Below are 57,531 nucleotides of genomic sequence, written 5' to 3'. Positions count from 1 at the left end.
AATCTTCGGCGCCGCTGGCGTCAGCGACGATTTCCCGCTCGCGTACTTCTATGCCTCAGCCCGGACCCTGCGCATCGTCGACGGGCCCGACGCGGTACATCGGCGCACCATTGCCCGGCAGGAAATCCGGCGGAAACGGCCATACTAACGCGGTCTCGGACTCTGACCCGAAAGGCTAGTAGTGCACCCGCGATGCTTGACGCTCTCGGAACCCGGCTACGAGCATATAAGGACGAAACCGATGCCGAGAAACCAGGCCACCTCGGTCGCCGAGTCGAACCATTCGGCCGATATCGATGCTTATCGTTCCCGCGCCGGACAATAGCACCGACAATTCGCACCGCGCTTCGAGAGGAAATACAAACCATGCCGGATTCTCCGGGAATGACAGGCATCAACGCTTGCCCGCATTTCGCCGAATACAATCCCATCCACCCGGATGAGCTCCGCGATCCCTATCCGAGTCTGGCGATCGCGCGCCGCGAGCATCCGGTGTACTACCTGGAGTCCTACAACATCTGGGAGGTCACCCGCCAGGCCGATGTGCTCGACATTCTGCGCGACGACCAGAACTTCTCGGCGCAGGGTGCGCTCGAAAGCTACCCCCTGCCCGCGCAATTGCAGGAACGGATGGCCGGCTATCCGTGGTCGGAATCGGTACTCATGCTCGACGATCCTGAGCACCGGCCGATGCGGGCGCTGGTACAGGCACCGTTTACGCCGCGCAGTCTCGCCGCGCGCGAAACATTTCTGCGTGATCGTGCGATTCGCCTGCTGCAGCCGCTGGCCGAGCAGGGCAGCATCGAATTCGTCAACGACTACGCCATTCCGCTGTCTCTGGGCGCGATCGCGAACATTACCGGTGTGCCGGAAGAAAAGTCCGGCCTGATGATGCGCGCCGTCGAGTCGGAGTTCCGGATCTGCAGCTTCGCCCCGATCAGCGACGAGCAGTATCTGGCCGCGGCGACCGATATCGCGGAGCTCTACGAGTACTTCGGCGAACTCATCGCCGAGCGGCGCACCCATCCGCGCGACGACTACGCGTCGGTGATGATCCAGCGGATGCGCGGCGATCAGTCGCCCGAGGCGACCAAACGCATAATCGTCGGCCTCTACGACATCCTCGTCGCCGGATTCGAGACCTCGGCGCAGATGATGGCCCAGGGCGTCCGGGCCCTTCTGACCCACCGTGATCAGTGGGAACTGCTGGTGCGGGATCCGGCGCTGGTGCCGTCCGCCGTCGAGGAGACACTGCGTCAGCGGACGCTGGTCAAACGAATCTTCCGGCTCGCCAAGCGCGACGTTACGGTCGGCGGGGTCGATATCCCAGCCGGCGCGCTGGTCTCGCTGATCCTCGCATCAGCCGACCACGACCCGGACGTCTACCAGGACCCCGACAGGCTGGATATCACCCGCCAGGGTGCGCATCTGGCCTTCGGCAAGGGCAAGCACTTCTGCATCGGCGCACCGCTGGCCCGCATCGAAATGCGGATCACGCTGGAGGTCCTGCTGGAACTCTTCCCCGACCTCGCACTCAGCCCGGACCAGGAAATGACCTGGCGCCCCGACATCCGGATCGACACGATCGACCAACTGCGGCTGCAACTTCCGACGACGCGGGCATGAGCGCACCCCATCGAGCAAACATCTGAACGAAGGATCGATACATGAGTAAGAGACTGGACGGCAAGGTCGCGGTCGTCACCGGCGCCGGGCGCGGAATCGGGCGCGCGTATGCCCACGCGCTGGCCGCCGAGGGCGCCAAGATCGTGGTCAACGATCTCGGCGCGGCCGTCGACGGCTCCGGCAGGGAGGAGTCCTCCGCCGCCGCGGTCGCCCGTGAAATCGTCGCGGGCGGTGGGCAGGCCGTCGCCGACACTCACAGCGTCGCCGATTTCGACAGCGCCGAAATGATCATGCAGACCGCAGTATCGGCGTTCGGGCGACTCGACATCCTCGTCGCGAATGCCGGCAACATTCGGATGGCGGCACTGCACGAGTCCAGTCGCGGTGACTGGCAGGACGTCATGGCCGTCCACGCCGACGGCACCTTCAACTGCGTTCGCCACGCCGCGCCGCTGATGCGGGAGAACGGCGGCGGCACGATCATCACGACCGGCGACCTCGCGCAGGGCTTCTACTACCCCAAGCTCGGCTCCTACCGTGCGGCCAAGGCCGCCATCCTCGTCGTCACCCTCTACGCGGCGCACGAACTGAGCCAGTTCGGTATCAACGTGAATTCGGTTTTCCCGGGCACCACCTCGACCCGGATGGCCGAGGCGTTCTTCGACGGTCTCGACGACAAGGAGAGCTTCTATGCCGACGCCAAGGAGCACTTCCAGGCCGACAGCGAAGCGGCCGCGGCCGAACCGGAAACCGTTCCGCCGATCGGTGTCTACCTGTGCACCGACGAGGGCCGCCCGATCACCGGACGCTCGTTCGTCATGGACGGCCCCGACATCGGGCTCTGCACAACCACTTCGGATCTGAGCTTCATCGCGCCGAGCACGGGCACCTGGACCACCGAGGAGCTCATCGCCCGGATCCCCGAGTGGCTGACCTCCGCCGGAGCACCCGCCGTCGCGGCGACATCGACCCACAACTGACGACTTTGCCCGGGCCCGGCACCTCATCGAATCGATCAGGGGTGCCGGGCCTGTGGTGTGCCTGTCGACGTCACGTATCCGAAAGCAGTCCCAGATGACGAATAACCCACTCCCGCCGGACGACCTCGACTATTTGCCGGCAAGCGAACTCGCTCTGCTCGTCCGCCGACGCGAGGTCTCGCCGGTCGAACTCGTCGAACACGCCTTGCATCGCGTCGAGGCCCTCAACGGGCAGCTGAACGCATACCTCACCGTATGCGCCGACCAGGCGCTGCAGGCAGCGCACTTCGCCGAGCAGGAGGTCATGTCCGGAGACGGCTGGCTCGGTCCACTCCACGGCGTGCCGTTCTCGGTAAAGGACCTGGTCGAAACCGCGGGCGTCCGCACCACCTACGGTTCCCGCCTGCACGAGACCAACGTGCCCTACGCCGATGCCCTCGCGGTGGTGCGGCTGCGCCTGGCGGGCGCAATTCTCATCGGCAAGACCAATACCCCCGAATTCGGAATGCTCGGCGAGACAAGGAATCTGCTCGGTCCGGACTGCCGCAACCCGTGGGACCTGGCACGTACCACCGAAGGATCCAGCGGCGGCGCGGCGGCAGCGGTAGCGACTGGGCTGGGACCGATCGCGATAGGCACCGACGGCGTCGGTTCGATCATCGCGCCGTCCAGTGTGTGCGGCGTCGTCGGCTTCAAACCGACCACCGGCCGCGTGCCGATGTGGCCGACCCCACCCTCGTCACGCTTGTTCGTGGCAGTGGGTCCGATCACCCGAACAGTCGCCGACGCCGAGCTCGCGCTGGCGGTCATGAGTGGTCCGGATCGACGCGACCCGATCTCGCTGCGCCGGCCGATGCCCACGTGGACCGAGGCCGGCAACAACCGGCCGCCACGAGTGGCGTGGACGCCGGATCTGGGTCAATTCGCCGTCGACGGCGACGTCGTGTCCTCCTGTGAGCGAACCATCCGGGTGCTCGCGGAATCGGGTTGGTGCGTGGACAATGCCCATCCCGCCATTCCGAGTCCCTGGCCGACGTACGGTCCGCTGTTTCTCGCGGATGCCTGGCTCGAGCTCGGCGAGGCCGCTCAGAACTCGCCGGAACTCTTCCATCCCGAGGCGCTGGCCGATCTGCTCCCGGGACGGGATGTCCAGGCCGTGGAAGTCGTCACCGCGTTGAATCGCCTCACCCAGCTCCGGCGAACCATCGATGACTTCTTTCTCGACTACGACGTCCTCGCGATGCCCGCGACCGCGACGACGGCATTTCCGATCGGGCAGCCACCCGCAGCGATCGGCGGGCGCCGGGTCGAACCCGACTGGACGACGTACATGCCGTTCGCCGCAGCCTGGAATATGGGCGACAATCCGGCCGTCACCATTCCCTGCCCACCGACAGCAGGTGGGCTGCCCGTCGGCCTGCTGCTCGTTGCCCGGTGTGGTCGCGAGGACCTCCTGTTCCATACCGCGCGCGTTATCGAGGAGGCTATTCCCTGGTCGTCGCGCCGACCAGAGCTGCGCGCTTCCGGTGGGACAGACACTGCACTGTGGGCCTGAAAGCACTCGGCCGCCCAGGGTTTCGGCTGTTCAGCCGGGCCCCGGGCGGCCTCGTTTCCAGTGCTCCGGCTAACCGGATTCGGCGCCGAACATTTCCCGCATCGCCTGCTCGATGTCGGCGCTCGAGCTGCCGACCCAGAACGCCACCGACGGGACTCCGAAGGTGAACTCGAAGCTCAGGCCACTCGGTATGTACACGAACCCACCGGACTCGACGGTCGTGGTGTGGCCACCGGCGCAGAAATCCAGCCGCCCGTCGATAACGTAGAGGACCTCGTCATTACCGTTGTCCACGGCACCGTGATAGCCCGCATCACCGCGAACAAAGCCGGCAGCCATCGAGGCCAGTGGAAAGATGCCGTTCTTGTCACGCCCCTGGGCGAATTCGACCCGTTCGTCGACTCGGCGGAAATCGCTTGCGGTCGTTGCGATATGGACGATCTGCTGTGCTCTCATCTCTCATCTCTTGGATCGTTGACGGAATGTGGTGGGCCGCACCGCTAGTCGAGCCGCCGACCGATTCTGCGATAGACCTCCGGTCGCCATATACGAAGAACGAACCCGTAGGCGATACCTGCCACCAGAACGACCAGCAGCGCCGCGGGTACGAGATAGTTGAAGACCGAGTCGCGGCCCGCCAAGGCCGACGGGTTCGCCAGCGCCAGGCCTAGAATCGTCGCCAAGCCGAGCAATGCCATGGCCGAGGAGACCAGCATGGAAACGGTCACAGTCGGCAGATTCCTGTTCTGCACGAAGTAGACGAAGATGCTCGCGCTGACCAGTACATAGCTGGCCAGCAGCGGGATGCCTGCGATGAACAACGCCCACGTGAAAATGTCGGTCGCTGAAAATCCGCACCCGGCGACCGCGAGCGTCAACGCGACGCTCACGCCGCCCAGCACCAGCGCGGCCCGATACGGCGAACGATGCCGTGGGTGCGCACCACCCAGCATCTGCGGAAGTACACCGTCACGGCCCATCGAGTACAGGTAGCGGCATACCGTGTTGGCGTAGGACAGCTGGCACGCGAACACACTGGTGATCAGCAGATAACTGGTGATCGTCATCACGGTGGAGCCCAGATAGAGTTGGACACCACCGAAGAACATCCCGGCGGAGTCCGCTTGCGCTTTGCCGACCGCTTCGTCGACCCCGAAGGCCGTGATCATGCACCAGGCCGACAGCGCATAGAAGACCGCGATGAAGCACACGGACAAATACGTGCTGCGCCGGATCGTGCGCGCCGGATCTGCGACTTCCTCGCGGAACAGCGTCGTCACCTCGAATCCCACGAACAGCAGAAAGGCGAACAGCGCAGCGATCGGGAGCGCACCCGACAGGGCCGAATGCAAGGTGAACGAGTCGAGTGAGCGCCCGGTCGGCCCGCCGCGAATGCCGACAGCAAGATCGAAGACCAGGACGATGGCCACTTCGAGCGCCATCAGCACGGTCATCACCCGGACGGAAGCATCGATCTTGCGGTAGGCGAGCACTGTGACAACGCAGATGAAACCGAGCGTGTAGATCCACCACGGCACAGGCTCACCCGCGAGTTGAGCATGAATTGTCGTGCTGGCGACACTCCCACCGAAGACACAGAACCCGAATCCGCCGACCAGATATCCGAGGGTCGTCAACAGCCCGGTACCCACGCCGACCGCGCGGCCCAGGCCGAGGGAGACATAGGCGTAGAACCCGCCGGCATTCGGCACGAGCTGAGTCATTCTGGTGTAGCCGGCCGAAAAAATGAGAACCAGAATGCCGACACCAATGAAGGTGACAGGTGTGCCCACACCATTTCCACTGGCAATGATCAGGGCGACGTAGCCGGCCACACCGCCCAGCGGCGCGGTGAATGCCAGGACTGCGGATACCACGCCGAGCACACCGAGCCGCCCGCCCAACCCGACCGCCGGACCGGAACTCGAGTACTCGGCCGCGACCGTGCCTTCATTCGCATCATCGATCGAGGAAGTCATCGTCTACTGCCTTCCGCTGCGCCGGTACACGTCCGGCTTGCGGCTGCCACCAGACCCGGCACACCGAGCCGGCCGCGCAACCCCGGTGGCGCTTCGGCCGGACGATGCGCCGAATATTCGGAATTCGAGTCGCTGGGGACGTCGCTCACACTGCTGGAAACGGGAGGTGCGCTCACGGTATTACTTTCGGTTCGGGGTGACGGCGCTCGAATGAGCAACCTGACCGGATGATCGATACCTCGTCAGGGGCCCCTACTACGATGACGAAGACTTCCACTGCCGCCCGGCACATGCCGGTCTGCGCGGTAGCGAAAATCCCGGGTCCGCATCCCGGGACTTCCGCACCGGCAAATCTTTGGCCTCTCAGCTGAATTGGATGAAAGTCGATTTCGGCTCGAGGTAGGCGGAAAGCCCTTCCTCGCCGTGCTCCCGACCGATGCCCGAGGCTCCGAATCCGCCGAACGGCGCCGCCGGATCACCCAGGCCCCAGCAGTTCACGTACACCGATCCGGCGCGCAGCAGGGCGGCAAACTTGTGCGCCGAAGCGAGACTCTGCGTGAAAACGCCTGCGGCCAAACCATATTCGGTGTCGTTCGCCCGTTCGGCCACCTCTTCGACGGATTCGTACGGCTGGGCGACGAGGACCGGGCCGAAGATCTCCTCGCGGACGATTTCGGCGTTGTCGTCGGTCGTGGTGAACAGCGTCGGATCGACGAAGTAGCCGGCCCGGCCCGAATCGGTCCGCCCGCCGGCGACCAACTCGGCCGATTTCCGGCCGCTTTCGATGTAGCCCGCCACCCGAGCGTGCTGGTCCTGGCTGACCAGCGGGCCCAGATAGGCGTCGTCGTCGAAGGCGCCGCCGACGACGCTCGTCCGCGCCTTCTCGGCAATCCCCTCGACGACCTGATCGAAGATGCTGCGGTGCACCAGCAGTCGCGACGACGCCGAGCACACCTGTCCCGAGTTGAAGTAGATTCCGGCGAACGCGCGCTTGACGACCGTGTCGAGATCGGCATCCGGCATGACGACCAGCGGTGACTTGCCGCCGAGTTCGAGGGTCACCGACTTCAGGTCACGACCCGCGCGCTCGGCGATGGCACGCCCGACCGCCGTCGACCCGGTGAAGGCGATCTTGTCCACACCCGGATGCGCGACCAGCGCCTTGCCGGTTTCCCCGTCTCCGGCAACGACATTGAGCACGCCGGGCGGGATACCGGCCTCGAGCGCGAGCTGTCCTAGCCGAATCGCGGTCAGCGGCGTCTGCTCGGCGGGCTTGAGCACCACGGTGCAGCCGGCGGCCAGGGCGGGCGCGATCTTCCAGACCGCCATGACCAGCGGAAAGTTCCACGGCACGATCTGGCCGCAGACACCGACCGGCTCCCGGGTGGTGTAGCAGAAAACGTCTTTCCCGCGCACCGGGAGGGTGCGTCCTTGAATTCTGGCCGGGGTACCGACGTGGTAGCGCAGGTTGGCGATGGCACCGGGAACATCGACCTGGCGGGCGAACCGCCGCGGCTTGCCATTGTCGAGCGATTCGAGGTCGGCGAGTTCGTCGGCGTGCGATTCCACCAAGTCGGCCAGCCGTCCCAGCAGCAGGCTGCGCTCGGCGGCCGCCATCCGCCGCCACGGTGAGCCGGTTTGGAACGCATGCCGCGCAGCCTGGACCGCCAGGTCGACATCGGCAGCGGTACCGTAGGCGACCTTACCCAGCACCGCCTCGGTGGACGGGTCGACGGTGTCGAAGGTCGAACCATCCTGGGACGGTGTCGATTTGCCGTCGATGATGTGATGGTGCTGTTCTACCGCGAGAAAAGCGCGGGCCTGCTCGGTAACACTGTCGTGCACGGTGACGGACGTACTCATGAAGCTCTCCTTTGACGACGCGGGCTGCTCGGAAATCGGATCAGCCGATGCCATCGGCCCCGGGAAATTGGTTGACGATCAGGTGGTCGGTGCGGTGCTCAGCGCTTTGCGGCGCAGCTTGCCCAGATGGTCGCGCGGCAATTCATCGACGAATTCGATGATCCGCGGCGCCTTGTACAGCGACATCTTCGATTTCGCGAAATCTCTGATACTGCTACGCATTTCGTCGCCGGTCTGGGCATCGTCGCGCGCACAGACGAACGCCTTGACGACCGTTGTGCTGTCCGGCATGGCGAAGGCCGTTACGGCGACGTCCCGGATATCGGGATGCAATTTCAGCACCTCCTCCACTTCCACCGCGGCCACGTTGCGGCCGCTGATCCGCATCATGTCGTGGACTCGGGAACGGAAGTAGAACCAGCCGTCTTCGTCGATGACGACCTCGTCGTCGCTGAGATTCCAGCCGTCGCGCTGGTCTGCTTTCATCAACGCGGCAATGTCCGGGTTGAGGTTGGTCCAGTAGGTCGGCCCCACCGGTCCGCGGAACGCGAAACGTCCGGCCAGTCCCGGAGCTTCGGGCACCAGTTCACCGTCGGCGGTCACGATCGCGACCTCGATGCCCGGGATCGGCAGACCGATCGATGCCGCCGGCCCCACCTTCCGTCCCGCGATCAGCGATGTGATGAGAGTGCTCTGAGTTGTCACGCAGCCGTATGAATTCGCCAGCGGTGCAGCCGGGCACACCTGCAGCCAACGGTCGCACAGCTCGGGGGTCAGGCCTTCGCCGCCGGCCTTGGCCAGCCGCAGGCTGAGCTGCGGTGTCGAATCGCCCATGGCGTCGAGCATCCGGGCGTACATCGCCGAGATTCCCGCGAAATAGGTGACGCGGTAACGAATCAGCAGTTCGAGGCAGTCCGCGCCGGTCGGCCGGTCCTTGTATACCGTGGGGATCAGCGCGCGCAGCGGGTAGTTGATCTTCTCCATGTTGCCGAATGCGTGCCCGACGGGTGCGTGCGTCATCCAGACGTCGTCGCTGCGCGGCCGCCTGGTCGACCAGATCGCCATGTCGGTCGGCTGGTGCGTCTCGTGGAAATGGGTATAGATGACACCCTTCGGCCGCCCAGTCGTACCGCCTGTGTAGTAGACGCTCGCCGCGTCGAGCGGAGCGGTCGCGGCGATCTCGACCACCGAACTGCCGGTCCGCACCAGCTCACCGAACGAATGATGTGGCGATCCCGCAGGGGCAGCCGGCGACACGACCACCCCCCGCACGGTGGTCGAACCCGGCTGCGCCACAGCCTCATCGACAACCTCCAGACGAGCATCCTGGGCGACGACGAAGGACACCTCGGCATCGGCCACGACGTACGCGAGTTCGGCGGGACCATCCTGCAGGCCCGAGGGGATCGCGATTCCTCCGGCGATCAGGATGGCCAGCTTGGTGATTGCCGCGTCGGCCACTTCACCGAAACGGTAGAGCACACGGTCACCGGGCTGCAGGCCCAATGCCCGCAGACTGTTGGCCAATCGGTTGGCGCTGTCCCAGATCGCCCCGAAGGTCAGTTCGATACCGCGGGTCTCGTCGTAGATCCCGACTCGATTCGACGCTTCCGGAGTATTCGCGAGCTGGCGACCCAGCAATTCGAAACCCGCGTTCAGTTGCGGAGCGTGAATCGCCGTGTGCATCCACGGAATAGGGAAATAGTAGGTCGCCGCGCAGTCGCCCGGCGGCAGGAAACGTTCGGGTACATTCCGAAACATACTCGTGCCGCTGACCGGAGCACCCAGCACGGGGGAATGGGTCGGGTCTTTCAAATCTCTCACCTCACCGTGTGAAAATATGGACGCTGCATGCGTCGCCCTCGATCTCCGGGAACGAGCCGCCGAAGATGTGGGTGAGACCGACACGTGCACCCACGACTTGGCGGTCTTTCGCCTCGCCTCGAAGCTGGGTGACGATTTCGTGGACCTGCGCCAGTCCCGTCGCTCCGAGCGGATGACCGCGGGCGATCAGGCCACCGCTGGGGTTGATCGCGACGCCCTTGCCATCGATATCGGCGTATCCGTCGGTGATGTAGCGGGCGCCGTACCCCTGGGCGCACAACCCCAGGCTCTCGACGTGCAGCGGTTCGGAGATCGTGAAAGGCTCGTGCACCTCACACAGGTCCAGATCCTCCGGGCCGACGCCGGCCTGCGCGTAAGCCAGGTTCGCCGTCCGTCTCGTCGTCTCGCGACGCACTCCGGTCCGATCCGCGGGTCCACCCGAGGCCAGCGCACCGCCGGCGATCCGGATCGCCCGATGTATACCCAGCCGGCGGGCAGCCGACTCACTGACGACTATCGCCGCCGCGGCCCCGTCGACGTTGGGACAGCACTGCAATCGAGTCAACGGCTCGGCGATCATCGGAGAGCCCAGAACCTCGTGTACGGTCACCGGAGAGCGGAAGTGCGCGAATTGGTTCATCGCTCCGTTCGCACGGTTCTTGACCGCTACGGCGGCGAGATCGGCTGCGCTCACATCGCATTCATGCATGTATCGAGCCGCGGTCAGGGCGTAGATGCCCGGGATCGGCACCGCCACCTTCAGCGGGTCGCGCTGCGCCGGCTCGATCGGGCCCGAACTCTTCGCGGTGAGGATATCTATACCGACAACAAGAGCCACATCGATGGCGCCGGCCTCGATCCACATGACCGCCTCGCGGAGCGCGGATCCCCCACTGGCACAGGCCGCCTCGACATTCGTAATCGGCATGCCGGTCATCTCCAGGCCGGAGAGCACGCGCTGCCCGATTCCCACCCCGCCCTGCACCGAGCCGAAGAACGCGGCGTCGATCGCCGTCCGCTCGATATCCGCATCGCGAAGGGCGGCCAAGATGGCCCGTCCACCGAGGGTCTCGGCCGCAATGCCATTCCATTTCGTGAATCGGGTCATTCCGACGCCGAGAACAAAGGCGGTCATTGCGTCACCTCAACGCCGGTTGGGCAGGCAGCGACGGCCAGTCCTGCCTGGTCGAGCCCCGCCGCCCCCGGCATCGGCACCAATTCGACGACATCGCCGATTACCACTCGGTCCGCACCGTCGCCGACGACCACGGTGCGGAGCCGAATACCTTCGGCGAAGTCGACCAACGCGACCGTATAGGGCACCGGAGTTCCGGGAAATCCGCGATGCACCACGGTCTTGCTGTAGATCGTCGCTTTTCCCGAGAGTTCGATTGCGGTCGCCGATTCGCTCGCACACCGGCGGCAGATCAGGTGGCGGCTGGGCAGGCGCACAACGCTGCACGAATTGCATTGCCAACCAAGAGGTCTCGCTCGGCCGTTCGTATCGAGGAACCACAGGCGAGCTCGGTCGCGCAGGACCTCGACAGTGGGTACTTCGAGGACGTCAGTCATGGCAGCCTCCGGCGATCGGGTGCTCCCGGAGAAAGCCCAGGGTGGTCGCGGTGAACTCCGTTGCCATCTCCCACGGGAACGCATGGCTGGCCCTCGGGCCGGTGAACACCTTGAATTCGGCGTTGTAGATGCTGCGAGCCACCTGCTCGGAATACCGCGGCGGGATCATCACATCATTGGCTCCCGCAGTGACCAGCGTCGGCGCCTGGATCAGCGGCAGCTTCGCAAGGGAGTCGTGGTTCGCGTTGGCGACCATGTGCCCGCGCATCCCGGCGGCGTTGCGCTCGGCATTCGGATTCTCGACGTAGCACATGGTGACCATCTCGGCGACCGTCGCCGGTGCGCGCGTCTCGAGGTAGTCCGCGCTCAGCATCCACATCATGGTGATGCGGAATGCCGCCCGCTGGTCGCCGTGCGCGAGGGCGAATCCGCTCGTGTAACCGAATGCCCGGCGCAGCCATTCGTCGTTGCGCGCCTTGGTCGCGTGCAGTTGCAGGCTGTGCACCACCTCGGGATGCCGAATCGCCAGCTGCTGGCCGATACTGGCGCCGAGCGAGTGCCCGCTGACGTGGCTGGGACCGAGGTCGAGCGCGCGGATCAATGCCGCGATATCGTCGGCCATGATCTCGGCGCTGTAGCCCTCGACACCCGGGATATCCGAGTCGCCGGATCCCCGGTTGTCCACAACGATCACGTCATACCGGCTGGCGTACACAGGCAGCTGCAGGTCCCAGAACCGACCATCGGTCCCGGTACCCGGCAGCAGGATCAACGGCTCACCTGCACCGCATCGCCCGTAGCTCAACCGAACTCCGGTATCGAGCGTGACCTCGCCGCGACACACCTCGGGATACCCGGGCGCCGTCACTGCGTCACCGCCGTACCTCTGACCTCGAGCTTCGCCTCCGGATCGATGAGCCGAGATATCTCGATGATCGTCGTGGCAGGGAAATGCTTGCCGATGTGACGGAGCCAGGCAGCGCCCAGGCTGTCGCGGCAGTCCAAGTACTCCTGCATGCTGGTGATGTAGATCACCAGCTCGCAGATGTCGGTCCCGGCCGCACCGGCTGCGTTCACCACTGCGGCCACATTGGCGAGCGCCTGATCCCATTGAGCGGCGAAATCGCCGGCCACACATTTCTGGGTTTCGGGATCCCAGGGCAGCTGGCCCGCGATGTGGATCTGCCGATGGGCCGGGTCGACGATCGCATACGAGTACCCGCTGGCGCGCGCCCAGCCCTCCGGCCGGACGGTGGTCAATTGGCTCACTGTTTTCCTAACTGGTTCCTGCGAGAGGGGCTGGTCCCTGCGATGGGACTACGGCAGATACGGGCCGACCCGGCTGAGCCGGCTCAGCAGCTGGCGGTACCCGAGCGCGATCGCGTCCGGCACCTTCAGGTGAAGCTCCTCGCGAAGCTCGACCGGAATATGCTCCGGCCGCTGACTCTCCACGATGACCTGGTCCTGATCGAACACCAGCCCGACGAGCTTCCCGTCGTATTCGGCGTCGGGAACGTCGAGCGAGTAGTTGCGGCACGACGCGTAGAAGATGCGCGTCAGATGCTCGTCGACCGGTGAATGAAATGCCGCCCAGCACATGACATTCTGTTCGAATCCACCAGTCGAGCCCCCGGCCTCGCCCGCAGGTGCCAGACCAGACTTCTTGGCGAAAACTGTGAACGGTGCATGGATCTGCCACTCCCAGGACACCGGGCCGTCCCTATACATCGACCGCAGTCCATACTCGGTCGGTTCCACCACGTGCTCATGGATCACCGGCCCGTCCTGCAACGGAATCAAATCCCGGTGCACAAAGTTCAGATGCGACAGATCAGCGGCATTCTCAGTGGCCCGACCGGCGTTTGCGCGCCATTCCTTGGGCAGAATGGAATGCCCGTGGACGCCAGGGGCCTCCCACATGTCCTCCGGCCAGCTTGGGATGTCGCAGCGCGGCTCTTCGAGCGCTACCCAGACCAGGCCGTACTTTTCGACCGCCTGATATTTGCGGATCCTCGCCTTTCGGGGAATTGCGCCGCCCTCCCCGAGCTGGGGAATATGCACACATGCTCCGGTGCGGTCGTATTTCCAGCCATGGTAGGCGCACGTCAGAACACCACCCTCAGCGCTGCCCAGCGAGAGCGCCACGCCGCGGTGAATGCAGAGATCCTGGAATGCCACGACGCCGTCGGCATCACGGAGCAGTACGATACGCTCACCGAGCAGTGAGAAAGCCGTGGGCTGGTCACCGACTTCGCTGACATGAGCGACCGGATGCCAGAATTCCGCGAGCGATGCGCCGGCTATCTGATCTCCGAACGATCGACTGGTAATAGGCTGGACTGACACGTTGTTCCTCGCTGCTTCTCACACATCGCTGACGGAATAGTCCGCCCGCGGCTCTCGGAAATCGACCGGAGATGGACTCGTTTTCGGCCGGCGGAATTCCGGGAAGACGTAGTTACCGAGCATCTTCATCGACCGCACAATTTCATGGTGCGAAATGCCGGCATGGTTGATGTTGATCTCGTCGACTCCGAGCGACTCGTAGAGCCGCACCATCTCGATCCAGTGGTCCGGATCGCCGGAAATGATCACGCCGTTGCCGCGGAGCTTGTCGTACTCGTACCGCCCGGCGCGCGCGCTGACCTCTTGGAGGTCGGGCTTCTCCCTGCTGAGCTTGGCCTGATACATCGTGTCCGCGTCACGAATCCAGTCGATGAACGGCGGCCCGGCGATCTCTCGAGCCTGCTCATTGGTGGTCCCGCAATATCCGCGCAGCCCGAGCACGACCCGGCTATTGCTCTGGTACGGGCCCACTGGCTCCGGATTTTTGGCCGCGTCGTGATACATCGCGATCCGCTCGGCGAACTTGTCGAACGAGACGCCAGTCGGACCGGTCATGAGTCCCAGGCCCAGCCGTCCGGCGTTCACATGCGACTCCGGGCTGATGGCGGCGTAGAAGATCGCCGGGTGCGGCTGCTGGACCGGCTTGGGGCACAGTTTCCGCGGCGGAATCTTGTAGAACTTGCCCTCATACGAGAATTCACCCTCGGCACACCAGGCACCGGTGATGATGGCCAGCGATTCCGCATAGCGCTCATAGGCTTCCGCGAGCGGCACTTCGAACGCTTCGAATGCGAGCATGGAATTGCCGCGGCCGGTACCGAACTCCACTCGCCCGTTGGAAAGAATATCCAGCGTGGCGACCCGCTCGGCCACCTGCAGCGGATGATAGAGCGGCAATGTCGCAGTCGTCGTGCGAATTGTGATGTGGCGGGTGTTCTTGGCGACCACGGCATGAAGAAGATCCGGCGCGGAAATCAGCGCGGAGGGTGAAAAGAAATGCTGATCGGAGGCTCCGACCGAGTCGAAGCCCAACTCTTCGGCAAGCAGCATCTGCTCGACTGTCTCATGGTACCGGCGGGCAGTGTCGGTCTCGCCGAACATGGTTGCCTCAGTCACATATCCGAATCGCAATGCTGCTCCTCTGACGTCTGCTAGTAGTTTCGCCACGATGCTCCGGCGCGGAACTCGAAGTGGTCAAGAATCGCCCCCATCGATTAGCCGATCGGGTTATGCGCGATGCGCGAGGGCAGGTGCGGCTAGCCCATCGGTATCAGTGGGCATTGCCGGCCCTACGGCAGCGTGGCAGCATCGCCGGAACCTGTCCGCTGTGCCCCTTGTAAACCTCGGCGTGCAGGTATTCCTCACCTGGGGAAGCCGCGCCCCAGGTGAGGAACCCATACATCGGCCCCACTCGAGCCGGGACCCGGCGGCCGGACACGGCCGCGGTCCAGGTCGGTCAACCCGAGGACTGAAATTGCCCTACGTCATCACGCAACCGTGCTGCAACGACGCCACCTGTGTGGAGGTGTGCCCGGTGGATTGCATCCGTCCGAAGCCGGATGATCCGACCTTCGCGACCACGGAAATGCTCTATATCGACCCGGACACCTGCATCGACTGCGGGGCCTGCGCCGATGCGTGCCCCGTCGAGGCAATCGTTCCGGCCGACGAGTTGACGGCGCGGGACGCTCGGTACGAGCAGATCAATGCGGACTACTTCCAGCGATTTCCGTTGGAGTCCGGTTGGGATGTGTTCGGTGTACCGGCACAGGACAACAGTCCGCAGGGCATCACTCCCCAGGCACCGGCCCGGATCGCGATCGTCGGCGCCGGCGCCTCGGCCTGCTATGCCGCCGGCGCGCTGACCACACGACTCGGCGAGTCGGTCGAAGTGGAGATGTTCGATCGCCTGCCGACGCCGTGGGGTCTCATCCGGGCTGGCGTCGCTCCCGATCACCAGGGCACCAAGAAAGTGACGAATTCCTTTCGGTCGGTGGCCGAGCCACCTGTACACCTGCATCTCAATGTCGACGTCGGAACACACCTGACGCACGAAGAATTAATGGCGCATCACCACGCGGTGATCTATGCGAACGGAGCAGCCGGAGATCGCAGCCTCGGCGTACCCGGCGAAGATCTGTCAGGTTGTCATGGGGCCACCGCGTTCGTCGCCTGGTACAACGGCCACCCCGACTATGCGGACCTCGAGGTCGACCTGTCGGGCGAACGGGCCGTCATCATCGGCAACGGCAATGTCGCGCTCGACATCGCTCGAATTCTGGTGACCGACCCGGATGAGCTCGCGCGCACCGACATCGCAGACCACGCACTGGAAGCCTTGCGCCGCAGCACCATTCGAGAAGTCCTGGTGCTCGGCCGACGCGGCCCGGCCCAGGCTGCATACACCAGTCCGGAACTGCTGGGGCTCGGCCATATCCCGGGCGTAGACATCGTGATCGATCCCGCCGACCTGGTGCTCGACGACCGCAGTCGCGCTCTGCTCGACGACGAAGCAGACCCCGCGACCGTGCTCAAGGTCCAGATCGCGGAGGATTTCGCTGCGCTCACTCCGCACACCGGCAACAAGCGAATCGTGCTGCGCTATCTCACCTCTCCCGCCGAGGTGCTGGGTCGTGACTACGTCGAAGGGCTGCGGATCGTGCACAACGAACTCGCCCAGGACGAGAACGGCCGACTCGCCGCTGTCGCTACGAACCGCACCGAAACCATCGACACTGGGCTCGTTCTGCGCTCGATCGGATTCCGCGGAATCGCGATACCGGGCCTCCCGCCCGTCAACCAGGCCGGTGCTCTTCCGAATACCCAGGGCCGGGTGCTCGATGAACAGGGGCATCCGCTGCGTGGGGTCTACACCACCGGCTGGCTCAAGCGCGGACCTTCGGGCGGTATCGGCACGAACCGGCATTGTGCGCATGAAACGGTCGCCATGGTCCTCGACGATCTGGTCGCTGGCGATCTGCCCGCGCCCGTCCGCGACCGCCAGGCCCTCGCAGCTCTGATCATCGAGCGTCAACCCGACGCCATCGACTGGGCCGGATGGCAAGCAATCGATGCGGCCGAACGCGAAGACGGGCTGGCAGTAGGCCGACCCCGCCTGAAGATCACCTCGCCCGCGGCGGCAGTTGCCGTCGCCAAGAATCAGTCATCCCCCCTCGGAGAGAGTAAGTGAACATCGACGGAGCAATTGCCATCATCACCGGCGGGGCATCCGGCCTGGGCAATGCCACAGCACGCGCGCTACACGCCCGCGGGGCGCGGGTCGTACTGGTTGACCTCCCCTCGTCCCCGGGCGACGCGGCGGCCGAGGGCATCGGAGACCGCGCATTCTTCGTGGCCGCCGACGTCACCCGTCCCGATCAGGCCTCGGCCGCAGTCGATTTCGCTTCCTCGCTCGGCCCGCTCCGCATCGTCGTCAATTGCGCCGGTATCGCAACCCCGGGAAAGGTGCTGGGACGCAACGGAATCCTGCCACTGGACGAATTCGACCGGGTCATCCGTGTCAACCTGATCGGCACATTCAACGTGCTCCGCCTGGCAGCCGACAAGATCGCCGCGACCGAACCCCGAGGCGAAGAACGCGGCGTCGTCATCAACACCGCATCGGTCGCCGCATTTGACGGCCAGATCGGCCAACCGGCCTACGCGGCGTCCAAAGGCGGCGTCGCGGCAATGACGCTCCCCATTGCCCGTGAACTTGCCCGCCACCTCATCCGCGTCGTCACCATCGCACCCGGAATCTTCGAAACCCCCATGATGGCAAGCCTTCCCGAGGACGCACAGAAGTCGCTCGGACAGCAGGTGCCACACCCGTCGAGGCTCGGCAAGGCCACCGAATACGCCGCCCTCGCAACGCACATCGTCGAGAACCCCATGCTGAACGGCGAGACCATTCGCCTCGACGGTGCGATCCGAATGGGCCCGAAATAGCACTCCGCAGTATCGATATATAAAGAATCAGCCGCCGGCCCGGCGATGCGCCCAATTCCGCGTCGCCGGGCCTCGCGGTGTAACGACATCGCGAATCCATTTCTTGATTAGCCCTATGGGTAGTAAGCCCGTCAGTTCTCTTGACGCAACCCGAGGCCCAGAGAAGCATTATCTCGACGACGTTCAGGCCAAGAGAGACAACTCTCACTATGGACATATTCGTTCGGCCGACCAGCCGGCATCTGTCCACTCGACGATTCCGGACAGGCGTTCGTCGCGATTGATCGGGTCCTCCTGATCTCACCCGATTCCACGGAGCACCCACCGAACCGGCAACCGTTCGATTGCCGTACGACAAAAGTGAGAGTGACAACTGATGCCATCCAATGACGAGCTGTACGAGGACACCTACGACGCGGTGATCATCGGCGCCGGATTCGCCGGTGCGGTCGTCGCGCGCGAGCTGGCAAACCGCGGCCTGCGCACAATGATTCTCGAAGCGCGCGATCGCGTCGGCGGGCGGACCTGGACGATTCGGACCAATGACGGCGAGCCCCTCGACATCGGTGGAACGTTCGTGCACTGGTCCCAGCCCAACTTCTGGTCCGAGATGACCCGTTACGGGCTCACCGGCGAGCTTGTCGACTCGGTCGACGTCGTGCCCGACTGGGTCCTCTCGCCCTCGGGTGGCGGCCTCGATTGGCGCTCCGCCGAGCGCCATGCCGAGATCGAGAAGCAGCTGATGGAGCGCTTCTTCGAGCAGTCGTGGACGGTCTTTCCCCGGCCGTACGACGCGCTCTACGCTCGTGACGAAGTAGCCGCCCTCGACCACATGACGATGCGCGACCGCCTCGATCAGCTCGGCTTGGCGCCGGATGACGACGCGCACCTGAGCGCCGTCCTGTCCGCGATGTCGATGAACACTGCCGAGGAGACCAGCTACCTGTCCCTGCTGCGGTGGTGGGCCTTGTGCGGGCACACCTACGAGGGATTGTGGTCGTCGCTGTCCAGCTACAAAATGAAGCACGGCACGATCACGCTCCTCGATGCGATCCTCGCCGACGCCGGAGCCGAGGTGCGGTTGTCCGCACCGGTCAAGCGTGTTGTTTCCGGAAGCACTGGCGTCGAGGTGACGCTGGCCAGCGGCGATGTCGTCACCGGTCGCGTCGCGGTGGTGGCCACGCCGAGTTCGCTCTGGCCGCAGCTGGAATTCTCCCCCGAGCTCTCCGCAGACCGGCTCGCCGCCGGGCGTGCCGGAATGCAGACGCCGCGCGGGTCGAAGGCCGTCGTCACGCTGAAGGGCGAGCCGCGAAACTTCCTGATCAACGGCCGTCCCGGCGATCCGATCAACCTCATGTGGACCGTGAATCGGATCTCTGATGACGAGCAGGTGGCGGTGTTCTACTGCGGTCCGTCGATGCAGGATCCTGAGGACCCCAAGGAGGTCGAAGTGGCTATCCATTCGCTGCTGCCGGACGTCGAAATCGGAGAGCTGCACGCCAGCCTCTACGATTCGGCCGATGAGTACGCGCTCGGCGGCTGGCCGATGCTCAAGCCGGGACAGCTGACCAAGTGGGCGCCGTACGAGACCTTTTCCAAGCCGGAGGGCCGGGTCGTCTTCGCGACCGGTGACATCGCCTCGCAGTGGACCTCGTTCATCGACGGCGCAATCGAGTCCGGCGTGCGCGCCGCTCGCGACGTTCGCGAGATTCTGCGTTGACCGGGCAGACGCCTTCTCCGGCCTACGACGTCGTGGTGATCGGTGCCGGCTTCGCCGGCGCCACGGCAGCACGAGAGTGCGCGACCCGCGGTTTGCGCACCCTGGTGCTCGAGGGCCGGGATCGTATCGGTGGCCGGACATGGAAATCGCAGCTGTCCGACGGAGAGACGATCGACCTCGGGGGGACGTTCGTCCACTGGTCTCAACCGCACATCTGGGCTGAGATCATGCGCTACGGGCTGAGCGGCGAAGTCGTCGACGCCAATGCCGCACCGGCCGACTGGGTGCTGTCAGCACACGGTGATGGGCTCGAGTGGGGTACCGCGGAGCAGCACGTCGAGCGTGAGAGGGCGCTCCTCGAGCGATTCTTCGAGGACTCCTGGCGAGTCTTTCCGCGCCCCGACGACCCGCTGTTTGCCGCCGACGCGGTGGCCGAGGTTGATCAGATGACGGTGCGGGATCGGCTCGACCAGCTCGATTTGGCTCCCGACGACGACGCGCACCTGAGCGCACTGCTGTCGACCCTGTCCGGCGAAGTCGCGGAACGGGGCAGCTTCTCCGCTTTGCTGCGGTGGTGGGCACTGGTCGGGCGCGGATATGACGCTCTGTGGCTCGCTTTGGCGAGCTACAAGCTCAAACGAGGCATGACAAGTTTGCTCGACGAGATTCTCGGTGATGGCGGGGCGGAGGTCCGCCTGGCCTCACCGGTCGAGGCAATCACGTCGAGTGACACCGGCGTCGAGGTGACCCTGGGCACCGGTGAGGTAATCGCTGCGGCGGCTGTTGTGGTCGCCACGCCGAGCGGTGTCTGGCCCTACCTGGAATTCACGCCGCCGCTCTCGCAAGAGCGGCTCGATGCTGCACGCGAAGGCTTGCAATCGCCGCGAGGATCGAAGGGCGTCGTCGTAATCAAGGGCGAGGCCCGGCGTATCTCCATCACCTCCCGCCCCGGCGACCCGCTCGCCCTGCTCTGGACCAGCCACCATCGGTCACCGGACGAGCAGGTCGCCCTGTTCTACTGCAGCCCGGCGATGGGCGATCCCGACGATCCAGAGGAAGTCGGTGCGGCCATCCGCAAGCTGCTGCCGGACGTCGAGGTCGTCGAGGTTCACAGCGGTAGCTGGGGCCCCGATGACGAGTTCACGCGGGGCGGTTGGCCGATTCTGTGGCCCGGGCAGCTCTCACGTCTGGCGCCCCACCAGACACTGACCAAGCCGGAAGGACGAATTGTCTTCGCGAGCGGTGAAATTGCCGCATTGTGGAGCTCATTCATCGATGGTGCGATCGAATCCGGCCTGCGCGCCGGCCGCGACGTAAGAGAAATCCTTCAGCGGTAACCGGTAGTGCGCAACATTCCGGATGTCCTCGTGTTCTCGCGGAGGCATCCGGAATTTGCGCCTGGTGGGGACTGATCGGGCTCTGGGAGTCTGCGTGCAGCCTCGTGCAGCGCTCCTGCAGATCTTCTTCGCGGATCCACACCTCTCCCCCACACCAACTCCGATCAATACTTCCCGGACACTACCCATGAGGACTTGAATGAGTCATACGTTAGGAACGTATCCGCTATCTCGGATTTCGAGCGTTTGCTAGACGGTATGAGGTCCCACTGAGGTATGGACCAGAGGCCCCGTCATCAGCAACCGACGCGCCGCTGTCAATGCTGGAACCCAAAGTGCCACCCCAGATTTTGCGAACGGCCGCGGCGGCGGTATGAAGCTCAGCCACAGCATGCCCTACTGCCCAGCTGACAGAACCTGGCCCGAGACACCAACTACGCATCCTGTAGCCCCCGCGCAATCTAACTGGCAGCATGCCCAACCCGAACCCAGACGACATCCCACCGGCTCACTAACGCGACGACCGACGCCGCAGAGAAGACAACGACCTCGACGTCGTCTCCGAAGTCAGATACGCCGACAACATCGAAACCGAACCACTTCGACACCAACAAGCCCAGGCCCTCCGGGACCTGCGGCTCTACCAACAACACAACGCATCACCCAACTCCCCCAACAGCCCCGCGATCGGCGCCCAACGACGCCTACAGCAACCGCGACCCCGGCGCGATCTCCGGCGCGACGGGCAGCAGGGCGGGCGGCTCGCTTTCGATGGTCAGCATCATTCCCTGTGATTCCTCCCCCATCAGCACCCGTGGAGCGAGATTGACGATGAACGCAAAACTGTGCCCGAGTAGATCGGCTGGGGCGGCTGACCGGGCATCCGAACATCGTCACGGTGCTACAGACAGGTGCCACCGCGAGCGGGCGCCCCTACCTGGTGATGCCGTACCACCCACTGGATTCCCTCGATGCCCGGATCCGGGCGCAGGGTCCACTGCCGGCGGGGACCGTGTTGTGGATCGGGGTGAAGATCGCCGGTGCCCTGGAGAGCGCGCATCGTCTGGGCATCGTGCATCGGGAGGTGAAGCCGGGAAACATTCTGCTCACCGACTATGGCGAGCCGGCGTTGACCGACTTCGGGATCGCGCGCATCACGGGCGGGTTCCAGACGGACGCGGGCACCCTGACCGGATCCCCGGCGTTCACGGCACCGGAAGTACTCGAGGGCGAGGTCCCCACTCCGGCCGCGGATGTCTACGGGCTGGGTGCCACCCTGTTCTGCGCCTTGACCGGGCATGCCGCCTTCGAACGACGCAGCGGGGAAAATGTAGTAACCCAGTTTTTGCGGATCACCACCCAGCCGATACCGGACCTGCGCGAGAGCGGCACCGCCGAAGACGTATCCGCAGTGGTGGCATCAGCGATGAGCCGAGATCCCGGCGAGCGACGGTCGGGGGCGGAGCTGGGGCAAGCGATCCGGCAGGTGCAGCGCCGCCTCGGTTTTGCAGTAGACGAGATGGCGCTGCATACCGAACCGGTCCCGGAGCACCAAGACCGAACGCAACCCCCGCAAGAGTGGCGTCCGCCTTCAGTGGGGGCGGTTCGCGGTGGCGGCGCTCTGCCGTTGCAGTTGACCAGCTTCATCGACCGCCGCACCGAGGTGTCGGAGGTGAAGAATCTGCTGGCCTCATCGCGGTTGGTGACGTTGACCGGCATCGGCGGAGTCGGAAAGACACGGCTCGGAGCGCGGGTCGCGGCGACGATGCACGGCTTGGCCGACAGGGTGTGGTTCGTCGAGTTAGCCGACGTATCGGACCCGGCGCTGCTGGTCGATGTAGTGGCGGCCACCCTGGGTTTGCGAAACGAGTCGACGCGACCGTTACACGAGGCTGTTGTCGAGTTCCTGTCCTCGCGGGAGTCGCTGCTGGTGTTGGACAACTGCGAGCAGCTGGTGGAGGCGGTGGCGGAGCTGGTCGAGACGTGGTTGCGAGCCTGTCCTGATCTGCGGATCCTGATCACCAGCCGCGAGCCGCTGAATATCGCCGGGGAAGCAGTGCTGCGCGTGTCACCGCTTTCTGTGCCCGATCCGCACCACGAGCCGTCCATGCGGGGGCTACCCAAATATGACGCGGTGACATTGTTCGCCGACCGCGCGGCGGCGGTGGTGCAGGGCTTCGCATTGTCGCAGGACAACAAGGCAGCCTTGGCCCGTATCTGCGCCCGGCTGGACGGGTTGCCGCTCGCTATCGAGTTGGCGGCTGCGCGGATGCGGATGATGTCGCCCGAACAAATTCTGCAGCGACTCACCGATCGGTACGCGCTGTAGTCGGTTGGTAAACTTTGATTGGACGGCAACATTCGGGCAGTCGAGCGCTGAGAGGCGGTTCGAATGGTAAAGATCGGGGTGATCGGCGTCGGCGATATGGGCGCAGAGATTGTTCCACACCTGGTGTCCGTCGGCAATGAGGTGGCCGCTTTCGACGCCCGGAATGAACGAACCCTGCGAGCCGAGTCGGCAGGCGCTCGCGCTGCAGCCTCACCCGCCGAAGCCGCCAGTGGCGCCGATGTAGTTCTCGGCCTTGTGATGTCGAGCGACATTCCGGCCGCGTATTTCGGTCCCGAAGGACTGTTGAGCGGGGTTCGGCCCGGAGCCGTGGTGGTTGTGGCATCCACAACGACGCCCGCGGTCCTCGATGAAATCCGGGCGAAGGCGCCGAGTGATGTCCAGATTGTCGATGCGCCGATTGTCGGCGGTGTCCGATACGCCCGGTCGCGATCGATCACCTTCCTTGTGGGCGCGATCCCGGAGGTATTCCATACTGTCGAGGCGGTGCTCTCGGTTCTGGGGAACGTTCGTCACGTCGGCGGATTCGGGTCAGGGGTGGGATACAAACTGGTCACCAATGTCGCCATTATGGCCGCCGAGGCGGGGATCAGAGAGGCCCTCGACCTCGCCGACCTTCTCGGTATGGACTACGCGACCGCATTGGATCTCATGTCGATCGGCCCAATGGCCGCCGTTGTTTCGCGGGCCCTCGACACCACCAATCCTCGCCCGCTGCGCCGCTCCGCCGAAGATGACGACACTCTCCTTTCCGCGGTACCCGATGCGTCGTCGGCTCTGCCGATTTCGTCTGCCGGGCGAAAGCGCTTGTGGGAGGCGGTGAACGCAAATCCCGACTTCGAACCCGACTTCGTGGATATCACCCGTAGGACCACCGCACAGGAAGGGTTTCGAGACTGAACAACTGACATTGCGGCAAGCGAGTCACACGGCACCACACGCATGTGTCTTGACGTCCGCGCACTGGCCCTCGGAAGGTTCGAGGCACCATCCTCTCGCTGCGGTGAATCGGCGGGTTGCGGGGTAACAGTCAAGTCAGCACGTGACCGACCCATCCCGGTTCGACCGGTCGGCGCAGATCGGCGCGGGGCGACTCGTCCGCGTTTCACCGGCCAGGATCTCGATATCGCGCCCGGCGTCTTTGGGCGCACTATCGCGTGCCGATGCGCCCGTATCCCCTCCCTGGAATCGTCGAGATACAGAGGAGTGACATGCAAGTCCGCGTGAGGACCGATCAGTTAGCCAACAGGTTCCTGCGGCACCTACACAACAGGGGGTTGTCACCGAACACCGTCGTCGCGTATGCCCGAGATCTGACGCACTTCTATCGATTCCTGTCAGAACGGCCGCTCGGCATCGCGACTGTCGGACCGGCGGTGATCGCGGACTTTCTCGACGACATGGTGCGCCTTCCGGTGAAGACGCCAAGAAAGCGTCAGGCGCTCGCCGCGGTGACAGCCAACGCTCACGGAATCGGCGTCCGACGGTCCCCCGCGTCGATCAACCGAACCCTCGCGGCAGTGTCGAGCTTCTTCGAATTCGTCATCCTCATAGAGGAATACACCGCGGAGAACCCTGTCCGGAAGATCGATGACCGCGCGCTCGCGCGCGTGCCCGACCGGCACCGCCCGTTCATGGGCCGTGCCAGCCGACAGCAGCCGGTGCGCCGCGCAGTACGCGTCAAGACTGTCCGGGCACTACCGCGGCCCATGGCCGCCGACGATATCGACGGTCTGCTGACCCTGCTCCGCACCAAACGAGATCGCGCAGCGATACTGCTGATGCTCGACGGCGGTCTACGCCCCGGCGAAGTCCTGGGGATCCGCATTCCCGACGACATGGAATACGGGCGCCGCCGAGTCCACGTGCGCCACCGCAGCGATCATCCTCGGGGCGCACGTCAGAAATCCCGCAGCGACCGTGTCGTCGATCTCCACGACCCTCGGACATTGGCCGCGGTCAGCGACTATGTCATGCACGAACGCCCCCAGCACACCGGCTCCCCATACTTGTTCCTGTTGGGCGGCAACGGATCACGACGCGGTGAACCGCTCAGTTACCAGGCGTTGTGGCGCGTGTTCAGCCGATGCTGCGACCGACTCGGCATCCGGACCCCATGGACCACTCCGCACGCTCTACGCCACACCCACGCGACCTCGATGTGGGAGTCCGGGATTAGAGAACTGACCCTGCAGAAACGGCTCGGTCATGTCTCGCCCGAGTCGACCCGCCTCTATACCCGGATCAGCGACAGTGAAGTTCTCGCCGACTACATCTCCGCTACCACACGATCACAGCCAGAGGCCCAGCGATGACGGCTCCAGTGCCTTTGCATAGCCCGAAATGGTTGCAGCACTTCACCGAAAGCGAATACAACGAACTGCTGGCGAGGGCGCCGTTCCCCAGCCAGGCCAAGAACGATAAGCGCCTGGGCCGCAAGGACGCCATCGCCCGCTGGCCCGACCTCGCCGAATGGTGCCATGCCCCGCTGGCCGAGCGACTGGCGCACTGGCCGGTCGGCGCGACCACCATCAACGCGAACGAACAGTCGCGCAGCGGTTCTACATGTGTGCGCTGGCCATGGACGGACGGCTGACACTCGACTACCCGTGGCTGGTGGTGCACCCATTTCCCGATCTCGCGAACCGCAGCGGTGTCGCTCTCGGATTCGGGCCGAGATGGCTGGACATCCCAGCGAAGCAGGCCGAGCAGATCGGCTACGCACCAAACGTCGCGCGCAGGTTACTGCAGTGGGCCTGTCTCCGAATCGCTCTGGCCAACAACGACTGCCGATGGGAGACGATCGACGCTGCGCGGATCGAGCAGCTACGTGAGCAAATCATCGCCGTCGGGCAACACCCCGATCTACAGCAACTGCGACCGCCGACCACGGAATCGGACCGGGTCTTGTGGCGCCGGTCGACCCGGACCTACCCGCACGTCGCCCATGTCGTGCTCCACAGTCTCGGCATCATCGACCAAGCGCCGCGGATCATCTCCCACCGGCTACCCCAGCAGCACGAGCTGCGCAAGGCAACGGCCGAGATGGAACAGAACATCGAACGCTACCTCGACCGCACCGTGCCAAACCGCGACCGCGTACGCCGCAACGTCCACGGACGTCTGCACACCTTCACCGCGTGGCTGGCCCGGCACCACCCCGAGGTCACCAGCTTCTCCCACCTGTCCCGCGAGCACCTCGAACAGTTCATCACCTGGGTAAACACCGACTACCACCACTACCACCACTACCGCACCGGCGCACCGGTCACTATCGAGACCCGCCGGGCGACGATCTCCGTGCTCAACGTCTTCCTCCGCAAAACCCTGGCCTGGGAATGGGACGGAATTCCCAACCGGCCCCTACTCAGCCACCTCGACCTACCCAAGAACGTCGAACGGATCCCACGCTACTTACCCGCCGACCAACTCATGGCAATCGAGGAACAAATCCACGCGCTCAACGATCCCTACCAGCGCGCCGCCAACCTGATCGCCCGCTGGTCGGCCCCCGCCGCAGCGAAATCCAACGCCTGGAACTCGACTGCCTCGACACCTACCCCGACGGGCATCCACGCCTGCGAATCCCGGCCGGAAAGACCTACACCGAACGCATCGTCCCCCTACACCCCGAAGCCGCCGACGCACTGCGCGAATGCATCAACGCGACCCGCAGCCGCAAACAACGACCGCTCATCGACGAAGTCACCGGCAAACCAACCCACTACGTCTTCCAAATCCGCGGACGTCTCATGACCGACCACCGGCTGTTCGACTCCGCCCTCCGCACCGCCTGCGACAACACCGGCCTCGTCGACCACACCGGAGCCAAACTCGTCACCTCCCACCGATTCCGACACACCGTCGGCACCCAACGCGCCGAACAAGGAGCCCGCTTGCAAACCATCATGTCGATCCTCGGGCACTCCAGCAGCACCATGTGCCTGATCTACGCCCGCATCACCGACACCACCGTGTTCCAGGACTACAAAGACGCACTTCAACCAGGCGCCCAAATCGCCGGCCCCGCCGCAGCGGCCCTCCGCAACAACAAACTTTCCCAGACCACAATCGACTGGCTGCACAGCAACTACTACAAGACCGCACTCGAACTCGGCCACTGCCTGCGGCTGCCCGAAGAAGGCCCCTGCGAATGCGACCTATACCTCACCTGCTCCAAATTCCTCACCACCACCGAATACGCCCCCCGCCTGAAAGATCGACACTGTCTGGAACACACCCTCGCCGAGGACGCCACCGGCCGCAGATGGCCCCGAGAAGCTGAGCGGCACAACGCAATTGCCACCCGCCTCGAAACGCTTCTGACCGAACTCGAATCCGGAGCTGACAGCAGCCAGTTGGAGCATCTCCCCGCGCGCGACAACGACTGCGATGAATAGCGGGGCAGTTCTTGTCCGGCAACTCCAAGCCCAGCACCCGTCAGGGTCCTCCAAACCGGCCTGCCACCGATCATCCGCGAGGCTGTGCGCGACGGCCACGGCGAATTTGGTTGTATTACAGACAAATTCGACAGGCGTGTGTGTGTCAATGCCGAGGAAAGGTTCGCTCGGCATTGACGGCGCGGTGCCAGCCTTTCACCGGCGGCGACACGCCGACACCCACGATCCCAGGCTGGAGTCTAGGCTCCCGGCATGAGCACGGCCCAAACCGAGAAAAGCCGACCGGGGAACCGACGATACCGGTCACGGCTTCGCAGACATCTTCTGCTCGTCTGCACCGTCGTGGCCTGCCTTGGGATACTCGTCTCGGCGAGCACGCCGGCCAGCACCGAGCCGATGTCGTTGTCGCCGTTGTTGATCCTCGGGGGGACATTCATAGTGGTTGCGGTGTTGTGCGTGGTCATCGTCTACCCGATCCTGGCAGTCCGATCCCGGCGGCTTCGGGTACCTGAGCTCGGCCGCCCCCTGGCTGCTCCCGCACTGATAATCGCGCTCACGGCCATTTTATGGAGCGCAGACCTGCCAATGGCTGTGCGCTGGCACCTCTCGGCGCACGCCTTCGACGATGCGGCACAGCAGGTGAATGCCGGGGTCGATCCACGGACGTTCGAAGGTGACCGCCTCGGCCTTTATCGCATTCGCGGTGTGGAACGCCTCAGCGACGGCATCTACTTCAGGACTGGCCCTATGGCGGCCTATTGCTCGATGGGAAGTGGCTTTGCCAATCTTTCTGGCCACCGGCCCGCGACAGGCGCATCCCATCACCTCAGCGGCGACTGGTATTGGTTCTGTTTCAACAGCGCGAGCGTTGTAGTGCCCGACCACCCCATCGGAGGAGTGTACTAGCCGGTGACGAAACCGCTAGCCTGAAGTGACGAAGGCCAACAGGCCTGAGAGGGTCGGCAGTTGCGCACGAAGGTGATTCGATACGCTAACCTGCCTCCCCAGACCAGCACTCCAATCTGACCCGAGCAGGTCCGCATCATCACCTGGTTCCAGGTGTCGAGATAAACCCTCAGTGCGGGTACTACTCTCGCCGTGTGTGCCCAATGCTGGCGGGCCGCATCCACCGCTACAACCCCAACCCGGCCGAGCGGCTCTCTCGCTGCGACGACCCGGCCTGTCGATGCGCGGTGTGGACGGTGCCCGATCGTGATCCTCGCGAACCCGCACGCGAAGGCCAGCCCGCCGAAGCCTGGTACGAGGCGCGGATGCCGTTGTCGGACTACATCATCGTCTGCGCCCCCGGCAATGACACCACCCCACCCACGATCGGGGTCGACCTGCGCAATGCCCGATTGTTGAAGGTCCGCAAAATCCGCGACGCCGCCCCCAACCCCGATCAACCCATGGACCTGCTCGCCGCGCTCATCCTTGATCGCGCGTTGTTCGGTGGCGGGGGCGGGTCGCGGTGACATCGCAGGACATGCTCGCCCGAATAGGTGCGATGGTGCGCCAAGCCGAGGGCACCGACAACCCCCATGAGGCCGACGCGTTCTTCGCCCGCGCCCAGAAGATGGCCACCGAGCACTCGATCGATCTGGCCCCCGCCCGCGCGAGCACGCGCGGGCGGCTCTGTCCGCGAACTGCGACGTTAGTTGTTCGCGAATTCTGGTGGCGTGTCGCTCCTACACCTCCTCGAAGATGTTCACCAATGACGCCGGCAGGGCGTAGATCAGACGGAGCCGAGCGCCCACCGAGCCCGTGCTCGTAGCCGATTTCCGTACGTTCCGCGCGAGTGTCGGCCATTGCAGGAGAAGGTCGCACGTCGACCGGTGACTGCGGAGGATTGCGCTGCAGGATTCGGAGTACTGGACGGATTCAATTGTAATGATCGAGAATTATGTCGGATTGGATTGAGAATCGGCTCCTGGAAGGACTGATGCTCGCCCGCCGAAGACACTGGTGTCATGAACGGCAATCCACAGACACACTCGTCGCGTGCGCAGGTCCTGATAGTGGGCGGAAGCATCGTGGGTGCCTCGGCGGCACTGTTTCTCGCTGCCCGCGGTGTCACGCCCGTGCTCGTCGAGAAACACGCAACCGTGTCGACCAGGTTGCGCGCCAAGCTCTTCTATCCCCGCACCATGGAGGCATACCGCGCGGTCGGGGTCGCCGAGAGCGTCTACGCCGTCGAACGTGGCCTGCCGCCAAGCGATCACGCCGCAGTGGTCGACTCGCTCGCGGGGCCGGAGCGCAAGCGCTGGCGCCTGCCTGCGGCGGATGACTTCAGCGCCATCTCGCCGTGTTCGAGCGCCTTCGTCAAGCAGGCCGATCTGGAAGAGGTCGTGCGAGCACACGCCCGTTCCGCCGGTGCCGACCTGCGTTTCGGCCACCGCTTCCTCGACCTGCGCCAGCACGAGAACCACGTCATCGCCAGAGTGCTCGACGCCGACAACGAGCAATACACCATCGAGGCCGACTATCTGCTGGCCGCGGACGGAAACAGCAGTGCGATCCGAGCGGGTTCGGGCATTGGCCGCAGCGGCAACGAGGTGGTCGCGCACATCCTGGAAATCGGCTTCGATGCCGATCTGCGCTCGGTACTGGAGGGTCGACGGCTCGCCATGGCTTGGGCCGATCTTCCCGAGCGAGCCTATTTGTCGTGGACGACCGCGCAGGATCGGGGTGCGGTGTCGGTGCAATACGATCCCGCGGTCACCGATCCCGCGACATTCGATGGCCAGCGATGCCGCGAAATCGTTTCACGCGCACTGGGATTGCCAGCATCAGAGTTGACGGTCACCGGAATCCGGCCGTGGCAGATGGGCGGGTTGGTGGCCGACTCCTACCGCACGGGCCGGATCTTCCTGCTCGGTGACGCCGCCCACGTCACCCCGCCGACCGGCGGGTTCGGCGCCAACACCGGCATCCAGGACGCGTGGAACCTGACCAGCAAACTGGTCTCGGTCCTGCGGGGAATCGCCGATTCCCGGCTGCTGGACGACTACGAACCCGAACGCCGGGCAATCGGCCGACTGACGGTTACGCAGGCCCTGATGCGGCTCGGTGATCGCGCCGAAACATTGCCCGAGAAGGAGCCGATGCTCAGCGAGGCGGCAGTCGCGCTGGGCTACCGATACCAGGTGCCCGGCACGGATCCGTCTCTGCCGGAGGCCGATGAACCGGCCCGATGGCGCGGCGAGCCCGGCACCCGGTTACCGCATCTGTGGATCTCTGATGGAGTCTCGACCCTCGACCTGGTGCGCGACGGCCGATATCTGCTGCTCACCGGAGCCCACGGGCGCGCTTGGGCGCTGGCCGCGCGCGAGGTGGACCCGCCGGGCGCGTTCTTGGATATGGCCGTGCTCCCCAGCGAGCGGCAGGACCACCTGACGGAACTCCCGGCAGACCTGTGCGGCATCAGCCACGACGGTGCGCTGCTGGTCCGCCCGGATCATGTAATCGCCTGGCGCGCCGCCGGTTCCACCCCGGACGCCGCCGCGGTGCTGACCGCGGCAACCCGGCACGAGCTGGCCCGATCAGAAGGTGAATCGAACCATTTCTCAGCCCACATACCTGCGCTGTGATCGACAGTGCCACAACCGGGCCCCGGGCGGCTGTCACCGCACCAAACAACCCGGGCGGCGACGCGCAGTATTGCCGCTGAGCGCGCGTTGGTTGCTGCGATAGGTGGGATGACCCCGCCGCTGTCATCATTCGTGAACATCGTCTCGCCGCCGAACGCTGTGCCGTCGATGTTCCCGAACAACCGCCGTCAGCATTGGTGAACACAACCATGCGGGCCTCGGCGGGCGATGCCGGTCATGGGCCAGGTCCCGATCGGGGAACGCGGCACCAAAGGGTTGGCGACCTACGTGCAGTTATCCGGGGATCGCGTTCGCGGGCAGATCAGGGTCCTCTACAGCGGCGCAACCGAAGTCGAACTCGACGTCACCGGCGCGCGCGATGAAGCTGGCCCGCGCCATCGCAGCTCAACGCCGAAGCCCTCAGGAGCAGCAGTGACCACCCTCCTCGCACCACCAGGCCCGGACCTACTCAGCGCCGCCCTCGACCACGCGGGCCACGGATTCCACATCTTCCCGCTGCACCCGGACAGCAAGATTCCCGCGATCAAACAGTGGCAAGCCAACGCCACCCGCGACCAGCAACGGATCCTGCAGTGGTGGCAGCGGTGACCCGCCGACAATATCGCGATCGCCTGCGGCCCTTCGAATTTGCACGTGCTCGACCTCGATACCCGCCACGGCCGCAGCGCCGCACCCCGGTGGCCCCTCGATCCTGACGGCCGCGACGTCCTGGCCCAATTGGCCGCCGAAGCAGATCAGCCACTCCCGATCCCGACCTACACGGTGAGGACCCCGTCATCGGGGCTGCACCTGTACTACCGGGCACCGCGAAAACCGCCACTGCGCAACACCATCGCACGAGCAGGCTGGCGCATCGATAGCCGCGGGATCGGCGGCTATGTCGTCGCCGCCGGATCAGCACTGCCATACGGCCACTACGATGCCTGATCACCGACGCCGTGTCCCGAGCCGGTCCCGCACTTTGGCCGGCTCGCCTTCCGGATGCGGAGCGATGTCCAGTGAGGACATTCAAGGAGATGAGTGGGCCGCCTACGTCGCGCTCGATACGTATGACGAAGACGAACGCGGATCGCCTAAAGGACGCGAGTCCCATGGCGACGGAGTTCTCGTAGTAGTCGCCGGAGTCACGCCCGGCCAAGGAGGACGGGAAAGCCGTCTACAGGGCGAAGGGGAACAGGTGACCGGGAGATTCCACGGCGGAGAGGTATGCGAAATGCAGAGTGCCGAAACGGTTTTGGGTGTCCTGAGTGATCGCGGCAGCAAGGGGCTGCCGCTGGATGAGTTGTATCGACAGTTGTTCAATCCGCAGTTGTATCTGGTGGCCTACGGACGCATCTATGCCAACAAGGGTGCGATGACGCCCGGGGCCACCGCGGAAACCGTGGACGGCATGTCGCTGAACCGGATCGACCGCATCATCGATGCGGTGCGCCACGAGCGCTACCGGTTCAGCCCCGCGCGGCGGGTCTGGATTCCCAAACGTAATGGGAAACTGCGCCCGCTGGGACTGCCGACCTGGTCGGACAAGCTGCTCGGTGAGGTGATCCGGCTGCTGCTGGAAACCTATTACGAGCCGCAGTTTCCGGCCGTTCCCACGGGTTCCGGCCCGGCCGGGGCTGCCACACCGCTTTGAGCGAGGTGGCCGACACCTGGACCGGGACAACCTGGTTCGTCGAAGGCGATGTCGCCGACTGCTTCGGATCGCTGGATCATCAAGTGCTCCTTGCGATTCTGGCGGAAAAGATCCACGACAACCGGTTCCTGCGGCTGATGCAGAACATGCTGAAGGCCGGATACCTCGAGGAATGGACATGGAACGCCACCTTGTCGGGTGCACCGCAAGGGGGCGTGGTTTCGCCGATTGCGCCAGTTGACTGGTGGCTGACGCCGACCGTCGAGCTACGCCACGAACGCCCTGTACTGCCGAGTTGCGCGCGGATCGAACTGGCCCGTGGCGTCAAGGTGTCGTGGGTAGTGATGTGGGACAGCGAGGGGGACAAGTTCTGTCTCGACTGAGTGGTGTCGGAGTCAGGCTTCGGCGTCCCAGCCGGCCAGGATCTGCTGTGTCCGCAGGGTCAGGGTCTGATCGTCCGCGGGACCATATGCGGCAGCGCTGCGGGTCGCGGCCGCCGCGTACATCGCGGCGGCGTCCGCGGGGCGACCCAGCTCCTCGTAGCAGGAGGCGAGGTTATCGCGGGCCTGGATTTCGAATCCTTCAACACCGAATTCAGTGACGAAAACTGCGATGTCCCGCTCGATGCCCTCGAGTTCTTCGATCTCGATGCCCTCGAGTTCTTCGATCGGCAACGACTCCGTCAGCCGCCTGCGTGGCGGGCCGCTGAGGGCCTCGGCGTGGAGACCGCAATACCGGCGCAGACACGCGGCCGGTATGGCCAGTTGCTGCGCTTCCTCTGGCATCGCGGTCCGCCGGACAAAGTGATACAGCTCGGCAGCAGCCGGCTCGCAGACAGCCGCGGCGGCGTCCAGATGCCCGGCGGCGAGCTGTGCGAGACCCAGGGCGAGACGGGTGATCAGAATGTCCAACGGCGCGGATTCGTGGGCCCGTAGTTCGGCGAGCACCTGCTCACAGATTCCGGTGGCCGTGTCGGGTTGCCCTGCCTGCGACAGGCATACGGCCAGACATACTTTGCTGCGCAGCACATCCGGGCCGTCCGAGCGCAGACTCGATGCGGCATCCGCGGCGACCGCGTGCGCTAGTGCAAGCCCCTCGTCGACGCGCCCGGATGCTGTATAGACCCACGCGGTATCGCACCGCGCGGCGAGGGAACGAGCGTCGGTCTGCCCGAATTGCGTTGCGGCGTGGGCCTGTTCCTCCTCGACCAGCGAGATCGCCAACGCCAGATCGGAGTAGATGTAATTGGCCACCATGGCGGACACCAGATTCGCGTACATGGGCCGTACAGCAGTGTGGCGGGCATGCGGGACTCGGAAAAACCCGGACAGGGCTGCCGAACACAACCGCAGGGATAGTGACAGCCGGCCGGCGGAGTCCAGATCGTCCAGCGCGGCGTCGGGTGCGCAGAGCCCGGTGTCGACGCCGACGATGCGCTCGTACAGTGCGGCCACCGGTGCTTTTTGTTCCGCTATCTCGACCCCGACACCGGCCTCGACAGCCTGCGCAAACAGCGCGATCCGGTCCGCGAGGGTGAGCGCTTCGCGCTGGCTGCGCTCCCGATCCGGGAGCGGTTGACTGTCGTTGTGCGGTGGCGTTGCCCTCATCCCCCCGATACCGGCCCGAGCTACGACTCGATACCCCGACCAGATTACCGGCATTGCAACCGCCATGAGCTGCGCCCGACGTGCGGCATGCACCTTCGATGCGCACAAACTGCGCCCTCGCAATCCCAAACGTCCCCTCTCCCAGGAGAACCGCCCCGAGACGGCCGAGAGCGTCCCGCCACTATGAGATCGATTGTGGTGCAGGCGATCCGATAGCGGCGGGATCCGCAATTTCCCTGGTAACACACGCGAACTGATGACGCGTGGACCCAGAATCGCACTTCTAATGCCCATGACTCGGGTAGGCACCTATCGCTCCATGAACGCCCTGGTTGTCACCGCCACTGGATCCACAGCGTTCGGTATGCGAGTTGGTTTCTCGCAGGTTCACCGGTTGTCAGAGGAGGGTACGCCGACCGGAAGGCTCGGTGTCGGTTGTTGCCAGGGGTGGGCAGTGCAACGCGCCGCCGAACCGGAGTGAGCGCTTACGCTAGCGCCGAGCGGTCTGCAAACGAGGGGGCGAATGCCCGAAACCTCCCGGACCGGCCCAGGAAAGCCCTGGCGGTGACCAGGAGAAAGAGAGTCCGAAGTGAGTATTCCATCGATTCTGTCGCTGCTCCTCAGCGCCGGAAGCAGCGCATTGTCCCTCGGCAGCAGCGTGCTCTGACGGCGACGATCCGACCCCGCTGACGTTCCGATCCGCAGGCTACACTCCTGGCGAACAGCCACCTGCCCCAGCTGGCGCGGGTCGGTTCAGTCGGTGAGTTCTTCGTCGCCGCAGTCGCTGCAGCGCCACAACTCGCCGCCGTTGGTCAGTTCGGCGATCCAGACCAGCACACCCTGGGTCTGGCAGGCCTCGCAGTCGAGGAATGTCAGGCGGTCGTGCTGATCGGTGAGGTGGCTGAGTGGTCGCGCAACACTGGTACGACCGCGACATCACCGTCTACGACTTACCCGAGCGAATCGGCCGACGCGAGGAAGCCGCTTCCTGCGGGCGCTGCTGGAAACACCGACGAGCAGCTACTACCGGATAGTGGACGAAACCACACCCCCATGGCCAGGCGGATGACGGGCAGACAACTCTTGCCGCCGCAAGCCAACGGTTGAAGCCCTGCCGGATGCTCAGCGGACGGGCAGCTGCTACCGCCACACCCATCGACGTATTCTGCCACTGTCACCGCGGTGCACGCGGATCGCCTTCTTCGGCACATTGCGAATCGACCTCAAGGAATCCTTAGCGTCGGATCGGACGCTTGGGCTCTCCAAGCCGGTGCGGCTGGTGGGGCGGCGCGTCGGTGCGGGCGCACCACTTGGTGAGGCGGCAGGCCAGATCACAGGGCTCGGGTGCGATGTCGAGGGCGTGGACGGGCCTGGCGACCTGTTCGATCACGCAGTCGCCGCCGCGGTGCACCGGGCAGTCGAACCAACACCACGACCGGGTCAGTGGATCGAGGTCACGAGACAGCCGAGCGGCCAGCTCGGTGAGCGCGGCGGCGACCTGCCCGGGCGAACCGCTGTTACGGATGTGCCACCACGGTGAAAGTCCCCCGGCGCGGAATGCGCACCTGATAGACCAGCGTGTTCGAGGCCGTCACCGCCGGACCGCCCCCCGACGACGACCAGCCGGCGGCACAACCACGGCGACAGTCCGTGGCGACAAGTGTCCGCATGCCTGGGCTATACCTGGGGCCAGCACTAACACCGCCGTCTCGGGCGGCCTCGCCGTCATCGCCACCTCTGCGTTGTGTCGTCGATTTCGGCGTGTTTCAACCCCATCCAGCTAATGTTGCTACAGAGTTGCTATCGGCTGCTGGGATCGGGGAGTAGGCCGATCACGAGTTCGTGCCAGTGAACATGCAACCGTCTCGTTTTCTGGAAAGGAGCTTGTATGGCGACACAGGACACAGTGACCAGTAACCGGTCGACGTCGGAGGTTCGGGGTCCGGCGTGATGGACGTGCAGGCCGAGATCGAGTTGCTGCGTGTGCGCTTGGACGAGGATCGGCAGGAGGCGCACAGCGCATGCCAGTCGGCGATGCAGAGCGATGCAGGCGTCCGGGATGGCGCGTCACCCTGAAATATCGGGCCGACAGGCCGGCCACACCAGCAGCAGTTCGGTGTGTTCGGTGTTGGCCGTACCCCGGGCGGGTGCACATCGGTGAGTGAACCCACCTCCACCCAACGAAGGAAGGTCACTGATGACCAACTGGTCTGGCACCCCGCCCCGCCGAGTGAGTGTCGTCGTGGCGGGCGCGGGAGCCCGCGGCGGCTACGAGGCGGGCGTGCTCTCGGTGCTGGTGCCGCGCCTGCACAGCGCGGGCGCGGAAACGGTGCGGTTCGTCGGCACCAGCGCCGGGGCCATCAACGCGACGATCTTCGCCGCCCTGTCGCACCTGCCGCCGGCCGAACAGACGCAGCAGGCGTTGCAGGTGTGGCGTGAGATCACCGTCTGCGACGTGTTCCGGTCCCCGACCATCGGATTTCCTCGCCTGGCCGGCCACGCCGCCGGTCAACTGCTGCGCATACCGGGAGTGCAGCTGACCCATCTGCTCGACACCTCTCCCCTGCGTCGCACCGCCCGAACCGTCATCGACTGGGATCAGCTGCGGACCAATATCGCCGAGCGGCGTGCCGCGCTGGCAGTGGTCGCGACCTCCGGCGCCGACAACCGCACCGTGGTGTTCGTCGACCGCGCCGACACAGCACCGCTGCCGCCGCCCGATGATGAACGGCCGATCGATTACGTGGCCGCCGAGATCACGGCCGAGCATGTGCTCGCCTCGGCGGCGATCCCGATCGTGTTCCCACCCGAGCACATCAGCGACCCACCACAGTGGGCCGGCTGGTATTCCGACGGCGGAATACGACTCAACGCACCACTCAAACCCGCCATCGCGCTGGGCACCGACGCGATCGCCGTCGTGGCGACCCACCCCGTCATCGACGACACGCCACCGGCACCCACGAACAACCAGCCACCCGACATCGACGACGTCACCGTGCGGCTGATGGACGCTGCGCTGGTCGACCGGATGATCGAGGACCTGCGCACGCTCGCCAAAATCAACACGCTGGCCGAGGCGACCGAACCCGCCACCACCATGACCGGGCGGCCACGAAAGGTCATCCCCTTCCTTGCGATCACTCCACCCACACGAGCGACCCTGGGCAACCTCGCCGAAGAGGTATTCGCCAATCAACGCCACCGACGCAGCGGCATCGTCTCGACGCTGCGTCACGCAGAGCTACAGATACTGGGCCGCGTGCTGGGCGGCGACGGCCCACGCCGCGGCGACCTGTTCAGCTACCTGTACTTCGACCCCGAATTCATCGAAGCATCAATAGAACTCGGCCAACGTCACGCCAACGCGGCACTCAACGCAGCACCACCACACCAGCTGCCATGGCGGATCCGACCACGACAACCACTCTCGACCGCATGAAAAAGCAGTAATCGAACCACACCGACAACCCGGTCACCAAAGTCCGCATCGACTACATCCGCTGATCTACAGCGGCCACCACGCCCGTTCGCCCACGAGCCGACACCTCTTGGTGCAACCGGGTGAGATGTCGCGACACAGAGGCCGCGGCCGGACCAGGTGACGGGAAGGTTGGCCAGCGTCACTGCCGTCCCGGTGGCCGCCTGCAGCCGAGTGCGACCCAACGCGGCCGGCCCGCCGAGGGCGTCCTCGCCCAACACAGTGGTCAACCAATCCACCAGCCATAGCCTTCCCGGCCCGGCTGCACGACCACGGCCGCATAAGCAGACCGCCCCGCTCGCTGCCGAGGCGAGCACCCCCCGCCCCCGGACCTGCACCAACTCGATCTGAATGAGCTTTGCCCCCTACTGAAGCCAGTGGCGAGTGCAGTCGGATGCACCCGGCGCCGCACACGGACACCGGATCGCCAGCCCGACGCGGATTGGGCGACCCGCGCCGGAACCGGTGCACCGCACTCTGCGAAGGGACACATTCCGCGGCGCCGGATGCACATTCCAGAATGCACGATCCCGGTGCTCCTTCCACCGCCCTTCTGGCGACCTTCCGCTGACCCACGAATGACTCCGAACCATTGGCGGGCACGGATTTACACGCGCCAGCGCAACGTGTCCGAGACATCTACCAGCTCCTTCCGGTCCATAGGGCCGGCAACCGGCAATACGTCTCACACCGGATCCAACGGAGCCGAGCCGCGATCGCGCTTCCCCGGACGCGCGCACGAGGCTCGGCTCCGACCCCGCGTGGCTCCCAGTTGGGCAGTAGCGCAAACCGAGAACCGACCGGATGGTACTCAATCGCTCGGGGACTACCCAGCAGCGGGAAAACGCCACCAGCGGATGCGGGGAGGGGTGGGACCAGTTCCCTAGCGCGGGTTCGGGGCAGCCGATCCGGGGGATGGCAACCGGCGGACGAGTGTTAGGCGGGCGCCGTCGAGGGTGTGTAGGACCCAGTGTCCTTTGCCGTTGGTTTTGGCGTAGGAGAGGCTGGCGGCGCCGAGGATGGGTGTCACGATGGCGCCGATGCTGGCCGATATCGGCAGGGCGTGGTTGTCGATGGTGATGGGGTCGGCCAGTGCCGACGGCAACCGGTCCGCGACGATGGTGACGCAAGCGGTGCTGGCTGTGAGCGATGAACTCGTCACCGCCGATGCGGGCGATCAGGCAGCCGTGCTCGCGCACGCTGTTGAATAGTCGGACCGCGACCGCGGCGAGGGCCTTGTCGCCGATGTTGTGGCCGTAGCGGTCGTTGATCGTTTTGAAATGGTCCAGGTCGGCGAAACAGAACCCGGCCCCATCGTGGGGGTGGGCGTTGGCGATCAGCTCGTCGACCTTCTCCAGGAGCAGGCGGCGGTTGTGCAGGCCGGTGAGGGGGTCGTGTCGGGCCTGGCGGTGTAGTTCCTCGTGCCGCTCGTGCAGTTCGGTGACATCGGCGCCCACGGCGAGCAGGTAGTCGGGCTGTCCGTCGGCTCCGGGCACGAAGGTGATGGCGAACGACATCCACGCGACGCTTGCCTCGCCCATATTCGTGTATGGGACTGCGGATAGCCCGTCGCAGGTCCCGGCGGGGTCGGTGTCGGGGCGGACGCCGATGACGAGTCCGCCTGCAGCGGAGGCTCCTTCGGCGACTACGGCCATGACGCCGCGTCCGCCGCCACACAGCACGGGCGCGACCGCTTCGGTGAGGAGCGTGCCCACCGTGCGGGCGTTCGCCGTGTCGGTGTCGGTGCAGTTGCGGGGCCCGAAGACGGCGACCTGGATGGGGGCAACCTCACTCGTTGCTGCTGGCTTGGGCCGTGTAGGTGGTGCACAGGTTAATCCGGTCGGGAAGTTCGCGGGCGGTGCGTGTGGTAGCCGACATCGCCGACATCTGATCGGCTGCCGTCACCACTCGTTCGACGATCGGTGTCGTGCGCAGTCCCACCGGTAGATCTAGGACACGGGTGATCCGGGCACCGGCCGCTTCCAGATCGCCGGGGCTGAGATGTGCTCGGGCAGCGTCGAGTTCGGTGGGGGTCAGTCGATGAGTTCTTCGTCGCCGCAGTCGCTGCAGCGCCACAACTCGCCGCCGTTGGTGAGCTCGGCGATCCGGACCAACACACCCTCGGCGTGGCAGGCCGTGCAGTCGAGGAAGGGCAGACGATCGTGTAGGTCGGTGCGCTCGTCGACCAGTTCCTCGTCGCTGGTGGTGGTGCTGTCGTCGGTTTCGGTCGTGTGCCTGCGGCTGTGGATATCGCCGTGTATCACCGGTGCGGTCCGGTCCACGCGTTGGCCGTGGTGGGCGCGGCCGATCGGGAGGAACGGCACCGGGGTCGGGTCGGTGGGTCGACGGGGTTCGATGACGGCGAGATGGGTGGTGAGGCCAGCCAGGTTGGTGAGGTGGGCGTGCCCATGCGGCGCGCCGACGAGCAGGATTTCGACCTGGCAACCGGAGACGGTGTCGCTCGGTTGGGAGCGGTCCACGACGACCACGACCGTGGTGACCGGTTCCAGACCCTGTTGTCGGCAGTCGAGTCCGACTTCGGAGGGTGGGTAGCTGAAGGTGAGTCGTTGCGGGCCGGAGCATTCCCGAATAAAGCGCCAGCCGCGGGCGCGCAACAGAATGTCCAGCCCGGCGAACACCCGCATGTCCGCTGCGGAGATCGGGTGACCACAGGCGGTGCACAAGGCCTGGGCGACGCTGACCGGTGGGTAGCGACGATGCCAGATCTCGGCTTGCAGCGCTGTGCCGAACTTGGCTTGCGGGCTCGGGCGGGCGTTGCGCGAGGATTGCCAGACGCGCCAGCGTGCAGTCTTCTTCGCCAGGGGCATGGGCACTCATGTTCGCAGCCCAACAGCCGAGCCGTGTGGTGACACGCCCGGCGTGATCCGGCAAACGACCTGGTCGTCGACGATATGTCCGTGCCGAGGGTGGCGGAGTCCGGTCTATCGAGCCCGATGCCGGTTGCCCGTGGTGCGTGGGCGCAGTGTGCACTCCTCGACGGCTGCGGCGGTGTCGGCGCAGTCGGTTCACCGACCGCGAACAGTGCCTGCCCCGCCCGTAGCGAGTCGTGAGATCGCACAGCAGGTGCTCGGCGGGCGAGGGACTCTGATGACCAATCCGGTACCCACAGGCATTGGCTCTCAAAGCTCGTGAGGCTGGTGAGGCGACGCGTCGGTGCGCGCACACCATTCGGTGAGACGGCGTGCGAGATCACACAGCTCGGGAGCGATGTCGAGGGCGTGGACGGGCCCGGCGACCTGTTCGAGCATGCAGTCGCCGCCGCGGTGCACCTGGCAGTCGAACCAACACCACGACCGCGTCAGTGGATCGAGATCTCGCGCCAACCGGGCGGCCAACTCGGTGAACGCACCGGCGACCTGCGCGGGCGAACCAATGTTGCGGATGTGCCACCACACTCGATGAAAGTCCCCGGGCGCGGAAATGCGCACCTGGTAGACCAGTGTGTTCGAGACCGTCACCGCGCCAGCGCCCCAGACGACGACCAGTTGGGGGCACAACCACGGTGGTAGCTCGTGGTGACCAGTGTCCGCATGCCTGGGCTATACCCGATGCCACCACGAGCACGCCGTCCACGGCTGCCTTGCCGGGACGGTGACGAGGAAAACTGCAGGATCAGGCTGACCAGGCCACCCGAGCTGCCCAGCAGGCCGAGGACCAGGCCACCCGCGCCCAAGGCAGCGCGAGCCAGCAGGAACTGCAACTGCACCAGATCCGTGCGCAGGCCCGACAAACTGCAGAGCCGCTGACCAGCCCGAAGGGTTTGCGACCATTGAAATATCGGGCTGCCGGGCTGGCACACCAGCAGCGGGTCGTGTCCCGGTCTATCGGCTCTGCCCGAAGGCAGATGAATACCGGTGAGCGAAGCCACCCACCGCCTCCGGACGACGAGCCGCAGATCGATGTCCCGGCCTTCAGAATCTTGAATGTGGAGGTCGGCCTGCTCGCGCGGGAGTTGGGCGGCAGCGCAGACCTCAGCTGAGTCCGGCGAGGTCGTGGGCGATCGCCGCGAGTCGGGTCTGGGCGGCGGAGACGACGCCGTGGCGGTTCTTGTTGGCTTCCTCGTGGGCGAGGATCGTTCGGATGTCGGTGGGTTCGGTCAGTTCCTTGACCGCGGCGACGGCGTGGGCGACGTTCAACTCGTCGTAGTCGCCGATCGGCAGCGGGGCGGGTTCGCCGACGCCGGTGGCGGTGCGGATCGAACGCAGGGCATCAGCGGCGGTGTCGGCGCCCTCGCGGCGGGCGACCTGCTCGGCCGTGGCCAGGGCGGCGTCGCGGGACGCGGTGAGGGTTTTGACGGCGACATCGCCGACGTGGGTGCCCTGGGTGAGCAGCTCGGCGAGCGCGGGCGGGGTGGCACGCACGGTGTCGAGCACCCGATCGAGGCCGTGCGCGGACCAGGCGAGGGGGAGGTTGACCAGTTTCACCACGGTCCCCGTGCCCGCCTGCACCCGGGTGCGGCGCAGTGCGGCCGGCCCGCCGAGCGCGTCCTCGGCCAGGACGGTGGTCAGCCAGTCCACCGTCGCGGTGTGCGCGGCGATCGGCGCAAGGTGCAACACTTCACGACTATACCGTCCGGTAACCCGCTGTCACAGGACACAGCCCGCCGGAATACACCGAGGTCGACTCGCAGATCGCGACAACCGCTCCCGGCTCGGGAGATACCCGCGGGTCAGCTGGTGAACTTCGGGCTACCGCGCCCACCGCTGGGCCACCTACGCCGGACTGCTGCTTTCGACCATGAGAACATCTCCTTGGAACCCGAACATGGCGTCGTCGCCGAACTCCAGGACACGACCATCTTGTGTGTCGTTGGTGTAGACCTTGAATGCCATAAGGCGGGCCGCCCGCCGACGTGGAACAAGCCTTTGGCCGATGCCGCTGGCCGGATCGTCTCGACGGTGAGCGTGGATTCCGATCATGCGGGCTCATCATCACCCCGCCTGTACCCGCCTTGGCCACATCGATCGCGCACACCCGCTCGACACCGAACTCATGCTGCTCGTCGGGAATCTCCCCCCGGAACCGACCTCACCGAATCACCCTTCCGGCGGCGACCCACTCGAACCGATCGGTAGGCCGCCCCGGGCCTCGGTCAGGCGGGGTGGCCGCGCGGCAAAGCCTCCCAAGAGGACGCCGTGCCGATGCCAGTCGATGTCGGGGAAGCGTTGAGCACCTACCTCACCACGGCCCGGCCGGCGAAGTCGCTGCGGCCGGTGTTCGTGACCTGCAAGGCACCGCTGCGGGGCATCCGCGCGGACCTGGTCAGCGACGTGACCCGCCGAGCCTGCGACCGGCGGGCCTGCCCTGCTTCGGTGCCCACCGTTTTCGTCATTCGCTGGCCACCGAAATGCTGCGCGCGGAGTTCCTCTCGTCGATATCAGCCAGGTTCTGCGTCACCGCGATCTGGCCACGACCGCGATTTATGCCAAGACCGACATCTCCACCCTGCTCGACATCGCTGCCGAGTGGCCGGGAGCGCCGCGATGAGCAGACTGTCCGACGCCGCTACCGATTACCTGCGGCTGCGCAACCGGCTGGGTCATGACCTGGCCGAATACCATCGGCTGCTGTCGCGGTTCGTCGCCTATCTCGATCAGATCGGCGCATCGACAGTCACCACTGGCATTCCGAAGACTTCGTTGCACCGCTATGTGCAGGGCCTGTCCGGTGCAGCGAACGACGCCCGGTAGGTGCGCGGGCTGGTCGCCAGGCGGGATGCGAAGTGCTGGCGCATGGTGACCTCGCTGCCGAAACCGGACCGGCGGGCGATCTCCGGCATGGGCAGGTCGGTACGTTCGAGGAGCTTCTGGGCCGTCGCGATGCGGTGGTCCAGAAGCCAGCGCATCGGGGTGGTCCCGGTGGCCGCCGCGAAGTGCCGGGCGAAGGAGCGGGGCGACATCCCGGCACGTGCGGCGAGCGCGGACACGGTGAGCGGCTCGTCGAGATGTGTCAGGGCAAAGTCACGCACCTCGGCCAGCGCGTCCGTGTCGCGATCGACGTGCGGGGTCGGATGCTCGATGAACTGGGCCTGGGTGCCGGTCCGGAATGGCGCAGTGACCATGGACCGGGCAACCGTCGCGGCCACCTCCGCGCCGTGTGCGGCCCGCACCAGGTGCAGACACAGGTCGATGCCGGCGGCAGTGCCGGCAGAGGTCCACAGATTACAGTCCTGTATGAACAGGGCGTCCGGCTCGACCCGCACTCGCGGGTGCCGGTCCCGCAGCAGATCGGCCAATGCCCAGTGGGTCAGCGCCCGGCGGCCGTCCAGCAGGCCCGCTTGGGCAAGCGTAAACGCTCCGCCGCACAGCGCGGCGATGGTGGTGCCCTGGACGTGGGCGCGGCGCAGCGCAGCGTGGACGGGCTCGGGCGCTGGGGTGACATAGTCGTCCAGGCCCGGCACCAGGATCAGCTCGGCGCGGGGTAGCCAGGCGAGGGTGCGGTCCGGGGTGAGCACGAGCCCGCCACGCATCAGTACCGGTTCGGGGCTCGCAGCCACCCGGTGCAACTCGAACGCGGGCACCCCCCGGTCGGTGCGGTCCACGCCCCACACCTCGGTGATCACCGAGACGTCGAAGGCCCGGATACCGGGGAAGGCGAGCATGGCGATGCGGTGGGCCGGTGCCGGTCGAGTCATCCTGGCAGTAAAGCATCGATCACAGTCTTTCTGCCTCCTGTGAACCAGACCGGCGGGGCGGCAGGATCGTGGGCATGGAGATCACACAGAACGCGGCATTAGTAGTGGTGGACGTGCAGAAGGGCTTCGACGAGTCGGAGTTCTGGGGCCCGCGCAACAACCCGGCCGCCGAGGAGAACATCGCCTCCCTGATCGCGGCCTGGCAGGACACAGGGCGGCCTGTCGTCTTCGTACGGCATGACTCCAACGAGCCCGGCTCGCCGCTGCGGCCCGGGTACGAGGGCAACGACTTCAAAGAGTACGTCGAGCAGAGGCGCGGAAAGGGTGACGGGCCGGAGCTGCTCGTCACCAAGTCCGTGAACTCGGCGTTCTACGGCGCCCCCGACCTTGACGACTGGTTCAAGGCGGCAGACATCACCCAGGTCGTACTAACCGGCATCCAGACCAACATGTGCGTGGAGACCACCGCCCGCATGGGCGGCAACCTCAGCTACGACGTGCTCGTCGCCCTCGACGCCACCCACACCTTCGACCTGACCGGCCCGAACGGCTGGCGCCTGACGGCCGACGAACTGAGCCGGGCAAGTGCCGTCACGCTGCATGGCGGGGGCTTCGCCCGAGTGGTAACGACCGACGAACTGGTCGCGGCCGCTCGCCCCTGAGCCCCTGCCCGCTTCTGGCCGGCCAGTAGCACCAAGTTGGCGCACGTCGACATCTGTCGCGGCAGAATCAGCGCGCGGGCAGAGTCTGTCACTCGGCTGACCCTCTGCAGCCCGGTAGACGTGCCGAAGTCGATGATGGGCAGCGCACCAATCGCCTCCCGGCCGACCGTCCGGCCTCCAAGGTGGTAGGCCACAACTGCGTCCTCTTCGTACAGCGCGACGACCCCGGGCCGCATCACCGGCCATTCGATCGTTCGACAACAAGCGCGTGATGTCTTGAGGGTGCATAGTTTTCGTCCTCCGACATGAGTTCTACAGTTTTGAACTTCGGTCTTTCGCAGCATGGCCGCCCGTTGACAAGAAGTCCAAGAGATGGATCTGATGGACGTCAGAATTTTCAGTCATGGAACTGAGGCAGCTGGAATACTTCGTCGCGGTCGCCGAGAAGCAGAACTTCACCCGTGCGGCCGAGTAAGCGCACATCAGTCAATCTGGCGTCAGCGCCCAGATCCCCCAGCTGGAAAGCGAACTCGGGGCCAAGCTGTTCGACCGGTCGACGCGAGCCTCCACGCTCACCGCCGCGCGGGAAAGGCAGCCCTCGAATACGCCCGTACCGCACTCGCCGCCGCGGAAGCGGTTGGCGCGGTGACCGACTCCGAACGGCTCATCGACGCAGTGCGCTCCGGCATCCTCGACCTGGCTCTCGTCGGAACTGCCACCACCACGCCGGAACAACTGCACGAGCTGACGATCATCAGCGAACGACTCGTCACGGCAGTCCCAGCCGAACGCCCCTCGCGAAACAACCAGGGTGACCCTGCACGACCTGAGCGCCCACTTGTGCATGCCGCCCCGGCACCGGACTGCGCACGGTAGTCAACCATGCCTGCGCCGCGCAGAACCTCAAACCCGTCGTGATCGCGCTCCAGGCCGTCGCCGTGGGTGCTACCGCGGACCTCGCCACACGTGGACTCGCAGTCGCCATCTTCAGTGATTCGATGGCAGCCCGCTACCGCGGCCGACTCACCGCCCCCACGATCGACGACATCGAAACACCTGCCCTGCTCGCCCAGGTCTCGAAGAGCACACGCAACCCCGCGATGCGTGAGTTCCTCATCCACAGCCGACGAGCCTCCACCGAGCTTGTCCCCGGCGGCTGACAGGCCAATTCAGAACGGGGCGATATGACCGGCCCGAGCCCGGTCGATCGAGGCAAGTCCGGTTCGAAGATCCAGGTGCTGTCCGACCACGTAGGACTGCCTCTGGCCGTGGGTATTTCGGCAGCCAATACCAACGACGCGCAAGCGCTGCGCCCGCTCGTGCGGGCGATCGCGACAGTGCGGTCGCGACGCGGGCCACGCCGACGCCGACCGGCAAAGCTGCACGCCGACAAGGCCTACGACCACACCGAGCTGCGCCGATGGGGCGGTGACCGGGGCATCGACGCCCGTATCGCCCGCAAGGGCATCGTAGGCTTTGTCCGCGTGCAGCTTTGCGGGTTTGCGGCGGCGCGGCCCGCGTCGGGACTTGATGGCGGGGATGGCTCTGACCAACGGTTTGAGAGCGTCGGCGTCGTTGGTGTTCGCCGCGGACACGGCCAACGACAGTAGGAGTCCCACACGATCGGACAGCACGTGGATCTTCGAGCCGGTCTTGCCTCGGTCGACCGGGTTCGTGCCGGTCATGGATCCCCCTAATGAGATGTAGCGGGCCAGTCCGATCGGGCAGACTCGCTGCCGGTAGCGGCTGGTGGGTGAGCACTGTTTGGTCCCCTAGGACCTCGAGTCCTGAAAAAAGATCGTGCCCCCGCCAGTCGACCGGGAGGATGGATCGCTGATGGGATGCCGTGCCCGCCGCCGCGGCGTGAGCACTGTTTCATTAGGGCGCCGAGAGTTCTCCCGAACGCTACTTGTGTCACGACATTGGTTGAGGGACAGGAGAATTAGTGCTTTTCGTCGGAGACGACTGGGCCGAAGACCACCACGACGTCGAGTTGATGAACCCGGCAGGGAAACGGTTGGCCCGAGCCCCGAAGGGGTCTACGGGATCGCACGGTTTCACGCGCTGGTAGCCAAGCATTCGGGCGCCGATACCCCCCCCGCAGCTGATGTCGTGGTCGGGATCGAGACCGACCGTGGACCGTGGGTGGCGGCGCTGATCGCCGTCGGGTATTCGGTGTTCGCGGTCAATCCGTTGCAGGCGGCCCGCTATCGGCAGCGGCGTGCAGTCTCCGGGGCCAAGAGCGACCCGGCCGATGCGCATGTGTTGGCCGATATGGTGCGCACCGATTCCCACCAGTTGCGCCCGGGTCGCTGCCGACAGCGCGCAGGTTGAAGCGTTGAAAGTGGTTGCGCGAGCGCATAAGACGCTGATCTGGGAACGCACCCGCCATGTTCAACGGCTGCGGCACGCGCTGCGCGAATATTTCCCGCCGCGCCGGAAGCCTTCGACGATCTCACCGCGTCCGACACCCCGGAACTGCTCGGTAAGGCACCGGATCCGGTGTCGGCGGCACGGTTGTCGCTCAACCAGATCCGTGCCGCGCTCACCCGTGCCCGCCGCCGCGATGTCGATGCCAAAGCCGCCCGGATCCAGGCGGTGTTGCGCAGCGAACACCTGCGCCGAGAGGTGGTGATCGACACCGCGTATGCGGCCACCACACAGGCGTCGGTCGGTGTGCTGATCACTCTGCGTGAACAGATCACCATCGCGGCCGGACAGGTGGAAGCACATTTTGGCCGGCACCCGGACGCTGAGATCGTGCTGTCCCAACCAGGGATGGGAGTGGTCCTCGGTGCCCGAGTGCTCGCCGAGTTCGGAGACGCCCACGATCGCTATGCCTCGGCGAAAGCTCGCAAGAACTACACCGGCACCAGCCCGATCACCCGCGCCTCGGGTAAGAAGAGGATCGTCGCGGCCCGGTTCGTGCACAACGACCGGCTCATCGATGCCCTCCTGCGTCAGGCGTTCAGCGCCCTGACCGTCTCGCCGGGTGCACGTGCCTGCTACGACAAACACCGCGACCGCGGCCTCGAACACCAGCCCGCGCTTCGCCAGCTCGCCAACCGCCTTGTCGGCATCCTCCACGGCTGCCTCAAGAACCGAACGGCCTACGACGAGACCGCCGCATGGTCTCCCCACACCGAGAAAGCCACTGCTGCTTGACATTCAAGCCCCTAAGATGTCTTTTTTGGCCCGCACCGACGCTCCGTCGCAGACCGCGCGTGACCAGTCGATCAAGCCTGTGCTGCCCAGCTCGTCGAGGACGGCACGACGTAGCCGCCGCCAAAGGCCAGCCGCGGTCCATACCGTGAACCGGCGATGCGCCGACGGCACAGTGACTCCGAACGACGGTGGCAGCATGCGCCACGCGCAGCCGCCGGTCAGCACGAACACCACCGCGGTGAACACCGCGCGCTCATCGGTGGGTGCGGTGCCGCCACGGCGGCCAGCGGCAGCCCACAGCTCATCCGGCACAAGACTTTTCGACAACTCATCGGTCACGATTCGAACATCATGCGGCACAACCGGTTCCGACACGACGCAAACAATTACAACGACGTGACACGGTCTTAGCGCCAGCACCACAGGCAACGCGGCATTACCGTGGGGTATAGCGGGTCTTTCGGGTCGAGCGAATGTGTAAGTTGGGGCTTCACATCCTGCCGTCGAAAGACCCGCCCCTCATCTCACACCCCGCGACACGAAATCTATGTCATGACCCGAAACAGCTAGATAACTTCCGCTGCATGCGTGACCATTTTAATGCTGTCGGGATCCGTTTTCAAAACATCCCAATTTCGTCGGATACTCCGGGCAGGAGCGAGACGCCAACGAGTTCAGGCCACGATTTTTGGTTGAGGCAGATCAAAAATAGTGGTGAGGCACCGGCGCACGAAACTGATTCGCCGATCGGTCCTATTTCGGTGGAGATCTACAGCAACGGCGTCGCGACTCTACTACCACACCGACGCAACCGGGGGTTATACGCGCACGGTTGGTAAACCACTACTCCGCCTGCAAGTCGCACTTTATCGTACGCAGGTGTACTTCCAAGCTCGAAAGAATGCTAGAGCGGGTGGCTTCCGTTCCAGTAAGACGAAAGGCCACCTTTCCACGATAGAACAACACAACTGTCGGGGTAGACATGACTTCATACTTATGGCCGAGTTCTGTTTCATTCTCCAAATTGACTGCTCCGACAACGAGTGTGCCGCAGAATTGTCGAGCTATGTCCTCGAGCGCCGGCGCCAGAAGACGGCACGGCCCGCACCACGGCGCCCAAAAATCGACTAGCACGGGCATCCGTGATTCGAGCACTGTTGAACGAAACATGGTACCGGTTATGGCATTCGTGACAGCAGTCACGTCAAGCTCCCTTCTATTTTTGACACCGGACTGTGATGATCTCGTTTGTGTCGCGCAGGCCGGCAAGGTACCGCTGCGCATCCAAGGCGGCTTGACATCCTGAGCCAGCCGCTGTAATTGCTTGCCTGTAATGGGGGTCGGCTACGTCACCGGCCACGAAGACTCCAACGACGCTGGTGTGCGTCTCTCGTGTGGCGACAATGTATCCCTTAGGGTCAGTTGAGATTTGGCCGCGGAACAGCTCACTGCGCGGGTAGTGGCCGATTGCAACGAAAACCGCATCGACCGCAAGGATTTGCTCATCGAGAGTGTCAGAGTTTCGCAGCCTAAGCCCGGTCACCCGGTCGGCACCTAAGATCTCTGCTACCTCACTGCTGGTCACCCACGTTATCTTGGGATGGCTCCGTGCCAGATCCATGAGGATACGGCTGGCACGGAATGTGTTACGCCGATGGACTACGGTCACATGCGATGCGAATCTAGTAAGAAACAGGGCTTCTTCGATTGCGCTGTCGCCACCACCGACGACAGCGACGGGGCGGTTGCGGAAGAAGTAGCCGTCGCAGGTGGCGCAATAAGAGACACCTCGACCGGTGAGCTCGGACTCTGCCGCCAAGTGCAAGCGGCGATGCGCCGAGCCTGTGGCGATGATCACCGCCATCCCGCGATGAGTTGAATTGGCGGTGCAGATGGTTTTTATCGGCCCGTCAAGTTCGGCAGAGGTGACAGCTTCAGATACCACGTGAGTTCCGAACCGTATCACTTGCCGACGCATTTCGGACATTAAGTCCGGTCCGAGTGTATTCGACGGAATACCTGGGAAGTTCTCGACTTCAGTCGTCGTTGCCAGGGCGCCGCCAGGCTGATCGCCTTCGAAGAGAACCGGTGCAAGTCCGGCCCGCCCGGCATAGATAGCCGCGCTGTAGCCAGCGGAACCGCCGCCGATGATCAGCAGGCTCTCAAGGGAAGTAGTCGAAATTTCCGAGTTCGTGGCCATGTCAATGGGAAAGGGCGTCTGCTTCACCGCCGCGTTCAATGGATGTCCGGCAGGGTGGGATCGGGCCTGAGTTGCAAGACGGCCCCGATGGTTTGACTGGCGGTAATGAACGTAATCCACGCAAGGAGTTCGCTGATCTCGGCGTCATCGAATTCCTCTTTGAGGACTTCGAATTGCTGATCGGTGATTAGCTGCGGTCCCTGCAACATCATTTCGGCAAATCCGACCGCTAAGGACTCCTTCGGGTCCGGGTGCGTATCAGCTGCATGCCCCCACGCCTGACAGTACTGGCAGCCGTTTCCAAATGCCAGGACCCTCCGCACCTGTTCCTTGAGGTCGCGGCTGAGATGCCCGTTTTCGGCGATAGTCTTCTCTACATGATTCCATGACCGAAGTATATCCGGATTATGACCGAGAAGCTTTTCGAACCCGGTAGAGCCGTGCTCAGAGGGTGTAATGCGCGGCATTGGTTCTTCCTTTCGTGGATCATTTGATTGAGGTGACGGATTGCATGGGTCCGGTCTCTCAGTTGTTCGCTCCCCCGGTGACGCGAATCGCCTCACCAGTGATGTACGACGCAGCGTTCGACAAAAGGAAGCAAACAACCGTTGCGACCTCGCTTGGTTTGGCGTTTCGGCCCAGCGGGACGGAGATCGGAGTGCCGGCGGCGTGGCCGCCCGGCTCGGCGAGATGATTCAGCGAGCGCGCGGCTGCCGCTCGCTGGGCCATAGGCGTGTCGACGGTACCGGGCAGCACAGCGTTAACGCGTATTCCGCGGGGCGCAAGGTGTGCGGCGGCGGAATTGGTGAGTGAAACCAGAGCAGATTTGCTTGAGGCATACGCTGCCAGGTCCGGGCGCGGCACCTGAGCGGTGATGGAGGCGATGTTGACGATGCTGTCGCCTTGCCCGAGATGGGGGGCGGCGGCCATCATCAACGCGAAAGGCGCGCGACAGTTGATGGCGTAGTGTTCGTCAAGGGTGCCCAAGCTTGCCTGGTCCCACGGCTCGACAGTAAGGACGCCCGCCGCGTTGACCAGGCCGTTGATGCAGCCGTGACGATCCAGACATGACGAAACAACCGTTTGACCGGCCATTGGCTGCGTCAAATCAACTGTGTGCCAATCGAAATCGTGTCGCGCCGTTGGGTGATCCCGGTCGACGGCCATGACGGTTGCGCCCAGCCCAGCTGCGAGTTCGGCGCACGCGGCGCCGATGCCCGAGGCGGCACCGGTGACCAGAATGACCTGACTGGTCAGCGACCAGTGGCTGCGGAGAAGTTGGGTCGCCGACGTCACCGTTGCTCCCTGGCAGCGTGCTCGCCGGCGAGGTAGCCAAAGGTCACCGCGAGCCCAAGCGTGGCGCCCCCGCCCCAATACCCTTGTCCGGCTGGCGAAGCAACGCAGTTCCCGGCGCCGTAGAGTCCCGGAATGACTCCTCCACGCCTGGCGCGGATTCGTCCGTCGGCATCTATCGCAGGACCGCCCTTGGTGTCGAGGGCTCCAGGCCCGAGCAGGACCGCATAGTAAGGCCCACGATCGCTGAGCGGATACATAGTGGGGTTGGGACTGGCAGGGTCGTGGCACGGTCCGCTGCGGATCCGTTGGACCGATGTAGCTCCTCGTGCAAAATCGGGATCATGACCGGTGGTGGCTTGGCGGTTGAATCGCTCGATCGAGGATCGGAGCGATGCGGCGAAGCCCGGAGCGAGTGTGGCAGTCGGCATCAAGTGCCGATATTTCTCGAGGTGACGGCCGATCAGGTGGGACAGTTCCGCGAGCGTCTCCGCACACAACTCATGCGTGTCGTTGCGGCCTTGGACCGGGATGGGATTGCCGCCGCCGTCGGTGACCGGCGCGTCGCCGGGTAGCTGACGACAGTGCTCGGCTACCCACTGGTCGTAGATCATGATCAGCGGCAGGTTCGGGTAGCTGGCAGTGGATGGATCCCAATGAAAGAATGCGCGCGTAAATTCGTTGTAGGTCGCCTTCTCGTTTACGACGCGCTGCCCGGCAGTGTTGACAACGAGCATGCTGTCACCAGGCAGCCGAAACGCCCCGCTGGGGGGATCGGGTACGTGATCCAGCACAATGGGGGTCAGCCACGCCTCGTTCATGTTGTCGATGACCGCGCCGAGTTCGGAAGCGATGTCGAGGAAATCTCCTGTGTTCCCGCGGGCGGAGAGGCCGGCCAGAATCGGTCCTCGAAGGAACGTGCGCCGCCTCTTGGAGCTGCTCGCGAAGCCGCCGGTGGCGAACACCACACCCCGCAACGCGCGAATAAACTGCATATCTCCGGCCCGATTGCCGGATACAACCCCATTCACCCGGCCGCTGTCCGGATCCACGACGACTGCTCGCACCGGACTCTGAAGCCGCAGCCGCACTCCGTGCGCATCGGCCGCATGCTGCAGTGCATCGATCAGTTCGGCGCCGATTCCTTCATGGTCGGAGCCGACTCGAAAGCCTAGGGTGCGTCCGTGAGGCGCGGTGTTCTCAGGAAGGTCGCTGTAATAGTCCAGCACTTCGGGAACGATGAGGAAGTCGAGCACGCCGAGTTCGTGGAGTGTGCGCACAACGCGCGAACCGTGGTCGTAAAACGCCTCAAGCGTCTCGAATTGATGCATGCGCAGCCCAAGATTCTCGGCTTCCGGCCGGTAGCTGAGTGGTTCGGCGAGGCGGGCCATATAGCGCAGCGCTCTTTCGCGCGAGTCGTCGATGCCCTGCGCCTGCATAAGGTGGTTGTTACATATCCACAACCATGTGCTGGCCCGCGACCCCGCCCACGCCCCGCCAGCCTGCGCCGTTGTGCCACCGACATGACCGGCCTTCTCCACGACGAGCGCCTGTGCGCCTGACACCTGGGCGGCGATGGCCGCCGACCAGCCCGCAGCGCCGCTACCGACCACGATGACCTCGGTGGTGTCGTCCCATGGAATATCTGCAACGGCGCCGCGCAAGACCGGCGGGAGCGATTCAGATGCGGTGGCGCTCATGCGTGAACCTCTGACCCGAAAGGCGCTGGCCGTGCTGAGACTTGCTGGTCGGTGTCGCTAGGCTGAGCACCGGTCGGCAGTACACGGCGCAGGAATGCCCGGGTTCGCTCGTGGTCGGGATGTTCAAAGATCTTTTCGGGTGTTCCTTGCTCAAGGACGACTCCCTGATGCAGGAAGCACACCTTGGTCGCGACGTCGCGGGCAAACGACATCTCGTGTGTAGCAAGGAGCATAGTCATTCCGTCTTCGGCCAAGGCACGCAGTAAGTCCAGCACCTCGCCGACCAGTTCGGGGTCAAGCGCTGAGGTCACCTCGTCGAGGAGAAGTGCTTTGGGACACATTGCCAGCGCGCGAGCGATGGCGACGCGTTGTTGTTGCCCACCGGACAGTTGGTCGGGCCGACAGTGTCCCTTATGTGCCAGGCCGACCTGGTCCAACAAATCATGTGAACGTGCCAGCGCGTCGCTGCGGCGTTCTCCAAGGACCGTCCGGGGAGCCAGGGCGATATTCTGCAAAACGGTCATATGAGGGAACAAGTTGTAGCTTTGAAAGACCATTCCGACGGAGCGGCGGAGCGCGTTGACATCGACGCCGGGCCCTGATACGACGTCTCCGTCGACCATTACCTGACCCTGCTGAATATCTTCGAGCGCATTGACACATCGCAACAGCGTCGACTTCCCAGAGCCCGATGCGCCGATGAGACAAACTACTTCGTGGGGGTGGATAGCGAGATCGATGCCGCGCAGCACTTGCTGGCTGCCGTAGCATTTATGAACTCCGCGGAGTTCGATCAGGGGTGTGGTGGTCATGTGGTCTCCTCCATCCGTCGGTCCTGGCGACGCAGGAGGTAATCGACGAGGCGCGTCTGCGGAACTGTGATGATCAGAAACATCAGCCCTACGAGGGTGACGGGGCTGAGGTTGAAGACACCAGCGGAGTAGATCTTTGCTGCAGCGAACGCGTCGACCAGACCCACAACGAGTACCAGTGCGGTGTCTTTCTGAAGACTGACGAAGTAGCCGAGAAGCGGAGGGATCAGACGGCGGACCGCTTGAGGCAATACGACATAGCACCAGGTTTGAACCGCCGAAAGTCCGAGTGACCGCGCGGCTGCCGTCTGGCTGGGATGGACGGCCTCAATGCCCGACCGATAGAGTTCGGCGACGTAGGCGCTATAAGTGAGCGTGAGAGCCAACACCGCTCCCCACATACCGTTGAGTTCTTGCAACCCGGACACGCCGGTCAAGGGCAGGCCGAAACACACCAAGTAGATGATGACGATCGCTGGCAGTGCCCGGAACACGTCGATATAGGCAATGGCCAAGGACCGGATGGGTCGGGCCTCCGGGCCGGGCAACAGCCTCATGACAGCTAGAACCAGTGCCCATACGAGGATGCATGCTTCAGCGATCACGGCTATCTTCACATTGAGGGCGGCCGCCTGGAGGATCTGTCCTGTGCTGTCCTTGAGAAGCGGCCAGTCCAGGAAAGTGCGCTGGACCGCGAAGGAATTGATGGTGACGAACGTGTACACCGCCAGCGTGACCCAAACAGCGACAGCGCAGCCGATTGAGATGACAGCGTGCCGACGAGCTGCCGCGAAGGGATGGCGTGCGGCAACGGCTTCGCCGCCCTGACACAGCCGACGGCCTCGATGCACATCGAGGATGGACTGCACTGCGAAGGCCATGGGCACCAGCGCCGCTACAGTCCCGGAGATCGCGATTCCCGCCAGGGCGAGACGTGCGCTTCCGTGAGCGTGAGGGCCGGGCGCCGACAGCGCCAGCCAGGCACCGGCTGCGGTGAGTACCGCAAGCCCTACCGCCGAGAAGGCAAGCACGAGCGGAGAGCCCGCCTTCGCCAGCACGACCCGGGGCGGTGCGAACGAGAGTGTGGTCATGACTTCTTCCTTCAGTAAGACCAGTTCGGCAACGCGGTCGGGTCGACTCCGCCGAATGCGGGAAGTAGCCATCGTTGGGACAGTTGGTCGAGAGTTCCGTCCTGCTTCATTGCCGCCAGAATTCGATTCACCGGCTCTGTGTTGGAACTACCCATCGGAAGGACGAGGCTGTAGTCACCACCGAGGGCCGGAATCTGTGCGATAACGCCCGTCTTGCCGTGTGAGGATGCCGCAGCGGGTAGTTCGATCTCCGCGTCGACCAATACGGCGTCGACCTGACTGGCTTGCAGCGCTGTGAACATGTCTACGGTCGACTCATAGGTCCGTGCAGGGGTTTTGGGTTTGAGCGTATTGCGAACCCATCCGTCTTGGATCGAGCCCAAGAAGACACCGATCTTGACGTTGCGCAATGTCTCCGCGGTGAGGTCGGTGCCGGAGCGCACCATCACGCCTGTGGCGGAGTGGTAATAGCTGGCTGAAAAATTGACGTGCTGGGCGCGCTCCGGAGTTGCGAAGATCTCGCCTGCAGCGAGATCGTATCCGGTCATTCGTCCAGCGACCAAGGCGTCGAACGATGTGTTCGTCAGTCGCAAATTCCGAAGGCCAGCGCGTTGCGCAATATTAGCGACCAGGCAGTATTCGTAACCACCATTGATAGTGTCGACAGAAGTTCCCTCGAAATAGATCGGCCGAGGCAGCACCCCAGCCAGCGTCAAAGTGTCATCAGCCGAGACCGCCAGGTGCGCCGAGGTAGGAGCCGCAGCAACGTCACAACGGCCAAAGCCGCCGACCGCAGCGCCGGAACCCGAGTTAGGGTTGCTGGATGACCCGCATGAAGCCAGAACTGTGGCCAACAGCACCGCCGCAGGGATCTTAAAGGCCGCCCGACTCATCATGACTGCACCCGCTCGGACGCCGAGGTAACCGACATAGGAATATAGGTGTGCTCAGTAACGATGATGCGACTCAAACGCGATACATGATCGTCGGTGTCGCTACGAGTAACCTGAGCTTCGGGTCGGCCGTACACGGCGTTGAACGCATCCCCATCATCAAACCACTGCTCGGCGATGCCATCCCAGTCTGTGTCGCTGTTCGGCCTGCCGGCGAGCGCGTCTTCGTCGCTGGAACGAACGCTGATACTGTAACCCCGCAATTGGGACTTCTGCTCGGAAGCAACAAGGTGTGCATGATTGTTTATCCACCAGTCCCGGAATTCGTCGAGAGTGAGGTGGTCGGCCCGCCTCAGCAGCCATATCACCTTGATCATGAAAGTTGATCCTTTCTATGGAGTCGTTCAGAGTGCTAACCAGCCGCCATCGACTGGAAGAAATGCGCCGGTGATGTATCGTGCTGCTTCATCGAGCAGGAATCGCGCAACTCCAGTCACATCCGATGTTTCCGCAAATCTACCGAGAGGCAGTCGACTGAGCAGCTGACCAGCCCGTGCAGGGTCATCGATGGTGGGCTGACTCATCGGAGTCGCGACAAGCCCCGGACCGATGACATTGACACGGATCGCCAATGGCGCGAGTTCGACGGCAAGCCCTCTAGCGAGCTGAAGAACCGCTCCTTTGCTGGCGGTGTAGGCGAGGTTTCCTCCCCAACCGACCTGCGAGAGAATACTGCCGATCAAAACAATTGAGCCCCCTGTGCCGCTGTTGCGCATCGCTTTTGCGGCAGCTTGACACATCAGAAAACTGCCGCCGAGATTGACGTCGATAATCCGATGAAAGAGAGCCGGGGGAAACTCAAGGGCCGGTGTCGAGGGCTCCTCTATGGCCGCGCAGTGAACGAGGCCGCTCACCCCTCCGAACCTGTCCACCGCTTGGTCGACCACCGATTCCACGTCGCTAGGCGAGGTGACATCGGCAACGACTCTGTGCAGGGACGTCAGACCCGCGTCATCGAGCATTGCGGCGTTGAGATCGCAGGCCACCACATCATGGTCGCGGCTTAGATCGAGTGCGATCGCGCGACCGATCCCTGACGCTGCGCCGGTAACGATAACGGTGCTCACAGCACCTCCTTGCGCTGATTGCGTGGATCCCGAGACGGACCTAAAAGTCCACACCCTCACTGGAGTGGTCGCCTGTGCTGACCTCGGGCGGTATAAGCACAGTG

51 protein-coding genes and 10 pseudogenes (1 of these 61 cut by a window edge) are annotated in these 57,531 nt (G+C 64.6%); 27 read left to right on the top strand and 34 right to left on the bottom strand.

The features are described 5' to 3' along the window. From ACQP1G_RS21715 to ACQP1G_RS21700, 4 genes are all read left to right on the top strand, one after another. Positions 1-148: the 3' portion of an acyl-CoA dehydrogenase family protein gene (locus tag ACQP1G_RS21715; protein ID WP_433207299.1), read on the top strand. It extends 1,052 nt beyond the left edge of the window; 148 of the gene's 1,200 nt are visible here — the last part of the coding sequence; its start codon lies beyond the left edge, outside the window; it ends in the stop codon at positions 146-148. 236 nt (positions 149-384) lie between these two features. Continuing rightward, entirely contained in the window at positions 385-1,626 is a 1,242-nt protein-coding gene (locus ACQP1G_RS21710; protein ID WP_433207296.1) for a cytochrome P450, read from the top strand. Positions 1,627-1,667: 41 nt separating this feature from the next. Continuing rightward, positions 1,668-2,606 carry an SDR family NAD(P)-dependent oxidoreductase gene (locus ACQP1G_RS21705; RefSeq protein ID WP_433207293.1) on the top strand — a complete coding sequence of 313 codons (939 nt, stop codon included), beginning with the start codon at positions 1,668-1,670 and terminating at the stop codon, positions 2,604-2,606. A 94-nt stretch (positions 2,607-2,700) separates the two neighbouring features. After that, complete coding sequence (locus ACQP1G_RS21700) at positions 2,701-4,161, top strand: amidase (protein WP_433207290.1); 1,461 nt, start codon at positions 2,701-2,703, stop codon at positions 4,159-4,161. A 69-nt stretch (positions 4,162-4,230) separates the two neighbouring features. Here ACQP1G_RS21700 and ACQP1G_RS21695 read toward each other — a convergent pair whose 3' ends face one another. The 10 genes from ACQP1G_RS21695 to ACQP1G_RS21650 all read right to left on the bottom strand — a co-directional run bounded on the left by ACQP1G_RS21695 (position 4,231) and on the right by ACQP1G_RS21650 (position 14,861). Further along, on the bottom strand, positions 4,231-4,617 hold the full coding sequence (locus ACQP1G_RS21695; RefSeq protein ID WP_433207287.1) for a cupin domain-containing protein: 387 nt from the start codon (positions 4,615-4,617) through the stop codon (positions 4,231-4,233). A gap of 44 nt (positions 4,618-4,661) precedes the next feature. Further along, positions 4,662-6,140, bottom strand: a complete 1,479-nt coding sequence (locus tag ACQP1G_RS21690; protein ID WP_433207284.1) for an APC family permease — start codon at positions 6,138-6,140, stop codon at positions 4,662-4,664. A gap of 363 nt (positions 6,141-6,503) precedes the next feature. Beyond that, a complete protein-coding gene (locus tag ACQP1G_RS21685) occupies positions 6,504-8,003 on the bottom strand; it encodes an aldehyde dehydrogenase family protein (protein ID WP_433207281.1) in 1,500 nt (499 codons plus the stop codon). A 78-nt stretch (positions 8,004-8,081) separates the two neighbouring features. Then, entirely contained in the window at positions 8,082-9,818 is a 1,737-nt protein-coding gene (locus ACQP1G_RS21680) for a class I adenylate-forming enzyme family protein (protein ID WP_433207278.1), read from the bottom strand. 10 nt (positions 9,819-9,828) lie between these two features. Further along, positions 9,829-10,962 (bottom strand): thiolase family protein, encoded by a 1,134-nt coding sequence (locus ACQP1G_RS21675; protein WP_433207275.1) that lies wholly within the window; start codon positions 10,960-10,962, stop codon positions 9,829-9,831. Then, entirely contained in the window at positions 10,959-11,399 is a 441-nt protein-coding gene (locus ACQP1G_RS21670) for a Zn-ribbon domain-containing OB-fold protein (protein WP_433207272.1), read from the bottom strand. Before ACQP1G_RS21670 ends, ACQP1G_RS21675 begins: the two co-directional genes overlap by 4 nt. After that, complete coding sequence (locus ACQP1G_RS21665; RefSeq protein ID WP_433207269.1) at positions 11,392-12,267, bottom strand: alpha/beta fold hydrolase; 876 nt, start codon at positions 12,265-12,267, stop codon at positions 11,392-11,394. Before ACQP1G_RS21665 ends, ACQP1G_RS21670 begins: the two co-directional genes overlap by 8 nt. Then, on the bottom strand, positions 12,264-12,668 hold the full coding sequence (locus tag ACQP1G_RS21660; protein ID WP_433207266.1) for a RidA family protein: 405 nt from the start codon (positions 12,666-12,668) through the stop codon (positions 12,264-12,266). Before ACQP1G_RS21660 ends, ACQP1G_RS21665 begins: the two co-directional genes overlap by 4 nt. A gap of 48 nt (positions 12,669-12,716) precedes the next feature. Then, positions 12,717-13,745, bottom strand: a complete 1,029-nt coding sequence (locus ACQP1G_RS21655) for a Rieske 2Fe-2S domain-containing protein (protein ID WP_433207263.1) — start codon at positions 13,743-13,745, stop codon at positions 12,717-12,719. 18 nt (positions 13,746-13,763) lie between these two features. Then, positions 13,764-14,861, bottom strand: a complete 1,098-nt coding sequence (locus ACQP1G_RS21650) for an LLM class flavin-dependent oxidoreductase (RefSeq protein ID WP_433207260.1) — start codon at positions 14,859-14,861, stop codon at positions 13,764-13,766. Between the two features lie 358 nt (positions 14,862-15,219). Between ACQP1G_RS21650 and ACQP1G_RS21645 the strand changes: the two genes are divergently transcribed. From ACQP1G_RS21645 to ACQP1G_RS21630, 4 genes are all read left to right on the top strand, one after another. Then, the gene (locus ACQP1G_RS21645) at positions 15,220-16,935 is read left to right on the top strand and encodes a 4Fe-4S binding protein (RefSeq protein WP_433207257.1); all 1,716 of its coding nucleotides are present in this window, start codon (positions 15,220-15,222) and stop codon (positions 16,933-16,935) included. Further along, positions 16,932-17,693, top strand: coding sequence for a 3-hydroxyacyl-CoA dehydrogenase (locus tag ACQP1G_RS21640; RefSeq protein ID WP_433207254.1), 762 nt, complete (start codon positions 16,932-16,934; stop codon positions 17,691-17,693). The genes ACQP1G_RS21645 and ACQP1G_RS21640 overlap by 4 nt, the downstream gene beginning before the upstream one ends. A 376-nt stretch (positions 17,694-18,069) precedes the next feature. Beyond that, positions 18,070-19,413 (top strand): flavin monoamine oxidase family protein, encoded by a 1,344-nt coding sequence (locus ACQP1G_RS21635; RefSeq protein WP_433207251.1) that lies wholly within the window; start codon positions 18,070-18,072, stop codon positions 19,411-19,413. Further along, complete coding sequence (locus tag ACQP1G_RS21630) at positions 19,410-20,750, top strand: flavin monoamine oxidase family protein (RefSeq protein WP_433207248.1); 1,341 nt, start codon at positions 19,410-19,412, stop codon at positions 20,748-20,750. Before ACQP1G_RS21635 ends, ACQP1G_RS21630 begins: the two co-directional genes overlap by 4 nt. 704 nt (positions 20,751-21,454) lie before the next feature. Here the strand turns inward: ACQP1G_RS21630 and ACQP1G_RS21625 are convergent. Beyond that, a complete protein-coding gene (locus ACQP1G_RS21625) occupies positions 21,455-21,583 on the bottom strand; it encodes a hypothetical protein (protein ID WP_433208707.1) in 129 nt (42 codons plus the stop codon). A gap of 29 nt (positions 21,584-21,612) precedes the next feature. On the opposite strand from ACQP1G_RS21625, the pseudogene ACQP1G_RS21620 reads away from it, so the two are divergent. From ACQP1G_RS21620 to ACQP1G_RS21605, 4 genes and pseudogenes are all read left to right on the top strand, one after another. After that, positions 21,613-23,076 (top strand): annotated as a pseudogene (locus tag ACQP1G_RS21620) (protein kinase domain-containing protein); the annotation flags it as partial. 66 nt (positions 23,077-23,142) lie between these two features. Continuing rightward, the gene (locus ACQP1G_RS21615; RefSeq protein ID WP_433207245.1) at positions 23,143-23,997 is read left to right on the top strand and encodes an NAD(P)-dependent oxidoreductase; all 855 of its coding nucleotides are present in this window, start codon (positions 23,143-23,145) and stop codon (positions 23,995-23,997) included. A gap of 377 nt (positions 23,998-24,374) precedes the next feature. Further along, entirely contained in the window at positions 24,375-25,412 is a 1,038-nt protein-coding gene (locus ACQP1G_RS21610; protein WP_433207242.1) for a tyrosine-type recombinase/integrase, read from the top strand. Then, on the top strand, positions 25,409-25,693 hold the full coding sequence (locus ACQP1G_RS21605; protein ID WP_433207239.1) for a hypothetical protein: 285 nt from the start codon (positions 25,409-25,411) through the stop codon (positions 25,691-25,693). The genes ACQP1G_RS21610 and ACQP1G_RS21605 overlap by 4 nt, the downstream gene beginning before the upstream one ends. A 410-nt stretch (positions 25,694-26,103) precedes the next feature. Here the strand turns inward: ACQP1G_RS21605 and ACQP1G_RS21600 are convergent, their stop codons facing one another. Continuing rightward, a complete protein-coding gene (locus ACQP1G_RS21600; protein ID WP_433207236.1) occupies positions 26,104-26,334 on the bottom strand; it encodes a hypothetical protein in 231 nt (76 codons plus the stop codon). A gap of 101 nt (positions 26,335-26,435) precedes the next feature. Here ACQP1G_RS21600 and ACQP1G_RS21595 point away from each other — a divergent pair, with 101 nt between their 5' ends. The 8 genes and pseudogenes from ACQP1G_RS21595 (at position 26,436) to ACQP1G_RS21560 (ending at position 33,124) form a co-directional block, all read left to right on the top strand. Further along, a complete protein-coding gene (locus ACQP1G_RS21595; protein WP_433207233.1) occupies positions 26,436-27,497 on the top strand; it encodes a tyrosine-type recombinase/integrase in 1,062 nt (353 codons plus the stop codon). A 252-nt stretch (positions 27,498-27,749) separates the two neighbouring features. Next, entirely contained in the window at positions 27,750-28,403 is a 654-nt protein-coding gene (locus ACQP1G_RS21590; protein ID WP_433207230.1) for a hypothetical protein, read from the top strand. Positions 28,404-28,597: 194 nt separating this feature from the next. Continuing rightward, positions 28,598-28,972 (top strand): hypothetical protein, encoded by a 375-nt coding sequence (locus ACQP1G_RS21585; protein ID WP_433207227.1) that lies wholly within the window; start codon positions 28,598-28,600, stop codon positions 28,970-28,972. After that, positions 28,969-29,130 (top strand): annotated as a pseudogene (locus tag ACQP1G_RS21580) (DUF2786 domain-containing protein); the annotation flags it as partial. The gene ACQP1G_RS21585 and the pseudogene ACQP1G_RS21580, both read left to right, overlap by 4 nt. A 337-nt stretch (positions 29,131-29,467) precedes the next feature. Continuing rightward, positions 29,468-31,087 carry an FAD-dependent monooxygenase gene (locus ACQP1G_RS21575; RefSeq protein WP_433207224.1) on the top strand — a complete coding sequence of 540 codons (1,620 nt, stop codon included), beginning with the start codon at positions 29,468-29,470 and terminating at the stop codon, positions 31,085-31,087. Between the two features lie 228 nt (positions 31,088-31,315). Further along, positions 31,316-32,035, top strand: a pseudogene (locus ACQP1G_RS21570) (bifunctional DNA primase/polymerase). A 64-nt stretch (positions 32,036-32,099) separates the two neighbouring features. Beyond that, positions 32,100-32,741 carry a hypothetical protein gene (locus ACQP1G_RS21565; RefSeq protein ID WP_433207221.1) on the top strand — a complete coding sequence of 214 codons (642 nt, stop codon included), beginning with the start codon at positions 32,100-32,102 and terminating at the stop codon, positions 32,739-32,741. After that, on the top strand, positions 32,738-33,124 hold the full coding sequence (locus ACQP1G_RS21560) for a hypothetical protein (RefSeq protein ID WP_433207218.1): 387 nt from the start codon (positions 32,738-32,740) through the stop codon (positions 33,122-33,124). Before ACQP1G_RS21565 ends, ACQP1G_RS21560 begins: the two co-directional genes overlap by 4 nt. Before the next feature lie 12 nt (positions 33,125-33,136). Here ACQP1G_RS21560 and ACQP1G_RS21555 read toward each other — a convergent pair whose 3' ends face one another. Beyond that, a complete protein-coding gene (locus ACQP1G_RS21555) occupies positions 33,137-34,348 on the bottom strand; it encodes a hypothetical protein (protein WP_433207215.1) in 1,212 nt (403 codons plus the stop codon). Between the two features lie 1,947 nt (positions 34,349-36,295). Here ACQP1G_RS21555 and ACQP1G_RS21550 point away from each other — a divergent pair. Both ACQP1G_RS21550 and ACQP1G_RS21545 read left to right on the top strand, forming a co-directional pair. Further along, positions 36,296-36,424 (top strand): hypothetical protein, encoded by a 129-nt coding sequence (locus tag ACQP1G_RS21550; RefSeq protein WP_433207212.1) that lies wholly within the window; start codon positions 36,296-36,298, stop codon positions 36,422-36,424. A 121-nt stretch (positions 36,425-36,545) separates the two neighbouring features. Next, positions 36,546-37,790, top strand: a complete 1,245-nt coding sequence (locus tag ACQP1G_RS21545; protein WP_433192251.1) for a patatin-like phospholipase family protein — start codon at positions 36,546-36,548, stop codon at positions 37,788-37,790. Positions 37,791-37,930: 140 nt separating this feature from the next. Here ACQP1G_RS21545 and ACQP1G_RS21540 read toward each other — a convergent pair. The 8 genes and pseudogenes from ACQP1G_RS21540 to ACQP1G_RS21505 all read right to left on the bottom strand — a co-directional run. Continuing rightward, positions 37,931-38,068: pseudogene (locus tag ACQP1G_RS21540) on the bottom strand (ferritin-like domain-containing protein); the annotation flags it as partial. 126 nt (positions 38,069-38,194) lie between these two features. After that, positions 38,195-39,607, bottom strand: a complete 1,413-nt coding sequence (locus tag ACQP1G_RS21535) for a diguanylate cyclase domain-containing protein (RefSeq protein ID WP_433208705.1) — start codon at positions 39,605-39,607, stop codon at positions 38,195-38,197. Positions 39,608-39,617: 10 nt separating this feature from the next. Then, positions 39,618-39,905, bottom strand: coding sequence for a hypothetical protein (locus ACQP1G_RS21530; RefSeq protein WP_433207209.1), 288 nt, complete (start codon positions 39,903-39,905; stop codon positions 39,618-39,620). Beyond that, positions 39,863-40,657, bottom strand: a complete 795-nt coding sequence (locus ACQP1G_RS21525) for a hypothetical protein (protein ID WP_433207206.1) — start codon at positions 40,655-40,657, stop codon at positions 39,863-39,865. The genes ACQP1G_RS21530 and ACQP1G_RS21525 overlap by 43 nt, the downstream gene beginning before the upstream one ends. Positions 40,658-40,969: 312 nt before the next feature. Beyond that, complete coding sequence (locus ACQP1G_RS21520; protein WP_433207203.1) at positions 40,970-41,308, bottom strand: hypothetical protein; 339 nt, start codon at positions 41,306-41,308, stop codon at positions 40,970-40,972. Next, positions 41,305-41,718, bottom strand: coding sequence for a hypothetical protein (locus ACQP1G_RS21515; RefSeq protein ID WP_433207201.1), 414 nt, complete (start codon positions 41,716-41,718; stop codon positions 41,305-41,307). Before ACQP1G_RS21515 ends, ACQP1G_RS21520 begins: the two co-directional genes overlap by 4 nt. Before the next feature lie 103 nt (positions 41,719-41,821). Next, positions 41,822-42,427: pseudogene (locus ACQP1G_RS21510) on the bottom strand (ferritin-like domain-containing protein); the annotation flags it as partial. A 135-nt stretch (positions 42,428-42,562) separates the two neighbouring features. Continuing rightward, complete coding sequence (locus ACQP1G_RS21505; RefSeq protein ID WP_433207198.1) at positions 42,563-42,769, bottom strand: hypothetical protein; 207 nt, start codon at positions 42,767-42,769, stop codon at positions 42,563-42,565. Positions 42,770-43,333: 564 nt separating this feature from the next. Between ACQP1G_RS21505 and ACQP1G_RS21500 the strand changes: the two genes are divergently transcribed. Then, on the top strand, positions 43,334-43,540 hold the full coding sequence (locus ACQP1G_RS21500) for a hypothetical protein (RefSeq protein WP_433207196.1): 207 nt from the start codon (positions 43,334-43,336) through the stop codon (positions 43,538-43,540). Here the strand turns inward: ACQP1G_RS21500 and ACQP1G_RS21495 are convergent. After that, entirely contained in the window at positions 43,498-44,484 is a 987-nt protein-coding gene (locus ACQP1G_RS21495; RefSeq protein ID WP_433207193.1) for a GlxA family transcriptional regulator, read from the bottom strand. The two genes, ACQP1G_RS21500 and ACQP1G_RS21495, sit on opposite strands and share 43 nt — an antisense overlap. Positions 44,485-44,558: 74 nt before the next feature. Here ACQP1G_RS21495 and ACQP1G_RS21490 point away from each other — a divergent pair, with 74 nt between their 5' ends. From ACQP1G_RS21490 to ACQP1G_RS21480, 3 genes and pseudogenes are all read left to right on the top strand, one after another. Continuing rightward, positions 44,559-45,146, top strand: coding sequence for a cysteine hydrolase family protein (locus tag ACQP1G_RS21490; RefSeq protein WP_433207190.1), 588 nt, complete (start codon positions 44,559-44,561; stop codon positions 45,144-45,146). Positions 45,147-45,549: 403 nt separating this feature from the next. Beyond that, positions 45,550-46,306, top strand: a pseudogene (locus ACQP1G_RS21485) (LysR family transcriptional regulator). Positions 46,307-46,324: 18 nt separating this feature from the next. After that, positions 46,325-46,615: pseudogene (locus ACQP1G_RS21480) on the top strand (transposase); the annotation flags it as partial. Here ACQP1G_RS21480 and ACQP1G_RS21475 read toward each other — a convergent pair. Further along, positions 46,613-46,840: pseudogene (locus tag ACQP1G_RS21475) on the bottom strand (transposase); the annotation flags it as partial. The pseudogenes ACQP1G_RS21480 and ACQP1G_RS21475 overlap by 3 nt on opposite strands. Before the next feature lie 251 nt (positions 46,841-47,091). Between ACQP1G_RS21475 and ACQP1G_RS21470 the strand changes: the two are divergent. Next, positions 47,092-48,311 (top strand): annotated as a pseudogene (locus ACQP1G_RS21470) (IS110 family transposase). A gap of 21 nt (positions 48,312-48,332) precedes the next feature. On the opposite strand, the pseudogene ACQP1G_RS21465 reads toward ACQP1G_RS21470, so the two are convergent. The 11 genes and pseudogenes from ACQP1G_RS21465 to ACQP1G_RS21415 all read right to left on the bottom strand — a co-directional run. Further along, positions 48,333-48,650, bottom strand: a pseudogene (locus ACQP1G_RS21465) (transposase); the annotation flags it as partial. Between the two features lie 504 nt (positions 48,651-49,154). After that, positions 49,155-49,595 (bottom strand): thioredoxin family protein, encoded by a 441-nt coding sequence (locus tag ACQP1G_RS21460; RefSeq protein ID WP_433207187.1) that lies wholly within the window; start codon positions 49,593-49,595, stop codon positions 49,155-49,157. Continuing rightward, complete coding sequence (trxB, locus tag ACQP1G_RS21455) at positions 49,528-50,538, bottom strand: thioredoxin-disulfide reductase (RefSeq protein ID WP_433207184.1); 1,011 nt, start codon at positions 50,536-50,538, stop codon at positions 49,528-49,530. The genes ACQP1G_RS21460 and trxB overlap by 68 nt, the downstream gene beginning before the upstream one ends. Positions 50,539-50,546: 8 nt before the next feature. Then, a complete protein-coding gene (locus tag ACQP1G_RS21450; RefSeq protein WP_433207181.1) occupies positions 50,547-50,978 on the bottom strand; it encodes a carboxymuconolactone decarboxylase family protein in 432 nt (143 codons plus the stop codon). A gap of 58 nt (positions 50,979-51,036) precedes the next feature. Beyond that, on the bottom strand, positions 51,037-51,807 hold the full coding sequence (locus tag ACQP1G_RS21445) for an SDR family NAD(P)-dependent oxidoreductase (protein ID WP_433207178.1): 771 nt from the start codon (positions 51,805-51,807) through the stop codon (positions 51,037-51,039). Next, positions 51,804-53,504 (bottom strand): FAD-dependent oxidoreductase, encoded by a 1,701-nt coding sequence (locus tag ACQP1G_RS21440; RefSeq protein ID WP_433207176.1) that lies wholly within the window; start codon positions 53,502-53,504, stop codon positions 51,804-51,806. The genes ACQP1G_RS21445 and ACQP1G_RS21440 overlap by 4 nt, the downstream gene beginning before the upstream one ends. Continuing rightward, the gene (locus ACQP1G_RS21435; protein WP_433207173.1) at positions 53,501-54,316 is read right to left on the bottom strand and encodes an amino acid ABC transporter ATP-binding protein; all 816 of its coding nucleotides are present in this window, start codon (positions 54,314-54,316) and stop codon (positions 53,501-53,503) included. Before ACQP1G_RS21435 ends, ACQP1G_RS21440 begins: the two co-directional genes overlap by 4 nt. Further along, on the bottom strand, positions 54,313-55,407 hold the full coding sequence (locus ACQP1G_RS21430) for an amino acid ABC transporter permease (protein WP_433207170.1): 1,095 nt from the start codon (positions 55,405-55,407) through the stop codon (positions 54,313-54,315). The genes ACQP1G_RS21435 and ACQP1G_RS21430 overlap by 4 nt, the downstream gene beginning before the upstream one ends. Positions 55,408-55,418: 11 nt before the next feature. Continuing rightward, positions 55,419-56,303, bottom strand: coding sequence for a substrate-binding periplasmic protein (locus ACQP1G_RS21425; protein WP_433207167.1), 885 nt, complete (start codon positions 56,301-56,303; stop codon positions 55,419-55,421). Then, positions 56,300-56,677 (bottom strand): EthD domain-containing protein, encoded by a 378-nt coding sequence (locus ACQP1G_RS21420; protein ID WP_433207164.1) that lies wholly within the window; start codon positions 56,675-56,677, stop codon positions 56,300-56,302. The genes ACQP1G_RS21425 and ACQP1G_RS21420 overlap by 4 nt, the downstream gene beginning before the upstream one ends. A 27-nt stretch (positions 56,678-56,704) precedes the next feature. Then, on the bottom strand, positions 56,705-57,427 hold the full coding sequence (locus ACQP1G_RS21415) for an SDR family NAD(P)-dependent oxidoreductase (RefSeq protein WP_433207162.1): 723 nt from the start codon (positions 57,425-57,427) through the stop codon (positions 56,705-56,707). Positions 57,428-57,531 lie beyond the last annotated feature (104 nt).

This window comes from Nocardia sp. CA-107356 (genome assembly GCF_050946365.1).
Lineage (GTDB): Bacteria > Actinomycetota > Actinomycetes > Mycobacteriales > Mycobacteriaceae > Nocardia.
The sequence above is the reverse complement of the archived record's forward strand: the minus strand, read 5'-3'. Positions and strand labels throughout refer to the sequence as shown.

Bases quoted from the DNA above. Each gene is read 5' to 3' on its own strand.
- ACQP1G_RS21705 (WP_433207293.1), top strand. From the start codon at position 1,668: ATGAGTAAGAGACTGGACGGCAAGGTCGCGGTCGTCACCGGCGCCGGG.
- ACQP1G_RS21430 (WP_433207170.1), bottom strand. From the start codon at position 55,407: ATGACCACACTCTCGTTCGCACCGCCCCGGGTCGTGCTGGCGAAGGCG.
- ACQP1G_RS21675 (WP_433207275.1), bottom strand. From the start codon at position 10,962: ATGACCGCCTTTGTTCTCGGCGTCGGAATGACCCGATTCACGAAATGG.
- ACQP1G_RS21575 (WP_433207224.1), top strand. From the start codon at position 29,468: ATGAACGGCAATCCACAGACACACTCGTCGCGTGCGCAGGTCCTGATA.
- ACQP1G_RS21695 (WP_433207287.1), bottom strand. From the start codon at position 4,617: ATGAGAGCACAGCAGATCGTCCATATCGCAACGACCGCAAGCGATTTC.
- ACQP1G_RS21605 (WP_433207239.1), top strand. From the start codon at position 25,409: ATGACGGCTCCAGTGCCTTTGCATAGCCCGAAATGGTTGCAGCACTTC.
- ACQP1G_RS21420 (WP_433207164.1), bottom strand. From the start codon at position 56,677: ATGATCAAGGTGATATGGCTGCTGAGGCGGGCCGACCACCTCACTCTC.
- ACQP1G_RS21490 (WP_433207190.1), top strand. From the start codon at position 44,559: ATGGAGATCACACAGAACGCGGCATTAGTAGTGGTGGACGTGCAGAAG.
- ACQP1G_RS21495 (WP_433207193.1), bottom strand. From the start codon at position 44,484: ATGACTCGACCGGCACCGGCCCACCGCATCGCCATGCTCGCCTTCCCC.
- ACQP1G_RS21525 (WP_433207206.1), bottom strand. From the start codon at position 40,657: ATGCCCCTGGCGAAGAAGACTGCACGCTGGCGCGTCTGGCAATCCTCG.
- ACQP1G_RS21635 (WP_433207251.1), top strand. From the start codon at position 18,070: ATGCCATCCAATGACGAGCTGTACGAGGACACCTACGACGCGGTGATC.
- ACQP1G_RS21450 (WP_433207181.1), bottom strand. From the start codon at position 50,978: ATGCCGCGCATTACACCCTCTGAGCACGGCTCTACCGGGTTCGAAAAG.
- ACQP1G_RS21545 (WP_433192251.1), top strand. From the start codon at position 36,546: ATGACCAACTGGTCTGGCACCCCGCCCCGCCGAGTGAGTGTCGTCGTG.
- ACQP1G_RS21565 (WP_433207221.1), top strand. From the start codon at position 32,100: ATGTCCAGTGAGGACATTCAAGGAGATGAGTGGGCCGCCTACGTCGCG.
- ACQP1G_RS21555 (WP_433207215.1), bottom strand. From the start codon at position 34,348: ATGAGGGCAACGCCACCGCACAACGACAGTCAACCGCTCCCGGATCGG.
- ACQP1G_RS21435 (WP_433207173.1), bottom strand. From the start codon at position 54,316: ATGACCACCACACCCCTGATCGAACTCCGCGGAGTTCATAAATGCTAC.
- ACQP1G_RS21615 (WP_433207245.1), top strand. From the start codon at position 23,143: ATGGTAAAGATCGGGGTGATCGGCGTCGGCGATATGGGCGCAGAGATT.
- ACQP1G_RS21685 (WP_433207281.1), bottom strand. From the start codon at position 8,003: ATGAGTACGTCCGTCACCGTGCACGACAGTGTTACCGAGCAGGCCCGC.
- ACQP1G_RS21460 (WP_433207187.1), bottom strand. From the start codon at position 49,595: ATGCGCAGCGGTACCTTGCCGGCCTGCGCGACACAAACGAGATCATCA.
- ACQP1G_RS21595 (WP_433207233.1), top strand. From the start codon at position 26,436: ATGGGACGGAATTCCCAACCGGCCCCTACTCAGCCACCTCGACCTACC.
- ACQP1G_RS21700 (WP_433207290.1), top strand. From the start codon at position 2,701: ATGACGAATAACCCACTCCCGCCGGACGACCTCGACTATTTGCCGGCA.
- ACQP1G_RS21590 (WP_433207230.1), top strand. From the start codon at position 27,750: ATGAGCACGGCCCAAACCGAGAAAAGCCGACCGGGGAACCGACGATAC.
- ACQP1G_RS21425 (WP_433207167.1), bottom strand. From the start codon at position 56,303: ATGATGAGTCGGGCGGCCTTTAAGATCCCTGCGGCGGTGCTGTTGGCC.
- ACQP1G_RS21670 (WP_433207272.1), bottom strand. From the start codon at position 11,399: ATGACTGACGTCCTCGAAGTACCCACTGTCGAGGTCCTGCGCGACCGA.
- ACQP1G_RS21505 (WP_433207198.1), bottom strand. From the start codon at position 42,769: ATGATCGGAATCCACGCTCACCGTCGAGACGATCCGGCCAGCGGCATC.
- ACQP1G_RS21440 (WP_433207176.1), bottom strand. From the start codon at position 53,504: ATGAGCGCCACCGCATCTGAATCGCTCCCGCCGGTCTTGCGCGGCGCC.
- ACQP1G_RS21500 (WP_433207196.1), top strand. From the start codon at position 43,334: ATGAGCAGACTGTCCGACGCCGCTACCGATTACCTGCGGCTGCGCAAC.
- ACQP1G_RS21710 (WP_433207296.1), top strand. From the start codon at position 385: ATGACAGGCATCAACGCTTGCCCGCATTTCGCCGAATACAATCCCATC.
- ACQP1G_RS21690 (WP_433207284.1), bottom strand. From the start codon at position 6,140: ATGACTTCCTCGATCGATGATGCGAATGAAGGCACGGTCGCGGCCGAG.